Below are 57,671 nucleotides of genomic sequence, written 5' to 3'. Positions count from 1 at the left end.
TTTTCAGGATGATTATCCTGTTTTATGGATCAAACGTTTGATGGGTCAAACTATGCTGCCGAATATCTCCAGCAAGCTGCTGCAGGCGTTTGTCGCGCTGGCCGACTGCCGCCACTTCACGCGCGCGGCCGAGCGCTGCCATTTATCGCAATCGGCCTTCAGCGCCGTGATCCAGAAGCTGGAAACAGCCCTGAACGCCAAACTGGTCGAGCGCGATACCCGCAACGTGATGCTGACGGTGGAAGGCGAGATGTTTGTCGGCGTGGCGCGCACGCTGCTGGCGGACATGGAAGCGGCCTTCGGCAACCTGGGCGACTATGTGGCGCGGCGCAAGGGGCGCGTGGCCATCGCCGCCCTGCCCTCGCTGGCGGCGCATGGCTTGCCGGCCGTGATCGCCGAATACCGCGCCAGCTATCCGGGCGTGCAGGTGCAGCTGCACGACGCGCTGTCCGACCAGTGCCTGAATCTATTGCGCCAAGGCAAGGTCGACCTGGCCATCACGGCGCCCAGCGCCAGGCTGGCCGAATTCGACACGCGCACCCTGTGCAGCGACCCGTTCTACCTCGTGTGCCGGCGCGACCATGCGCTGGCGGACAAGGACCGCCTGCAGCTGGCGGACCTGGCCGGCTGCGAACTGATCCACCTGGCCAAGTCGACCAGCGTGCGCCAGCACGTGGAGCTGCTCACGCAAGGCATCGCCGTGCGCGACAGCGGCCTGGAAGTGGAGCACCTGGCCACCGTGGCCGGCCTGATCGAACATGGCCTGGGCGTGGCGCTGGTGCCGGCGCTGACCCTGTTCCAGTTCCGCAAACTGAACCTGGTGGCCGTGCCGCTGGCGCACGGCCAGCCTGAGCGCCCCATCCTGCTGGCCACGCAGCGCAGCCTGTCCATCGCCGCGCAAGGCATGCTGGAACTGATCGAGCTGCGCCTGGGCGGCGGCGCCCTGAACTGACCTTCCCCGTCAGGGCGCGCCGTAGCCGCCCCCGCCCGGCGTCTCGATGACGAACACGTCGCCCGCCTGCATGGCGGTCTTGCCGATATGCGCCAGCTGCTCCACCGTGCCGTCCGCGCGCTCGACGTAGTTGCGTCCCAGCGCGCCCGGTGCGCCGCCGTCCATGCCGAACGGCGGAATAATCCGGTTGTTCGACAGGATGGCCGCCGTCATGGGTTCCAGAAAGCGCACCCGGCGCACGCCGCCATTGCCGCCGTGCCAGCGCCCCGCGCCGCCGGAACCGGGACGGATGCTGTAGCTGTCGAGCCGCACGGGGAAGCGCCATTCGAGGATTTCCGGGTCCGTCAGGCGCGAATTGGTCATGTTCGTCTGCACCACGTCCGTGCCGCCGAAGCCGGGACCGGCGCCCGAGCCGCCCGAAATCGTCTCGTAGTACTGGTATTTGGCGCTGCCGAACGTGAAATTGTTCATCGTGCCTTGCGACGCGGCCATGGCCCCCAGCGCGCCGTACAGGGCGTTGGTGATGCAGGTCGAGGTTTCCACGTTGCCCGAGACGACGGAGGCCGGATACTGCGGGTTGAGCATGGAGCCGGGCGGGATGATCACGGTCAAAGGCTTCAGGCAGCCCGCATTCAGCGGTATCTCGTCGTCGACCAGGGTGCGGAACACGTACAGCACGGCCGCCATGCAGACAGCGGACGGCGCATTGAAATTGTTCGGCAGCTGGGCGGACGTGCCCGTGAAGTCGATGACGGCGCTGCGCCGCGCCGCGTCCACCGTGATCGCCACCTCGATCTGCGCGCCGTTGTCCAGGTTCAGCGCGTAGCTGCCATCCTTCAGGGTGGTGATGACCCGGCGCACGGCTTCCTCGGCATTGTCCTGCACGTGGCCCATGTAGGCTTGGACGACAGGCAAGCCGAAATGCGCGACCATGTTATGCAGTTCGTCGGCCCCCTTCTGGTTGGCCGCCACCTGGGCGCGCAGGTCCGCCAGGTTTTGCCGGGGATTGCGGGCGGGCCAGCTGGCGCCCGCCAGCAGGGCCAGGGTGTCGTCTTCGCGCAGCAAACCGGTGGCACCGTCGACCAGCTTGAAATTGTCGATCAGGACGCCCTCTTCCTCGATGCGCGTGGAATCGGGCGGCATGGAGCCGGGCGTGGTGCCGCCGATATCGGCATGGTGGCCGCGCGAACCCACGTAGAACAGGATGGACGCGCCGTTTTCATCGAACACGGGGGAGATCACCGTCACGTCGGGCAGATGCGTGCCGCCGTGATACGGGTCGTTCAGCATGTACACGTCGCCGGGCCGCATGGCGCCCGCATTGCGCGTCATGACGGTGCGGATGCTCTCGCCCATGGAACCGAGGTGCACGGGCATGTGCGGCGCGTTGGCGATCAGCTGGCCTTGCGCGTCGAAGATGGCGCAGCTGAAGTCCAGCCGCTCCTTGATGTTGACGGAATGGGCCGTATTCTGCAGGCGCAGGCCCATCTGCTCGGCGATCGACATGAACAGGTTATTGAAAATTTCCAGCATCACGGGGTCGGCATTCGTCCCGATGGCGACACGCTCCGGCACGGCGACGACCCTGCGCAAGATCAAATGGCCGTGCGCCGTCACTTCCGCACGCCAGCCCGGCTCGATCACGGTGGTGGCGTTGGCATCGCTGACGATGGCCGGGCCGTCGAGAATATCGCCGGGACGCAGCCTGTCCGCCCCATACAGGCCGCTGTCGCGCCAGGCGCCGGCGCAGTACATGGCCACCGTCGCCAAAGGCGCCAGCTCCCCAGTGCGGGCCGCATACGCGGGCGCGGCCGGCTGCGGCGCGTTGGACGCGCCGATGGCTTCCACGGAAATGGCTTCGACGATCAGGGCGCGCGCCGGCATCAAAAAGGAAAAGCGTTTTTTGTAGGCCGCTTCGAATTGCGCCTGCATGCCGGCGACCGTATCGAACAGCACGACGAGGGGCGAATCCGTGCCTTCGTAGCGCAGGTGCACGCGATGCACGAGCGCGATGCGCTCCCCTTCCACGTTCTGGCGCAGCAAGTCGTCGCGCGCCTGCGCGCCCAATGTCTCGAAATGGCGCGCCAGGTCGCTGCCCAGCCTGGCCTCGATGGCCTGTTCCCGCATGGCGCTCTGGTCGGCCAGGCCCATGCCGTAGGCCGACATCACGCCCGCCAGGCTGTGGATGAACACCGTGCGCATGCCCAGCGCATCGGCCACCAGGCAGGCATGCTGGCCGCCCGCGCCGCCAAAGCTGGTCAGCGCATATTCGGTGACGTCGTGGCCGCGCTGCACGGAAATCTGCTTGATGGCGTTGGCCATATTGCCCACGGCGATGGCGATATAACCTTCTGCCACCTGCTCCGGCGTCGAGTTCACCGTGCGCGCCAGCGCTTCGAACTGGGCGCGCACCGTGGCCGCATCCAGCACTTCATCGGCGTCGGGGCCGAAGACGCGGGGGAAGAAGGCGGGCTGCAGCTTGCCCAGCATGACGTTACAGTCGGTGACGGCCAGCGGGCCGCCGCGCCGGTAGCTGGCGGGGCCGGGGTTGGCGCCCGCGCTGTCCGGCCCCACCTTGTAGCGGGCGCCGTCGAAATGCAGGATGGAGCCGCCGCCCGCCGCCACCGTGTGGATGCTCATCATCGGAGCGCGCATGCGCACGCCGGCGATCTGCGTCTCGAACACGCGCTCGAATTCGCCCGCGTAATGCGACACGTCGGTGGACGTGCCGCCCATGTCGAAGCCGATGACCTTGTCGAAGCCGGCCAGCGCGCTGGCGCGCACCATGCCGACGATGCCGCCGGCGGGACCGGACAGGATGCTGTCCTTGCCCTGGAAGGCGCGCGCATCCGTCAAGCCGCCGTTCGACTGCATGAATTGCAGGTGCACGCCGGGCAGCTCCATCGCCAGCTGGTCGACATAGCGGCGCAGGATCGGCGACAGGTAGGCGTCGACCACGGTAGTGTCGCCGCGCGCCACCAGTTTCATCATGGGGCTGACTTCGTGCGACACGGAGACCTGCGTAAAACCCGCCGCGCGCGCCAGCTGCGCCAGCCGCGCCTCGTGCGCGTGGTAGCGGTAGCCGTGCATCAGCACGATGGCGATGGCGCGCACGCCGCGCGCATGCGCGTGTTCCAGCGCGGCCCGGGCAGCCACTTCGTCGAGCGGCGCGACCACCTCGCCATGGGCACCCACTCTTTCATTGATCTCGATCACGTCGCCGTACAGCAGTTCCGGCAAGATGATCTGGCGCGCGAACAGCTGCGGGCGGTTCTGGTAGGCGATGCGCAGCGCGTCGCGAAAACCGCGCGTGATGGCCAGCACGGTGGGCTCGCCCTTGCGTTCGAGCAGCGCATTGGTCGCCACCGTCGTGCCCATCTTGATGGCGCCCACCTGCTCGACGGGCAGCGGCGCGCCGGGCGCAAGACCCATCAACTGGCGCATGCCGGCCAGCGCCGCGTCGCGGTACTGGCCCGGATTCTCCGACAGCAGCTTGTGCGTGGCCAGGCTGCCGTCAGGACGGCGCGCCACGATGTCCGTAAAGGTGCCGCCCCGGTCGATCCAGAATTGCCAGTCCATCGTCCTGCCCCCCAGTCTTAAGCGAGATGGCTATTGTAGCCGCCAAACAGGGACGCGTTTCAGGCGTGCGCGCCTTGCCTTTCGCCCGCTTCGGCCTTATGTTGAAGACATGCTGACTAACGGAACACGCTCCATGACCCTGATCGACTCTGCAACACCGCTGTACGCCATCGCCGAACTGCGCGCCATCGAACAAGCCGCCATGCGCGACCTGCCGCAAGGGCTGCTGATGCAGCGCGCGGGCCAGGCCGCCGCCAGCGCCGCCCTGAAGCTGCTGCACGCGCAGGAAGATGGCGACGAGGCGGGCCACCGGCGCGTGCTGGTGCTGGCCGGCCCCGGCGACAACGGCGGCGATGCGCTGGAAGCGGCCGCGCACCTGGCCGGCAGCGGCCTCGAAGTACTCGTCTGGCTGGCGCCCGAAGCAGCGGCCACGTCGCCCGAACGCGAACAGGCCCTGAGCCGCGCCCGCAACAGCGCCGCGCGCTGCATGGATGCGGCGACCAGCATGGCCTCGGCCGCCGTGGGCGCCGCGCCATGGCACCTCGTCATCGATGGCCTGTTCGGCATCGGCGCCTCGCGCCCCCTGGACGGCGAATGCCGCGACATGGCGCAGCTGGTCAACAAGCTCGATTGCCCCGTGCTGGCGCTCGACGTGCCCAGCGGCCTGCACGCGGACACGGGCGCCATCGACGGCGTCGCCATCCGCGCCACGCACACGCTCACCTTCATCGGCGACAAGCCGGGCCTGCACACGGCGAACGGCCGCGACTACGCGGGCGAAGTGGAAGTGGCGGCGCTGGCCATCGACCCTGCCCTGCTGCCGCCCGCCAGAGCCCAGCTGGGCGGCCTGCACCTGTTCGCACGCCAGCTGCAGCCGCGCCGGCAGAATACGCACAAGGGCAGCTACGGCAGCGTGGCCATCATCGGCGGCACGCAAGGCATGGCGGGCGCGCCCATCCTGGCGGCGCGCACGGCCCTGCATGCGGGCGCGGGACGAGTGTATGTCGCCTTTCCCGACGCACCGCCCGCCTTCGACAGCGGCCAGCCGGAACTGATGTGCCGCCGCGCGCAGGACGTGGATTTCTCGGGCCTGCACTTTGCCGCGCTGGTGGCGGGGCCTGGGCTGGGCGACGACGTCGATACGGTGGAGCTGCTGCAGCGCACGTTCGAGAGCGACAGCCCCCTGCTGCTGGACGCCGATGCGCTGAACCTGATGGCGGCCGAGCCGGAGCTGCAATCGGCGCTGGCCGTGCGCACGGGCGCGGGGGCGACGATATTGACGCCGCATCCGCTGGAAGCGGCCCGCCTGCTCGACATGACGGTGGCCGAGGTGCAGGCCGACCGCCTGGGCGCGGCGCGCCAGCTGGCCACGCAGCTGGGCGTGATCGTCGTATTGAAGGGTTCCGGCACGGTCATCGCGGCGCCCGATGGCCAGGTGGTCATCAACAACACGGGCGGCCCCGCCCTGGCCACTGCCGGCACGGGCGACGTGCTGTCCGGCCTGTGCGGCAGCCTGCTGGCGCAGGGCTGGCCGGAATGGGAAGCGGCACTCGGCGCCGTCTGGCTGCATGGGGCCGCAGCCGACGCCCTGGTGGCGGCAGGCAACGGCCCCATCGGCCTGACGGCGGGGGAATTGATCCCGGCCATCCGAAAATTGATCAATGCCTTGTCGGCATGATCACTGCGCTAGATCAAACGGCCTGCTGAAATCGTAATCGTCCGGCCGCAACGGGCCGCGATCGAGCTGTCGTGCGTGACCAGCACCAGGGTCGAACCCCGTTCACGGTTCAGCTCGAACATCAGCTGGATCACGGCTTCGCCCGTGGCGGCGTCCAGGCTGCCCGTCGGCTCGTCGGCGAACAGCAGCGGCGGTTCCGTGACGAACGCGCGCGCCAGCGCCACGCGCTGCTGCTCGCCGCCGGACAGGTATTTCGGATAGTGCTTCAGGCGGCTGCCCAGGTTCACCCGGCCCAGCATGGCTTGCGCCTTTTCCTTCGCATCGGGGTCGCCCCGCAATTCCAGCGGCAACATGACGTTTTCCAGCGCCGTCAGGTGGGCCAGCAGCTGGAACGACTGGAACACGAAACCGAGCTTTTCCTTGCGGAAACCGGCGCGGCCGTCTTCGTCGAGGGCGAAGATATCGGTGCCATCGAGCACCACCTTGCCGTCGCTGGGCGTGTCCAGACCCGCCAGCAAGCCCAGCAAGGTGGACTTGCCGGAACCGGAGGCGCCGACGATGGCCAGCGTCTCCGCCGTTTGCACGGTAAAATCGACTTGATGCAGGATGGTCAGCTCACCATCGGCATCGGGTACGCGCTTGGCCAGCTGGACCACTTCGATGGCCGGCCGGGCATTTTGGCTGTTTTGACTGTTGAGTGCGGCAGGCCGCCGGGCCGCCGCGTCTGATGGAAGAAAACTGGTGGAAGTCGCTTTAGGGAATTCGGGCATGCTGATCTATCTTAAAAAATTTCGTGAACAAATAAGTGTCAAGGGCAACAACCGCCTGCGGCGGCGCACCCTGTCCCTGCTTCCTGCGGCAGCCCTGCTGCTGGTATCGAGCATGACGAACGCCTATTCTGCACCAAAAACGCTGCTGGTGCTCGGCGATAGTCTCTCGGCCGAGTATGGGCTGGCACGCGGCACGGGCTGGGTGGCACTGCTGGAACAGCGGCTGCAAGCGCAACAGAACGACACGCGCATCGTCAACGCCAGCATCAGCGGCGAGACCACCAGCGGCGGCCGCGCGCGCCTGCCCGCCCTGCTGGCCAAGCACCAGCCCGACGTCGTGCTGATCGAACTGGGCGCCAACGACGGTTTGCGCGGCTTGCCCGTGGCGGCCGCCGAAGCGAATCTGCGCGCCATGGGCGACGCCGTGAAAAAGACGGGGGCGCAGGTGGTGCTGGTGGGCATGCGCATGCCGCCCAACTATGGCCGCGCCTACGGCGAGCAGTTTTATGGCGTGTACGGCAAGCTGGCCAAGGAATGGAAGGCGCCGCTGGTGCCCTTCATGTTCGAAGGCATCGCCGATCAGCCGCAGCTGTTCCAGGCCGACCGCATGCACCCGAATGCCAAGGCGCATCCGACTATTTTGAAAAATATCTGGCCGCAACTGGCGCCGTTGCTGAAAGCCAAGTAAACCTGCGCCAAGGCCGCACATTCTGCAGACAAAAAAATAGCCGCTCGAAAGCGGCTATTTTTATGCGTGGAAACTAAATCTTACGGCGCTTCCGGCGCTGCGGCGGCTGGGGCGGTGACCGGTTTGACGATCTTCACCTTGGCCTTGGCTTTCAGGTATTCGACGTAATCGAACATTTCCTGCTGTGCCAGGATGCCGCTGATCTGGTCTTTCTCTTGCTGGCGGCGCGCCGCGTCGACTTGCGCCGGCTGCTGCACCTTGGCGATGCGGTAGATGCCGTAGCCCAGGGCTGGCAAGGCCACGCCCACGTACGCTGGCAGCTTGCTCGTGTCCGCTTTCATGACTTGCGCGATGGCGGCACGGTTGATGCCGTCCAGCTTGCTGCGCGACACCCATTGGGCGGCGCCGAAACCGCTGGCATCACCCGAGGCTTTCAAGGCGGCCAGCTTGGTCTCGCCCGCTTTCTTGGCCAGCTTTTCCGCTTCTTCCAGGGTCACGCGCTGACGGATCATCGCTTCGACTTCGGCCAGCGGACGCTTCGAGGCGGGCTTGAATTCCACCACGCGGCCGGCGATCAGCACGTTCGGTGCGACGGTGACGGCTTCCGTGTTGCGCTTGTCTTTCAGCGAGTCATTCGAGAAGATGGCGGCGAGGAACTTGGCATTGTTGAACGGCGCCTTGCCCAGTGCCGGCGACGGCGTGCGCGACAGGTTGGCGGCGGTTTCCACTTTCAGCTTCAGCTTGTCGGCCACCGGCTTCAGGCTGTCCGATTGGTCATACACAGTCTCGGTAAAGACGGTAGCCATTTCCGAATACTTCTTGGCGGCAAACTGCTTGCGCAGGTCGGCCGTGATTTCGCCGCGTACTTCGTCCAGCGCACGCACGTGCTGCGGCTTGAGCGAGGTGACGGTCAGGATGTGGTAGCCGAAATCGGAAGCGACGACATCGCTGATTTCGCCTTGCTTGAGTTTGCTGACAGCGCTCAGCAGCGGTGCCGGCAAGCCATCCTTGCCGATTACGCCCAGGTCGCCGCCCTGTTCGGCGGATGCCGGGTCTTCCGACTTGGCTTTCGCCACGGCGGCAAAGCTGGCAGGCGCCTTGCGCACGTCAGCCAGGATGGCGTCGGCCTTGGCCTTGGCGGCTGCCTTGTCGGCGGCCGAGGCGTCCTTCTTGACGGCCACCAGGATGTGGCTGGCCTGGCGCGCTTCTTCCGTCGTGTAGGCTTTCTGGTTCTTCGCGTAGTAGGCGGTCACGTCGGCGTCGGTGACGTCGACTTGCTCGCCGGCAGCGCTGTCGTCGAGCACGACGTATTCGACCTTGGCTTGTTCCGGGATTTCAAAGAACTTGCTGTTCTTGTCATAGAAAGCCTTGATCATGGCGTCCGTCACTTTGACTTCCGGCACGTACTGGGCGATCGGCAACAGCAGTTCCTGCACTTCACGCTCTTCCGAGGTGATGTCGGACAGGCGCTTGGAGACGGTGCTTGGCGCGAAGGCCGTGCCTTGCACGGCGCCGGCCAGTTGCTGCAGGGCCATGTCGCTGCGGCGGCGCGCATCGTACATCTGCGGCGTCATGCCTTGGGCGGCCAGCATGGCCTTGTAGCGTTCCAGGTCGAATTTACCGTCCGGCAAGGTCAAGCCCGGGATGTCCAGTACTTCCTTTTGCAGCACGGCATCGCTGATGACCAGGTGGCTACGGCCCACTTCGGCGGCCACGGCGCGCTCGGCGATCAGGTTGTCGAGGATGCTCTGGCGCGCTTCCGGCGTATCGAACATTTTCTGGTCGAACTGCTCGCCCATCATCTGGCGGTAGCGGTCGATCTGCTGGCGTTGCGCTTCTTCATATTGCTGCTGCGTAACGACCTGGTCGCCGACCTTGGCGATGGTGTTCGCGCCGTCGCCGAAGCTTTGGTAGCCGCTGATACCGACCAGTGCAAAAGACGGGACGATGACCAGCATCAAGAGAAACTGCATCAAGCGTCGATGGGTACGAATAAATTCAAACATGGTCAGCCAATTCGGGATGAGTGGATCACTATAAAAAAAGGCGAACATGCGTTCGCCTTGATTTCTTCGGCGGAATGGACGGGACAGATGTCCACTTCCCCTTTAGATTCAACAACTTGGCGCTGGAACTAAAGCAGGATTCTGACGCCCAAGCCATTATCTCCTGATTCTACAATGCCCATAGCGCTATAGCAAGAGTAAATCAGGGCGCGCGCCCTGCCCTGGCGCCGCATGGACGGCAAGGTTCCGGGCTCGTGCATTTAACCGGACACAGCTTAAAGCGGATTTAAACGCAGGCTTTTTTATTCAAAACGGCGGGACGGGATTTTAAAAGCAGGTGCGCCGGGATAATCTGGCGCTGGAAAAGAAAAACCCGCGCTACTTATTCAGCAGCGCGGGCTTCTATATTCTGGCGGAGCGGACGGGACTCGAACCCGCGACCCCCGACGTGACAGGCCGGTATTCTAACCAACTGAACTACCACTCCTTGAGAGCGTATTTTTTTGGCGGAGCGGACGGGACTCGAACCCGCGACCTCCGACGTGACAGGCCGGCATTCTAACCAACTGAACTACCACTCCGAAAAATACACAGTACTGCTTGCATTTGCATTCAAGGTTGCGATTCGCAGAACTTCAACCTTGAAATCGCGGCACCCGGGGGCGCCGCCAAATGTTTCCGGTGATTGTCACCTCACCGAAGTCCGTTAGTTTACAGCATCCTTCAAAGCTTTACCAGCTTTAAATTTTGGAACTTTTGCTGCTTCGATCGTGATCGCTTCTTTGGTACGCGGATTGCGGCCGGTACGCTCAGCGCGTTCGCTGACCGAGAAAGTGCCAAAACCAACCAGCGTCACGCTGTCGTTGTTTTTCAAAGTTTCCGTCACGCCGCCGATAACAGCGTCGAGTGCGCGCGCAGCGGCGGCTTTGGAAATGTCAGCTTTTTCAGCAATGTGGTCGATCAATTCAGTCTTGTTCACTAGCATCCCCAATTACAAAGGTATAAAACGTTTACCGTATCGTTGCGGCACTTTTGGCACCACAGCTGTCCGGCGAAAAAAATGTGCAGGCGTATTAAACAAGCCACACTGTATATGTGTCAAGCGCTTTGGGGGCGCAATTCACGTTTCAATATAAAACAAGCGCTCTAAAAGCGCTTGTTTGGGGAAAACAGGGGTAAAACGTTAGTGTTTTACTACCTCGCCGGCCGCATCAGGCTTGGCCGCGGCGGCCGTGACAGCCTCCACCGCAGCGACGTCCGCCAACGCTTCAGGCATGCGTTCGAGGGCGATTTCCAGCACTTTGTCGATCCAGCGCACGGGTACGATCTCCAGTTTGTTCTTGACGTTGTCCGGAATGTCGGCCAGGTCTTTCACATTCTGCTCGGGAATCAGGACCGTCTTGATGCCGCCGCGATGGGCCGCCAGCAGCTTTTCCTTCAGGCCGCCGATCGGCAACACTTCGCCGCGCAAGGTGATCTCGCCCGTCATCGCCACGTCGGCACGCACGGGGATGCCCGTGAAGACCGAGACCATCGCCACCGTCATGGCCGCGCCAGCCGAAGGACCGTCCTTCGGTGTCGCGCCTTCCGGCACGTGGATATGGATATCGCTCTTCTCGAACACGTCCGCCTTGATGCCCAGGCGCTGTGCCCGGCTGCGCACCACCGTGCGGGCCGCCTCGATCGACTCTTTCATGACGTCGCCCAGGGTACCCGTGCGGATGATGCCGCCCTTGCCCGGCATCGACACGGCTTCGATGGTCAGCAGATCGCCGCCCACTTCCGTCCATGCCAGACCGACCACCTGGCCCACCTGGTTTTCTTTCTCTGCGACACCGAAATCGTAGCGGCGCACGCCGAGGAACTTGTCCAGGTTCTTCGAGTTGACGATGACTTTCTTGTCGGATTTCTTCAGCAGCAGCATCTTGACCACCTTGCGGCAGATCTTCGACACTTCCCGCTCGAGCGAACGCACACCGGCTTCCCGCGTGTAGTAGCGGATGATGTCGCGCAAGGCCGACTCGGCCACCGAGATTTCCTCTTCCTTCAAGCCATTGTTCTTGATCTGCTTCGGCAGCAGATAGCGCTGCGCGATGCTGGTCTTTTCGTCTTCCGTGTAACCGGACAGGCGGATCACTTCCATGCGGTCAAGCAAGGCTGGCGGAATGTTGTACGAGTTCGACGTGGCCACGAACATCACATCCGACAAGTCGAAATCGACTTCGATGTAATGGTCGGAGAACGTGTGGTTCTGTTCCGGATCGAGCACTTCCAGCAGGGCCGACGATGGATCGCCACGGAAATCGGCGCCCATCTTGTCGACTTCATCGAGCAGGAACAAGGGATTGCGCACGCCGACTTTCGACAGCGATTGCAGGATCTTGCCCGGCATCGAGCCGATGTAGGTGCGGCGGTGGCCGCGGATCTCGGCTTCGTCGCGCACGCCACCCAGAGCCATGCGCACGAACTTGCGGTTCGTCGCGCGGGCGATGGACTGGCCCAGCGAGGTCTTGCCCACGCCCGGAGGACCGACGAAGCACAGGATAGGCGCTTTCAGCTTGTCGACGCGCTGTTGCACCGCGAGGTATTCCAGGATGCGTTCCTTGACCTTGTCGAGGCCGTAATGGTCGCCTTCGAGCACTTTTTCCGCATTCGACAGGTCGTTATTGACCTTGGATTTCTTTTTCCAAGGCAAGTTGACCAGGGTATCGATGTAGTTGCGCACGACAGTGGCTTCGGCCGACATCGGCGACATCAGCTTGAGCTTTTTCAACTCGTTGGTAGCCTTGTCGAGCGCTTCCTTCGGCATCTTGGCCGAAGCGACTTTTTTCTCCAGCTCGTCGAGGTCGGCACCATCTTCGCCCTCGCCCAGTTCTTTCTGGATCGCCTTGACTTGCTCGTTCAGGTAGTACTCGCGCTGCGACTTTTCCATCTGGCGCTTCACGCGGCCACGGATGCGCTTTTCCACCTGCAGGATATCGAGCTCGCCTTCGAGCTGGCCCAGCAGGTGCTCGAGGCGCTTGGCCACGCTGAAAATTTCCAGGATGACTTGTTTTTGCTCAAGTTTCAAAGGCAGATGCGCGGCCACCGTGTCGGCCAGGCGGCCGGCATCGTCGATGCCCGACAGGGATGCCAGGATTTCCGGCGGGATCTTTTTGTTCAGTTTGACGTACTGGTCGAACTGCTGCACGATCGCGCGGCGCATGGCTTCGACTTCCGACTCGTCGCCCGGCTCGGATTCGAGCGGCGTCAGGTCGGCGATGAAGTGCGTCGGCGCATCGCTGATGTGGTTGATACGGGCACGCTGCGCGCCTTCGACCAGCACCTTGACGGTGCCATCGGGCAGCTTCAGCATTTGCAGAATATTGGCAACGCAGCCAATTTCATAGATATCCGAAGGAGACGGCTCGTCCTTCGCGGCTGCTTTTTGAGCGGCAAGCATGATGCTCTTGCCCTGCTCCATCGCAGCTTCCAGCGCCTTGATCGACTTTGGACGGCCAACGAACAGCGGTATCACCATATGCGGGAAAACGACGACATCCCGCAACGGCAATAACGGCAGTTGAGTTTGCTCAGTTAATTTGGAAGTTGTCATGGCGTACCTTATAGAAAGCGTGTTTACGATGTTGGCGCTCGCTGCCAAAACACAAGACCGGCGAGAATAAATAATTCTGTGAAACAAACATTTTTCTGTCTATTTCGCAAAACACACCCGCATGACGGTAATAAATGCAGTTTTCACAGTAAAAAAAGCCACGCGCAGCTAAGCGCCGCGAGTGGCTTTCCGATTGAAGCCTGCACTCATTGATTTAAATTGTACTGCCATGCATTAAGGAATCAAAACCCTTTTTATGCATTTGTCTCGGCAGTAATCAATTTTCTCCGGAGGCCTTGGCAGTCTCTTGATAAATCAACAAAGGTTTGGCGCCACTGGTGATGGTATTTTCGTCGATGACGACCTTCACCACATTTTGTTCGCTCGGCAGTTCGTACATGACGTCCAGCAAAGCATGTTCCAGGATGGAACGCAGGCCACGGGCACCGGTCTTGCGCGCCAGCGCCTTCTTGGCGATCGCGTGCAGGGCGGCCGGACGAATCTCCAGTTCCGCGCCTTCCATCTCGAGCAGCTTCGAATACTGCTTGATCAGCGCATTCTTCGGCTCGACGAGGATCTGGATCAGCGCCTCTTCCGTCAATTCCGCCAGGGTGGCGATGACGGGCAGACGGCCGACCAGTTCCGGGATCAGGCCGAACTTGACCAGGTCTTCCGGTTCCGCTTGCAACATCAGTTCGCTGGCCGAGCTTTGCGACTTGCTGCGCACGGTGGCCGAGAAGCCGATGCCGCTCTTTTCGGAACGGTTGGCGATCACTTTCGACAGGCCGTCGAAGGCGCCGCCGCAGATGAACATGATGTTGGTCGTGTCGATCTGCACGAAATCCTGGTTCGGATGCTTGCGGCCGCCTTGTGGCGGCACGGAAGCCATCGTGCCTTCGATGAGTTTCAACAAGGCTTGCTGCACGCCCTCGCCCGACACGTCGCGCGTGATGGACGGATTGTCGGACTTGCGCGAAATCTTGTCGATTTCATCGATGTAGACGATGCCGCGCTGGGCTTTCTCGACGTCATAGTTGCAGCTTTGCAGCAGCTTCTGGATGATGTTTTCCACGTCCTCGCCCACGTAACCGGCTTCGGTCAGGGTGGTGGCGTCGGCGATCACGAACGGCACGTTGAGCATGCGCGCCAGGGTCTGTGCCAGCAGGGTCTTGCCCGAGCCGGTAGGACCGACCAGCAAGATGTTGCTCTTGGCCAGTTCGATGTCGTCTTTCTTGCCCAGGTGCTTGAGGCGCTTGTAATGGTTGTACACCGCCACCGACAGGATGCGCTTGGCAGTCTGCTGGCCGATCACGTACTGATCGAGCAAGGCGGCAATTTCTTGCGGCGTCGGCAGGTCGGATTTGGTACCGGTCACCGTCTCGATGCTCGACGTTTCATCACGGATGATGTCGTTGCACAGGTCGATGCACTCGTCGCAAATGAACACGGACGGGCCGGCGATGAGTTTCTTCACCTCGTGCTGGCTTTTGCCGCAGAACGAGCAATACAGTAATTTTTCGCCGCTAGAGGATTTTTTGTCTGACATAAGGCATTTTGGTTGGAACTGCATTAACAATATTGCAAAATCGCAAGCCGGAGTGCGGTAGTTGCCGGAAAGGCAGCTATCCATGGCGCAAGTCAACAACGTGCACAAGCTCCATGCTACCCGAAATAAAAGCGAAACGCCCGAACGTTTGATCGCCCGGGCGTTTACTTACGTACTTAGCAATACCGGTAGGGGCTCATCAAGCGCGGCTGGTCAACACTTTGTCGATCAAACCATACTCAACGGCCTCGTCGGCGGACATGAAACGGTCGCGGTCGGTGTCCTTGGCGATCTGTTCGATCGTCTGGCCCGTGCGCTCGGCCATGATGCCGTTCAAGCGGGTGCGCAGGTAAAGGATTTCCTTCGCCTGGATCTCGATGTCGGACGCCATGCCTTGCGAACCACCGGACGGCTGGTGAATCATGATGCGCGAGTTCGGCAGCGAGAAACGCTTGCCCTTGGCGCCAGCGGCCAGCAGGAAAGCGCCCATCGAGGCAGCCATGCCCGTGCACAGGGTCGAGACGTCCGGCTTGATGAACTGCATGGTGTCGTAGATGGCCATGCCGGCCGAGACCGAACCACCTGGCGAGTTGATGTAGAGCGAGATTTCCTTTTCCGGATTTTCGCTTTCCAGGAACAGCAGCTGGGCGACAACCAGGTTGGCCATCTGGTCATTGACCGGGCCGACCATGAAAATCAAGCGCTCCTTCAGCAGGCGCGAGTAAATATCATACGAGCGCTCGCCGCGACCGCTTTGTTCCACCACCATCGGCACCAGGCCGAGCATCTCTGTGTCCAGCGCCGGATTACGGTTCATACCTGTCATTTCATTTCCTTGTGAAGCAGTTAGAGGGCGCCGCCCCGGCCTGACGGCCGGGAGCGGCATCCGGATACCAACTGGTTTACGCTTGTGCGTTGCTTCCCATCAGTTCGTCGAAAGCAACTGCTTTCGTCGTGACTTTCGACAGGCCCAACACGTAAGTGACGACGTTTTCTTCCAATACAAGGGCTTCGATCTCACCCAGACGACGACGGTCGCTGTAGTAGTACTTCAGCACTTCGCGTGGATCTTCGTAGCTTTGGGCGAAATCTTCGATCTGCGCCTTGACTTGCTCAGGCGTTGCCTGCAGGTTGTTGTCGCCCACCAGTTGCGACAGGATCAGGCCCAGGCGTACGCGACGCTCGGCTTTTTCCGCGAACAGTTCTGCTGGGAAAGGCACGTCCTTGACGTTCATGCCGCGCTGCGCCATGTCCTGGCGGGTCATTTCGGCCAGGCGCTCGGAATCCTGAGCGATCAGGGTTTTTGGCACTTCCAGCTCAGCAACTTTGATCAGCGCGTCCATGACGGCTTCCTTGTTGCGTGCTTTCACGCGGCCAGCGACTTCGCGCTGCAGGTTGACTTTGATGTCTTCGCGCATTTTGGCCAGGTCGCCATCGGCAACGCCCAAGGACTTTGCGAATTCGGCATCGACTTCCGGCAGGTGCGCCCATTCCAGCTTTTGCAGCGTGATGGTGAACGAGGCGGTTTTGCCGGCCACGTCTTTACCGTGGTAGTCCTCAGGGAACGACAATGGGAAAGTCTTCGACTCGCCCACTTTCAGGCCCAGGGTCGCTGCTTCGAATTCCGGCAGCATGCGGCCTTCGCCCAGCACGAAAGCGTAGCCTTCAGCTTTGCCGCCTGGGAATTCAACGCCGTCGATCGAGCCGACGAAGTCGACGGTCACGCGGTCGCCGTTGGCAGCGATAGCCTCACCGCCGTCGCCGTGTTCGCCAGCTTCGCCCTTGGTGTGGAAGTGCACGCGCTGCTTGCGCAGGATGTCGATGGTCTTGTCGATTTCGGCTTCCGACACGTCGGCTTGCACGGTTTCGATTTCAACGGCCGTCAGGTCGCCGATGGCGACTTCCGGATACACTTCGAACGTGGCGTCGAAAGCCAGCTGGCCTTCGGCTGCTTCTTCTTTCGGCACGATGTTCGGGAAACCGGCCACGCGCAGATTGTTTTCGTTGGCGGCGTCGTTGAACGCGCGGCCGACTTTGTCATTCAGCACTTCGGATTCAATTTGGTAGCCGTATTGTGCTGCGACCATTTTCAACGGCACTTTGCCCGGACGGAAGCCCGGTGCCTTAGCCGTACGGGCTTGCACTTTCAGGCGCTTCTCAACTTCCGTGCGGACGTCCGTCAGCGGGAAGGAGATCGTGATACGACGTTCGAGTTTGCCCAAGGTTTCGACTGCAGTTGCCATGTAAAAAATCGTCCAAAAAATAAACACTGTTGGTGCGAGAAAAGAAGACCCGACCCCTTGCGCCATCACTGGCGGCAAGACATGGGTCCAGCTTCACTCGCTCGCATATTCATCTGTAAAAGCACTGAAAGCAGGACGATGGACCTGGTCTACCCGGCTCAGGAAAAACCCGCACCAGGCACCAAACAATCCGCCGCTTCCAGTACTGCGACAGGGCTCCGAGCGTCCAGCCTTGCTTCTAAGTAAATGCAGGGCCGGCCATCATTCGGTAAAGCGTGGCATTATAACAAAGGACTTCGGGAAAGTGGCTGGCTTTGCAGCCCGGCCACAGAGGATACCAGCGGCAGCGAACGAATCGCTACAGCCTGGATGGCCCTGTCTTTACTCTTGCCCCGGCATTCTTTATTTCGCCAGAGACAGGCTTTCCAGCCTGCTTCGTTCATTAGTATATGCGAACTGTCGCCCCGTCCGAAACAAAGAAATGCGCTCCTGGCGAAGATTTCGGCCAAAAAACCTTTGATTTACCTCAATTTGGCCATTTTTCAGGCAAACCTAAGCCGCTTCGCCCCTCTCCAAGTGAATTTAAGTGGAGAAAACATCATGAGCGATAGCGCACCCGGCGGCTCCAGCAACGCCAAAGCCAAGCTGCAAATGGTCCTCAGCCGCCTGCTCGACGGCGTCACGGACGACGACCTGCAAAAAATCCAGACGGAAGTCGATGAAATGGAGTTGCGCATGAAGGGAGACGGCCACCACGACCACGACCACCCCACCGTCGCCTGAGCCGGCGCCCGCCCATGCAGCCCGTGCAGACCTTGCGCGCCGCGCCACCCGGCGCCGATGTGCTGGGCGCCGTGGAAACGGCGCTGGCGACCCACCGTGCCTTTGGCGACAGCGGCTACATCCGCGACCAGCTGGCCGTCGCCTACCGGCGGCGGCTGCACAAGCTCGGCGGCACCCTGCCCGAGGCCGAACGGCTGGCCAGCGGGCTCGATGCGGCGCCGCCCGCGCGCCAGCGCCAGCTGCTGGGCGACACGGTGCTGCGCTGCGCCGTGCAGCACGCCATGCGCCAGCTGCACTTGGGTGACGAGTACGGACTGCCCCTGCCCCAATGCGCGGCGCTGTTCCAGGCGGCCAGCGAGCACTTGGACGCGGGCCTGCCCGGCGGCCCGCTGGTGGCCCATTTGCCGTCCATGGCGCGGCTGCACGACGAGGGCGGCCCGCAGAACCAGGACAGGCATCGCGAAGACACCTATATATGGCATGCCTGGCAGGAAGGCACGCCATATGCGCGCGCCTTTCTTGCCGTGATGGAAGATAACTACGGCGCACCGCTGGCCACGCCCACGCCGCAGGAACGGGCCCTGCTGCGCCGCGGGCTGCGCTTGCTGGAAACCCTGCTGCCCCGCCTGACGGCCAGCGCGCTGTCTCACGTGCAATTGATCGCCCTGTTCCCCAAGCTGGGCACCTGGCGCGGCAAGGCGTCCAGTTCGCAATTTCGCGTCAATGGCAGCGTGTTCCTGAACCAGGAACTGATCGGCAACCCGTGGTGGCTGGCCGAACACTTGCTGCACGAGTCGCTGCACCAGAAACTGTACGACTTCCGCCACGGCCACAGCTTGCTGGCGCCTGACTATGCGCGCGACGACGGCGCCAAGGTCTGCTCGCTGTGGAACGCGCCCGATGATGACGGCAATCACTACTGGGATGCCCACCGCACCCTGGCCGCCTTCCACGTGTATGTCCACCTGGCGCTGCTCTGTTTGCTGGCCGAGCAGCAGGAAGCGGCGCTGGCGCCCCGGTACGGCCCCATCGGCCAGCACATGAGCGGCAGCCGGCGCGCCATCGACCGCGCCCGCTACCTGGGCGAACAATTGCACAGCACCACCTGGCCGGAACTGGGATTGGCCGGGCGCCAGATGACGCGCTGGCTGCTGGACGTGCTCGATGCGCTCGACGCGCAACGGCGGCCCAGCGGCGCTACCTTGCACCTGCTGCTCGACCTGTACGAGCGCCAGAGCCGCAAGCTCGATACTTATCTTGCACAGCAGCCGCCGCCCCGCAGCGATACGCTGGGCTTGCAGGCAGAGAAAGAGGTGACGATGACGCGGCAAGCGCTGCACATGCTGGACAGGGAACTGCCGCCATCAAAGCATGAACAGGAGCAACACTGGCCGCAGGCGCGGCAACGCGTCCTGCAGGCGCTCTGGCCGCTGGCACAGGATGAAACGCTGATGGAAAAAACAGGCTACCCGCAGGCGCAGGCACTGATTGCGCAAATGGTGCAACAGTCGAGCAGGCAACTGGGCGCACTGGGCGCACTGGGCTGAGGAATATTGGTTCAGGGAAATTTTGATGGCGCTGCACTTCCGGGCTGGAACAACCCGGATTGGTGCGGATGGGGAGACTCGAACTCCCAAGCCGAAGCACTGGCTTCTAAGACCAGCGTGTCTACCAATTCCACCACATCCGCATCTTTTGTACGCAGCTTGTACATACCACTTTGCTGCCACCCCTGATTTTAACAACTCGGGAGCGATCTGGCTACCTTGGACTTGCAGGACAAGCTTGCGGTAAAGCAAAGGCGGCATTCTACTGGATTTCCCAGAGGAATGCCGCCTTTTTTATGCCGACACCTTGATGCCGATTTCTAGCCCTCTTTTGCGGTCACCGGCTCCGGCTTCCTGACCCGGAACCAGGCCGCATACAGGGCTGGCAGGAATAGCAGCGTCAAGGCCGTTGCCAGGATCAGTCCGCCCATGATGGCGACCGCCATCGGGCCCCAGAAGACCGAACGCGACAGCGGGATCATGGCCAGCGCGGCGGCCGCGGCCGTCAGCACGATGGGGCGGCAGCGGCGTACGGCCGAGTCGATGATGGCGTCCCACGGCGTAGAACCATCCTTGATGTCTTGCTCGATCTGGTCGACGAGGATCACCGAGTTGCGGATGATCATGCCGAACAGCGCGATGACGCCCAGGTTGGCCACGAAGCCCAGCGGACGGTGCAGCAGCAGCAAGGCAAAGGCGGCGCCCGCCACGCCCAGCGGCCCCGTCAGGAAGACCAGCAGCGAACGCGAGAAACTGTGCAGCTGCAGCATCAGCAGGGTGAAGATGATGAAGATGGCCAGCGGCAAGTTGGCCGCAATCGACGCTTCCGCCTCGCCGCTGTCGGCCGCCACGCCTTTCACCGTAATGCGGTAGCCGTCCGGCATTTTGGCCCGCAAGGCGTCCAGCTGCGGCGCCAGCTGTGTCGATACGGTGGCGCCCTGGATGCCGTCGATCACGTCCGACTGCACGGTAATGGCCCATTCGCGCTTGTCGCGCCAGACGACACCCGGTTCCCACACGAAATGCGCGCGGGCCAGCTGCGAGATGGGCACGGACTTGCCCGTTGCCGTCGGGATATTCGTGTCATTCAGCACGGAAATCGTCGCCCGCTCTTCCAGCGGCTGGCGCACCTGGATGTCGATCAACTTGTTGTCTTCACGGAACTGGCCGATCACCGTGCCAGACAGGATGGTATTGGCCGCCTGCATCACCGTTTTCGAGGTGACGCCCAGCGCGCGCATCTTGTCCTGGTCCAGGTCCAGGCGCAGCACCTTCACCGATTCATTCCAGTTGTCATTGACGCCCAGGGTGTTCGGATTGGCGCGCATGATGTCCTTGACCTGGTCGGCAATGGCGCGCACGCCCGCCACTTCCGGGCCCGTGACGCGGAATTGCACGGGATACGGCACGGGAGGTCCGTTCGGCAGCAACTTGACCCTGCCCCGCACTTCCGGGAAATCCTTCTTGAAGACATCGACGATTTGCTGGCGCAAGCGTTCGCGGTCGGCCAGGCTCTTCGGCAAGACCACCACTTGCGACACGTTGGTCTGCGGGAAGATCTGGTCGAGCGGCAGGTAGAAACGGGGACTGCCGGTTCCCACATAGCTGGTGACGCTTTCCACGCCGTCGAGCTTGCCAACGAAGGCCTCGAATTTCTTCACTTGCTTTTCATTCGCGGCAAACGTCGTGCCTTCGGGCGACCACAGTTCCACCATCAGTTCCGGACGGCTGGAATCGGGGAAGAATTGCTTTTCGATAAAGTTAAAACCGTATATGCCCAACGCAAAGATGGCCAGGGTGGCGGCAATCGTTGTCTTGCGCCATTCCACGCACCAGGTGACGGCGCGGCGGAAGCGGCGGAAGTTCGGCGTATCGAACAATTCATGATCGTTGTGCGCGTGCGGCTTCACTTTCAGCAAGATGTAGCCGATGTAGGGCGTGAAGACGACGGCCACCACCCAGGAAATGATCAGGGCCAGCGCATTGACGGAGAACAAGGAAAACGTGTATTCGCCGGCGGCCGACTTGGCCAGGCCGATGGGCAAAAAGCCCGCCACCGTGATCAGGGTGCCCGTCAGCATGGGCATGGCCGTCGACGTATAGGCGAACGTGGCCGCGTCGAAGCGGGACATGCCCTCTTCCATCTTGCGCACCATCATCTCGACGGCAATGATGGCGTCATCGACCAGCAAACCCAGCGCGATGATCAGGGCCCCCAGCGAGATCTTGTGCAAATCGATGTCGAGCAGGCGCATGAACAGGAAGGTGACGGCCAGCACCAGCGGAATGGTCAGCGCCACCACCAGGCCAGGGCGCACGTCGATGCGCAGCGGCTTCGTGTGCAAGCCCAGCGCGACAAAGCTGACGGCCAGCACGATCAAAATGGCTTCGATCAGGGTGTGCACGAATTCGCCCACGGAAGCGGACACGGCTTCCGGCTGGTTCGACACGCGCTGCAATTCTATGCCGACCGGCAATTCGCTCTTCATGCGCGTCACCGTTGCCTGCAAGGCCTTGCCCATGTCGATGATGTTGCCGCCCTTTTCCATCGAGACGCCCAGGCCGATCACTTCCTTGCCATTGAAACGCATCTTGTCCTTCGGCGGATCGACGAATTCACGTTTCACCGTGGCAAAGTCGCCGAGGCGGAAGGTGGTGCCGTTGGCGCGCAATTCCAGGTTCTCCAGGTCCTTGACGGTAAGCATGGCGCCCGTCACGCGCACTTGCAGGTTGTCCGTCGGCGTCACCAGCACGCCCGTGGCGTTGATGCTGTTTTGCTCGGACAATTGCTGCACGATGGCATCGAAAGGAATGCCCAGCTGGGCAAATTTCTTGTGCGAAAAGATGATATTGATCTTTTCATCCTGCACGCCGAACAGTTCCACTTTCGACACCTGCCCCACGGCAAGCAGTTCCTGGCGCACCTTGTCCGCGTAATCCTTCATTTCCGCGTAGGTAAAACCGTCGCCGGACAGGGCGAAGATGGAGCCATACGTGTCGCCGAACTCGTCGTTGAAGAACGGACCCACGACGCCGGACGGCAAGGTGCCCTTGATGTCGCCGATCTTCTTGCGCACCTGGTACCAGGCGGCCGCCGTTTCCTTGGGCGGCGCCGATTCGCGCAGCTCCAGCAGGATCAGGGTTTCGCCCGGCTTCGAGTAGCTGGTGATTTCATTGATGTACGGCGTTTCCTGCAGCTTCTTTTCCAGCTTGTCCGTCACCTGCTCGGCCATCTGCAGCGCCGTGGCGCCGGGCCAGTAGGCTTGCAAGACCATGGCGCGGAAGGTAAACGGGGGATCTTCATCCTGGCCCAGGCTGGCGTAGCTGAGCATGCCGCCGATCAGCAGCACGGCCATCAGGTAGCGCGTCAGCGGGATGTGTTCGAGGGCCCAGCGCGACAGATTGAAGCCGCCCTTCATTTGGCCGCCCCCACGCTGACGGCGGCAGCGGCGACATCGGGCTTGCTGGCCAGTTCGGCGCCGAGGATGGTCACTTTCTGGCCAGGCTTGAGCAGGTTGACGCCGGCCGTGACCACCGTCTGCCCCGCTTTCACGCCCGAGGTCAGCAGCAATTCATTGCCCGCCACGCCGCCCACCGTTACCGGCACCAGCTTCACGGCGCCGTTTTCCACCACCCACACGGAGCTTTGCGACTTTTCATTGAACAGGGCCGTCAGCGGCACCTTGATCTGCGGCGTGGCCGTTTGCGAGGCGAACTGCACCACGGCCGTCATGCCCAGGCGCACTTGCGGCGCGTCCGGGATGCTGACCTTGGCGATATAGGTGCGCGTGGCCGCATCGGCCACGGGCGACACTTCGCGTATCTTGCCCGGCAAGCCCTGCCGCGGGTCGGCCCACAGGCGCACGGTGACATCCTTGACCTTGCGCAAGGTCTCCACCTTGTCTTCAGGAATGCCGATTACGACTTCCTTCTCGCCGCTCTTGGCCACCACCACGACGGGGGCGCCGGGCGCCACCACCTGCCCTACTTCCGCATCGATGCGCGTGACGACACCGTCCGCGTCGGCCAGCAAGCTGGCATAGCCGGACTGGTTCGCCTGACCCCGGTACAGGGCTTGCGCCGCTTCCACGTTCGCCTGCGCCGCCTTGTAGGTGGCGTCCTTGCCATCGAGCACGGCCTGGCTGACGAAATTTTTCTCGCGCAAGTCCTGGTAGCGCTTCAATTCCGCGCGCGCCAGGTCGCGGTTCGTTTCCGCGCTCACCAGCGAGGCCTTGGCCTGCGCCTGCGACAGCTGCAAGTCGGCGGGGTCGAGCTGCATCAGCACTTGTCCCTTCTTCACGCTGGCACCCACGTCGACCTTGCGCGCGACGATCTTGCCGCCCACGCGGAAACCCAGCTGCGACACCACGCGGGGCACGACTTCGCCCGACAGCTCGGCACTCACGTCAACATTACTGCTCGACAACACTATCGCGCGCACGGGGCGCACGTCTTCCACTTTGACGGCAGGCTTGGAACAGGCGGCCAGGGTCAGCGCCAGGGCGGCGGAGGCGATCAGCCGCAGGGCGGGAAGTGCGGGTGCGCCGGTCTCGCGGCGCAGGGTTTTCAGGGCAAACAAGGTATTTTCCTTTACTATGCGGGCTGTAATATTTTTATGCGGAGAAACTTTTTGCTTGCCCTTTGGGCCAAGCCAAACTTTTTCGCACGCGATATCCTTAAATTTGTGACAATATCAGCTTGGTCGTGGCGGGGAACGATTTCCCGCTAATGACTTTCTGGTTATTAATTATAATCGTGCGTAAAAGTTTTTAGTGACTTTTGCGTCATTAATCTTGAGACGTACAACGTCCGGCCACATTCCAGCGTTTGCGAAGGTGCCGGACAAACGCAAGACTAGAGAAACGTGTTCAATGCCTGTAGACCATTACGAAAATTTTCCTGTTGCATCATTTTTACTGCCGCGCCGCCTGGTGCCAGCCGTCGAAGCCATCTATGCCTTCGCCCGCAGCGCCGACGACCTGGCCGATGAAGGCGACGCCACGCCGGCCGAACGCCTGGCGGCCCTGCACGCCTACGAAGAGGCGCTGGGCCGCATCGCCCGCGAGGAAGGCCATGCCGGCGAGAACGCCGCCATGTTCGAACGCCTGGCCGCCGTCATCGCCAAATTCCAGCTGCCGCTCAAACCGTTCCACGATCTGTTGTCAGCTTTCAAGCAGGATGTGGAAACGACGCGCTACGCCAGCTACGAGGACGTGCTCGATTACTGCGCCCGCTCCGCCAACCCCGTGGGGCTGCTGATGCTGCACCTGTACGGTGCGACCGATGAACAGAATGTACGCGATTCCGATGCGATATGTTCAGCTTTGCAACTAATTAATTTCCTGCAAGACGTCGCCATCGACCAGCAAAAAGAGCGCATCTACCTGCCGATGGAAGACCTGAGCCGCTTTGCCGTCTCCGCCGCCGCCTTCGAGCGGCCCGAGGCGCACGGCAAGTGGAGCGCCCTGATGCGCTTCGAAGTGGCCCGCACGCGCGCCCTGATGCTGTCCGGCGCACCGCTGGCCCTGCGCTTGCGCGGGCGCATCGGCTGGGAACTGCGCCTGGTGGTGCAAGGGGGCTTGCGCATCCTCGAATGCATCGAAGCCGTCAATTACGACGTGTTCCGGCGCCGCCCCAAGCTGGAGAAACGCGACTGGCTGATCATTTTCTGGCGCGCCCTGCGCATGTCGCGCAAAAGCTTGCATCAAGAGACACAAGTAAAAACGGCTTTTCCCCCGTCGCCTACTCTGTAAGACGATAGAATAGCGGCTTCGATCTGCAACCCTTGCTCTTTTGACTATGTCTCCCGACGAATACTGCCAACAAAAGGCCGCCCAGAGCGGCTCCAGCTTCTACTACAGCTTCCTGTTCCTGCCGGCCGAACGCCGCAAGGCCATCACGGCCCTGTACGCGTTCTGCCGCGAAGTCGATGACACGGTCGATGAATGCACGGACGAAGCCGTGGCACGCACCAAGCTGGTGTGGTGGCGCAAGGAAGTCAAGGCCATGTACGAGGGCAACCCCACGCATCCCGTGATGCGCGCGCTGCAGCCGCACCTGGACATGTATAAGCTGGAAGAAAAGCATTTGCAGGCCATCATCGACGGCATGGAAATGGACTTGAACCAGACCCGCTACCTCGATTACCAGGCCATGAGCCGCTATTGCTGGCATGTGGCCAGCGTGGTCGGTATCTTGTCGGCCAGCATCTTTGGCGCGACGCGTCCGGAAACCCTGCTGTACGCGGAAAAGCTGGGCCACGCCTTCCAGCTGACCAATATCATCCGCGACGTGGGCGAGGATGCGCGCAAGGGGCGCATCTACCTGCCGATCAGCGAATTGCAGCAATTCAATGTGACGGCGGCCGACCTGCTGAACGCGCGCCACAGCGAAAATTTCGAAAACCTCATGCGCTTCCAGGTGGCGCGCGCGCAAAAAGCCTACGACGAAGCGTTCGCCCTGCTGCCGGCGGAAGACCGCCGCGCCCAGCGCCCGGGCCTGATCATGGCTGCCATCTACCGCACCCTGCTCAATGAAGTCGAGCGCGACGGCTATCACGTGCTGAAACAGCGCATCTCGCTCACGCCGATCCGCAAACTGTGGCTGGCCTGGAAGACCTGGGTTCGTGGCTGAGAGTAGCGTGAAGCAACGCTACGCCGTCATCGGCGCCGGCTGGGCCGGCTGCGCGGCGGCCATGGAACTGGCGCGCGCCGGCCATGCCGTGACCGTCTACGAGGCGGCGCGCACCCTGGGCGGGCGCGCGCGCCGGGTCGAACGCGAAAGCGGCGTACTCGACAACGGCCAGCACATCCTGCTGGGCGCGTACACGGAAACCTTGCGCCTGATCAAGCTCGCAGGGCAAGACCCCGCCGAGCTGATCCTCACCCTGCCCCTGCAGATGCGCTATCCGCCCGGCACCAACGGCATGGATTTTCTCGCGCCGCGCCTGCCGGCGCCCCTGCACCTGGCGTGGGCCCTGCTGCGCGCCAAGGGACTGTTGCGTGCTGACAAGCTGTCGCTGATGCGTTTTTCCACCGCCATGCGCTGGATGGGCTGGCAGCTGTACAACGATTGCACGGTCAGCGAATTGCTGCAGCGCTTCGACCAGACGGACACCTTGAACCGCCTGATGTGGCACCCGCTGTGCCTGGCAGCCTTGAATACGCCGCCCGAGCGCGCCTCTGCCCGCGTCTTCATCAACGTCCTGCGCGACAGCCTGGGGGCGAGCCGCCGCCGTGCCTCCGACATGCTGATCCCGAAGGCGGACCTGAGCAGCCTGTTGCCCGACGCGGCTGCCCGCTATGTGGAACAGCATGGCGGCGCAGTGCGCACGGGCGCCAAAGTTGCCGCCTTGCAAGCCTTGCCCGATGGCCGCTGGCAGCTCGATGAGACCGACACTTACGACGGCGTCATCGTGGCCACCTCATCCGTGCAGGCCGCCGGCCTGCTGCAAGCCCTGCAGGACGCGCGCCTGGCCGATGCGATTGACCGCATGCAGGCGTTCACGCCGGAAGCCATCAGCACCTGCTACCTGCAGTACGACGCCAGCGTGCGCCTGGACTTGCCGTTCTACGCCCTCGTCGATGCGCCAGAGCAACAGCACTGGGGCCAGTTCGTCTTCGACCGGGGCCAGCTCGACGCGAATCAGGCGGGCTTGCTGGCCGTTGTCATCAGCGCCTCCGGCCCTGCCGCCGAGCAAGGCCATGGGCCGCTGGCGCAGGCGATCGCCGCGCAGCTGGCGCAGGTGCTGCGGCGCCCGGAACTGGCGCAGCCCGCCTGGACCCAGCTGATCACGGAAAAGCGCGCCACCTTTGCCTGCACGCCGGAGCTGCGGCGCCCCGGCAACGCCAGCGGCATGCCGGGCTTGCTGCTGGCCGGCGACTACACGGCCAATGATGACCGGACGCAAGACTATCCGGCCACCATCGAGGCGGCCGTGCGCAGCGGCGTGGCGGCGGCCAGGATGGCGAACACGGGCAAGGCGGCAAAACAGACTTGACGGTGCATCCCGCCCTGGTGTCGCTCGCCCCCGCGAAATTGCATTCTGTCGCACCGTGCTGGTGCGCCCGCGTGCGCTTGGGTACAGTCTGATCATCGACAACGGCCATGCCACGGAAAATACCATGCACACCACCTTGCACTTGAAAAACAGCTTGAAAGCCGTGGCGCTGCTGGCTTGTGTGCTGCTCGCCACCGTCATCGTCATCCACGCACAGCAGGCGCCACAAACGCCATTGCTGCTGAGCCAGGCAAGCATGCTGCTGCCGGCAGTGGGATGAAGCGGCGCAGCGGATGGACAGGAAGAATATGATGAACAAGCAAGATTATCTCGAGGCGCTGCGGCGCGCGCTGGCGGGCTTGCCACCGGACCTGGTGGCCAAGACCATGGACTATTACGAACAGACCTTCATCGAAGGGGCGGCGGCCGGCCGCAGCGAGCACGAGATCGCCGACGAACTGGGCGACCCGAAGAAAATCGCCCTCACCTTGCGCAGCAACACCCACCGCCAGGCGTTCGAACAAAGGAAGACCCCCGTCAACCTGCTGCGCCTGCTCGTCTCGCTGGTGGGCCTGGCCATCTTCAACCTGTTCATGGTCGTGCCTGCCGCCGTGTACGCGGCCCTGCTGGCCGCCCTGTATGCCGTCGGCCTGAGCTTTTACCTGGCCGGCATCGCCATCACGGCCAGCGGCTTGTCCGGTGCCAACGAGCTGGTGCTCGACGGCCCCCTGCGCCACGTCTTCATGCATGACGATGATGGCGGCGAAGGCGGCGAACGGCGCGAAACGCGCATCACCATCGGCGACGCGGGCATCGAAGTCGATCACCTGCCCGGACCCGCCAAAGCCGAACCCGAGTCGCCGGGCGCGTCGTCGCGCGTGATGGAGCGGGCCGAAGCGCTGGCTGGCGGCGGCATCCGCATCTCCACCGACATGGACCGCGATGCGCGCACCACGCAAACCGTCTTCGGCATGGGCATGCTGCTCGGCGGCATCGCCATCTTCCTGCTCAGTCTGGTGGTCACGCGCTATACCTTGATCGGCATCAAGCGCTACATCGCCATGAATGTTTCCCTCCTCAAAGGTCACTAGAAAGGCTGCCATGAAACGCTTATTCAAAGTCGGCCTGTCCATGTTCCTGCTGGCCTTGGTCCTGATCGCCATGTCGTATGCGGCGCTGCGCGCCAAGGGGATCAGCAATCCCAGCAGCGCTGCCGGCCGCGCCGTGCGCAGCGAAACGCGCCCCATTTCCGCCGATATCAACAGCATCGACCTGGCCGGCCCCATCAACCTCATGCTGCGCCGCGGCGCCACGCCATCGATGAAGGTGAGCGGCGAACAGCGGCTGCTGTCGAACGTCGACACGACGGCCGATGGCACGACCCTGCATATCGGCCCGAAAGGCATGCTGTTTCACCATCGCCAGCCGCTGCTGGTGGAACTGGTGCTGCCAGCCCTCGTGCGGATGGAAGTGCATGGCAATGGCGACACCAAGATCACGGGCTTTTCCGGCGACAGTTTTATCCTGGAAGTAACGGGCTCGGGCGACGTCAGCTTCACGGGCCGCTACAAGCAGGTGCAAGCGACCGTCAACGGCAGCGGCGACCTCGACATCAATGCCGGCAACAGCGACAGCGTGGTGCTGGAAATGGTGGGTTCCGGGCGCATCGCCGCCAGCGGCAACACGAAATTCCTGCGCGCCGACCTGAGCGGCTCCGGCGACATCGATGCCGAGCACCTGGCCGCCGACAAGGCCAGCGTCAGCCTGCAAGGCTCGGGCCAGAGCACCGTCTTCGTGCGCGACGCCGCCAACCTGACCCTGCGCGGCAGCGGCGACATCCACGTGCACGGCAACCCGCGCCAGCGCGAGACCCAGAAAAGCGGTTCAGGCGACATCATCTGGCATTGATGATGACGGTTCTCTAACGACTCTTTTCCAGCCACGCCACCGCCTGCTCGCCGGCTGCCTTGCCTTGCGCCAGGCAGGCCGTCAGCAGGTAGCCGCCCGTCGGCGCTTCCCAGTCCAGCATTTCCCCCGCCACGAACACGCCCGGCATGGCGCGCAGCATGCTGCCTTTGACACCGTCGAAATCCACGCCGCCGGCACTGCTGATGGCTTCATCGATGGGGCGCGGACGCTTGAGCGTGACGGGCAGCAGCTTGATGGCGGCCGCCAGCCTGGCCTCGTCGGCAAAGTCGGCAGCGCTCAGGCATTCGCGCAGCAAGCCCGATTTCACGCCCTTGATGCCCAGACGGCTGTTCAGGTGACTGGACATGGAACGGGAGCCGCGCGGGCGCGTCACTTCCTCGAACACGCGTTCATGGCTGTGGTCGGGCGCCAGGTCGAGCCAGATGGTGGCGTGGCCGTCGCGCACGATCTGCTCGCGCAGCGCGGCCGACATGGCATAGATCAGGCTACCCTCGACGCCGCCCGCCGTGATGACGAACTGGCCCTGGCGCTTGATCATGCAGTCATCGATATCGCGCGCCGAGATGGCCACCGTCGCCAGCGGTTCGCCCGCATGGCGGCTGCTGAAATGCGCGCTCCAGTCCACGTCGAAGCCGCAATTGGCCGGCGCCAGGGGCGCCACGGCGATGCCGCGCTCCTGCAGCAGCGGCACCCAGGCGCCGTCCGAACCGAGCCGCGCCCAGCTGCCGCCGCCCAGCGCCAGGATCACGGCGTCAAAGGTGAAGCGGCGCTCGCCGTCCGGCGTGGCAAAGGCCAGCTGGCCATCCTGCCAGCCCGTCCAGCGGTGGCGCATGTGAAATTGCACGCCCGCTTCGCGTAGGCGGTGCAGCCAGGCGCGCAGCAGCGGCGCCGCCTTCATGTCGGTGGGGAAGACGCGGTTCGACGAGCCGACGAAGGTCTCCACGCCCAGGCCATGCACCCAGTCGCGCACTTTTTGCGGGCCGAACTGGTCCAGCGCCGGTTTCACGCTGTGCGACTGCCGGCCGTAGCGCGAGACGAAGGACTGGTAGCCTTCCGCGTGCGTGATATTCATGCCGCCGCGCCCTGCCAGCAGGAATTTGCGGCCGACGGACGGCATGGCGTCGAACAGTTCCACCCTCGCCCCCTGCCCGCTGGCCGCCTGGGCGGCCATCAGGCCGGCGGGGCCGCCGCCGATGACGGCGATGTGGAAGGGAGGAAGGCTGGAATGGGTCATGGCAAGCTGGGAAGACGGTGAAAACCCCGGCATTTTAGTCGAGATAAGGCCCGGAGATGGCAAGAATGCCGAAAAATGATGCATACTGCGCGCAGATGCCGCAACGACCGGCGGCTTGACTTCACGCGACAACGCGACGACAAGAGGAGAAACACATGGGCGCAGGATTCTGGATTTCCCGTTATTTGCTGGCCAGCTCGATCTTATTCATCATCCTGACGGTGGTCGAGTACAGCAAGGGCACCACCAGCGGCGCCGACATCCTCAGCGCGCTGGCCTGGTCGCTGGTGGCGTCGGCCATCTTCATCGGCTCGAAATACTGGCGCTACCGCAAGGCCGTCGCCTGCGAGGCGTGCAGCGGGGACAAGCCGAAAACCAGGTCGTCATGAAAAAACGGCCACTTCGATGAAGTGGCCGTTTCATTTTTGACAAGCGGGATCAGCCGCCCGTCACGGGCGGGAAGAACGCCACTTCATCGCCTTCAGCGATCACGGTGTCGGCGTCGCACATCACCTGGTTATGCGCCATGCGCAGCGCGCGGCCCTGCGCCAGCGCATATTCCCAGTTGCCGCCGCGGGCGATCAGCAAGCTTCTCACCTCGCCCACCGTCAGCCGCGGCCCGGCTACTTCCAGTACTTCCTGGCCCGTGCCCACCAGCTCGCGCACGCTGGCAAAAAAACGCAGATTGATCTTCATCAAGGCTTCCTTAGTACAGCAATTCGTTAAACGGGATAAAACGCAGCATGTCGCCGCGCGCGATCGACAGCCCCGGCGGGCAATCGATCAAGCCGTCGCCCCACACGGTGGACGTCAGCACGCCCGAACTCTGGTTGGCGAACAATTCCAGCTCGCCGTCGTCATTGACTTTGGCGCGCAGGAACTCGTTGCGCTTGTCCGCCTTCAGGCGTTCGAACGCGGCCGGCAGCTGGTAGCTGCGCGGCGCCAGGCTGCCCGCCACGCCCTGCAGGCGCAAAATGAAGGGGCGTACGAACAGCAGGAAGGTAACGAAACTGGACACGGGATTGCCGGGCAAGCCGACAAAGAAGGCGTCGCCCACTTCGCCGAAGGCCAGGGGTTTGCCCGGCTTGACGGCGATCTGCCACATGTTCAGCCGCCCTTCCGCTTCCACGGCCGGCTTGATATGGTCTTCCTCGCCCACGGACACGCCGCCCGAGGTGATGATCAAATCATTGCCCTGCGCCGCCTGGCGCAGCACGGCTCGCGTGGCGTCCAGGCTGTCGGGCACGATGCCCAGGTCCGTGATCTCGCAGCCGAGGTTTTCCAGCAGGCCGCGCAAGGTAAAACGGTTCGAGTTGTAGACGGCGCCCGGCGCCAAAGGTTCGCCCGGCATGGCCAGTTCGTCGCCCGTAAAGAAGACGGCAACGCGCAGCTTGCGCAGCACGGGCACTTGGGCCAGCCCCACGGAGGCGGCCAGGCCCATTTCCTGGCTGCGCAGGCGCCGGCCGGCGCCGAGGATTTCGCCGCCGGCGCGGATATCCTCGCCCTGGCGGCGCACCCATTCGCCCGCGTGCGGCACGTGGTTGACCGTCACCACGCCGTCAAGCACCGTGCACTGCTCCTGCATGACGACGCAATCGGCGCCTTCGGGGATCAGCGCGCCCGTAAAGATGCGCGCGGCCGTTCCCGGCTGCAAGGGCTGGCCCACGTGGCCGGCCGCGATGCGCTGCGACACGGGCAAGCTGGCCGCGCCGCTGGCGCAATCGCTGGCGCGCACGGCATAGCCATCCATCTGCGTGTTGTCGCGTTCGGGCACGTTCAGGGCCGACGTCTGCGCCGTGGCCAGCACGCGGCCATTGGCGCGCATGGTGTCGACCAGTTCCACCTCGGCCACCGGGCGCGCCGCGCCCAGCATGAAGGCTTGCGCCTCGGCCACCGACAGCATCGGTTTGCGTACAGTGCTGGCTTCTGTCATCACAGTCCCGTGTTCGAGGCGATATACGCCTTCATTTTTTCCACGTCGGCATCCATCACGACAAACTTTTGCGGCAAGTCTTCGATGTTTTCGAAGCCGGCCGGGCGTTCCGCGTCCACGCCCAGCGCTTCGAGGATGGTTTCGTTGAACTTGGCCGCCAGCGCCGTTTCCAGCACGATCATCGGCACGTTCGGCTCCAGGTGCTCGCGCGCCACCTTGATGCCGTCGGCCGTGTGCGTGTCGATGGTGATGCCGTAGTCGTCGGCGACGTCGCGGATGGTGTCGAGGCGGTCCTGGTGCGTGGACTTGCCCGACTTGAAGCCGTATTTGGCTACCAGCTTGAATTCGTCGCCGTCGCTGCCAGGCTTGCCGGACAAATCGAAGCCGCCGTGGGTTTCCACTTTCGTGAACAGGGCGCGCACGCGCTCGCTGTCGCGGCCCACGAGGTCGTAGACGAAGCGCTCGAAGTTCGACGCTTTCGAGATATCCATCGACGGGCTGCTCGTGTGGTACGTCTCGGCCGACTTGCGCACGCGGTAGACGCCCGTGCGGAAGAATTCGTCGAGCACGTCGTTTTCATTCGTCGCCGCCACCAGTTTCGAGATGGGCAAGCCCATCATGCGGGCGATATGGCCGGCGCAGATATTGCCGAAGTTGCCAGACGGCACCGTAAACGACACTTTTTGCTCGTTGCTGGTGGTGGCCGCCAGGTAGCCGCGGAAGTAATACACGACCTGCGCCACGACACGCGCCCAGTTGATGGAATTGACGGTGCCGATCTTCTGTTTCGCCTTGAACGGCAGGTCGTTCGACACGGCTTTCACCATATCCTGGCAATCGTCGAACACGCCTTCGACGGCGATATTGTAGATGTTCGGGTCTTGCAGGCTGAACATCTGCGCCGTCTGGAAGGCGCTCATTTTCTTGTGCGGGGACAACATGAAGACGCGGATGCCCTTCTTGCCGCGCATCGCGTATTCGGCCGCGCTGCCCGTGTCGCCGGACGTGGCGCCGAAGATATTGAGTTCGGCGTCGTGCTTGGCCAGCGTGTATTCGAACAGGTTGCCCAGCAGCTGCATGGCCATGTCCTTGAAGGCCAGGGTCGGGCCGTTCGACAGCGCCTGCAGCATCAGGGTGGTCGATCCGCCCTTGACGACGTTTTCCTCGAGCACGCGCAGCGGCGTGATGTCGGCCGCGTTTTCGCCGGCGCGGGCGTTCTTGTAGACTGCCTTGGTATAGGTTTTCGCCGTCAGCGCCTTCAGGTCCGCGGCCGGGATATCGGTGGCGAACTTCTTCAGGATTTCGTAGGCCAGGTCGGCATACGACAATGTGCGCCAGGCATTGAGCTCGGCACCAGTGACTTGCGGGTAGTGTTCAGGGAGATACAGTCCGCCATCGGGGGCCAGGCCGCCCAGGAGGATGTCGGAGAATTGCTGCAGATTCGATGGCGCTTTGTCAGCGCGGGTAGACACGTAATGCATAGATTTGAAGAGTCCAGTTGAGCTGAGTGCGGTTGATCATGAATGGCAGCGGATATTATAGTGCCAGCCGCTCCCCAAGGCGAATCGCATGCGCACGCAGCCGTCCTGGCCCTCGCCCCTGTTGTCAAACAGCAGCGCCGGGCAGAGGTGAAATCATTGCATTTTGGAAATTTTTGATGGCACGGTCAACGTCCCGCATAAAGATCGGGCCGCATACTGGCGCGTGCGCCTGATTTGCGCCACACTCGTACTTGTCGGCCGCATTGCGGTCATTCATGGAAGCGGTCATGTCGCTGAGTAAAAAACCGTATCTGCAAAGCGCCGCGCTGCGCCCCGACGCCGTCGTCGACCTCGATCACTATCCGTTCACCATCCCCGCCATCCGCGACTTCGTGCACATGGACTTCCACCCCGACGTGACGTTCTTCGTCGGCGAAAATGGCAGCGGCAAGTCGACCATGCTCGAAGCGCTGGCCGTGGGGCTGGGTTTCGGCAAGGATGGCGGCACGCGCAGCGTGCGCATCGCCCTGCCCTCGGACGAGGAATCGGGCTTGCACGCACACTTGCGTCTGAGCAAGAGTTACAAGAAACCGGACAACAGTTATTTTTTGCGCGCCGAGAGCTTTTTCAACGTCGCCACCTATATGGACGAGATGCCCGAATACCTGGGCAGCTACGGCGGCAAGTCGCTGCACGCGCAGTCGCATGGCGAAGCGTTCATGGCGACCCTGATCAACAAGCTGCGCGGCAAGGGGCTGTATCTGCTGGACGAGCCCGAGGCGGCCCTGTCGCCCAGCCGCCAGATGGCGGCATTATCGGTGATCCACCAGCTGGTGCAGGACGACTCGCAGCTGATCATCGCCACCCATTCGCCGATCTTACTTGCCTACCCGAACGCGAAAATCCTGATGTTTACGGGCGGCGGCATCCATGAAGTGGCGTATGAAGACACGGAACACTATGCGGTGACGCGCGATTTCTTGAATCACTACCCGCGCAGGCTGGAGCAGTTGTTTGAGGAGGAGTGAGGTGGTTGTTTGCTGCTTTGGTGATGTCGGCTTACTTATTTGGTGATGTCGGCTTACGCCCTGCGGGCTAAGCCGACCTACGCCGACCTACGCCAACATGCGTTGCTTGCGGCATAGCGTAGGTCGGATTAGCGCTGCGCGCGTAATCCGACGCCACCACCAGCGCATCAACAAGCGGCGTGGTTCACCGTGATGACGTGGACGGCCAGGCCGCCCAAGGACGTTTCCTTGTACTTGTCCTGCATGTCCGCGCCCGTCTGGCGCATGGTTTCGATGACTTCGTCGAGGCTGACGAAGTGCGTGCCGTCGCCCTTCAGCGCCAGCGAGGCGGCCGTAATCGCTTTCACGGCGCCCATGCCGTTGCGCTCGATGCAGGGGATCTGCACCAGGCCGCCGATGGGGTCGCAGGTCATGCCCAGGTGGTGTTCGATGCCGATTTCGGCCGCGTTCTCGATCTGTTCATTCGTGCCGCCCAGGGCCGCCACCAGGCCGGCCGCCGCCATGGCGCAGGCCACGCCCACTTCGCCCTGGCACCCCACTTCGGCGCCCGAGATCGAGGCATTGCGTTTGCACAACATGCCGATGGCGGCTGCCGTCAGCATGAAGCGGCGCACGCCGCCGACCGGATCGCTGGGGCGGCAATCCTGCGCGTAGTAGCGCAGCACGGCCGGGATGATGCCGGCGGCGCCGTTGGTCGGCGCCGTCACCACGCGCCCGCCGGCCGCGTTTTCCTCGTTGACGGCCATCGCGTACAGGCTGACCAGGTGCACGGCGTCGTGCGGCAAGTCGTTGGCGCGGTTGTCCGACGCCTTCGCTTCCTGCGCCAATCGCCATAATTTGGCGGCGCGGCGCTTGACGTTCAGGCCGCCCGGCAGGTTGCCCGTCGTTTCCAGGCCATGCGCGATGCAGTCGCGCATGACGTGCCAGATGCGGTCCAGGCCCGCGTTCAATTCATCGTCGCTGCGCTTGACGCACTCGTTCGCGCGCAGCATTTCAGGGATCGACAGGCCGCTGTCCACGCCATGCGCCAGCAATTGCTCCATGGTGTCGAAGGGGAAGACGACGCGCGCGCTGGCGGCCGATTCCACGGCCGCTTCGGCTTGCGCCTCGCCCGCTTCGCGGATAAAACCGCCGCCGATCGAGTAATACACCTTGTCGATGCGGCTGCCGTCCGCCAGTTTCAGGGTAAAGCGCATGCCGTTCGGATGTTCGGGCAGCGATTCGCTCTTGTGCCAGATCAAGCCCGTGGCAGCCGTAAACGGCACCACGTGCGTGCCCAGCAGCGCGATCTCGCCGGCCGCCTCGATGGCGGCCAGCTTGCTGTCGACTTCGTCGGGCGCCACGTCCTGCGGCGTCTCGCCCATCAAGCCCAGAATGACGGCCTTGTCGGTGGCATGGCCCACGCCCGTCAGCGCCAGCGAGCCATACAGGGCCGCCTCGACGCCCACTACCTGGTCCAGCGGACCGTATTCGACCAGAAAACGCCGCGCCGCCACCATCGGCCCCACCGTGTGGGAACTCGACGGCCCGATGCCGATCTTGAACAGGTCAAATACGCTCATATCCATGTAGTGTCTCTTTATATTAGTATGTTTTTATAAATGCTTGTGTGGGACTCAGGCCGCCTTGGCCGCCTGCCCCGCATCGACATTGGCCAGCATGTCCGTGACCATCTGCTCGACGCCGATCTGCGCCTTCCAGCCCCAGTCGGCGCTGGCCTTGCTGTCGTCCAGGCTTTGCGGCCAGCTGTCGGCGATGGCCTGGCGGCTGTCCGGCTTGTAGCTGATCTTGAAGTCCGGCACCATGCGCACGATGGCTTTCGCCAGCTGCTCGGGGTTGAACGACACGCCGGCCACATTGTAGGACGAACGGATCTTGATCTGCGACACAGGAGCGTCCATCAGTTCGATGGTGGCGCGGATGGCGTCGGGCATGTAGATCATCGGCAGCGTCGTACTCGCATCGAGGAAGCAGTCATAGCGCTCGCCGCGCAAGGCCGCATGGAAGATGGCGATCGCGTAATCGGTGGTGCCGCCGCCCGGAGGCGACTTGTAGCTGATGATGCCAGGGTAGCGGATGCTGCGCACGTCCACGCCATACTTGTTGAAGTAGTACTCGCACAGGCGCTCGCCGGCCAGCTTGCTGATGCCGTACATCGAGGTCGGGTCCATCACCGTCATTTGCGGCGTGTTCACTTGCGGCGTGTTCGGGCCGAAGGCGGCAATCGACGATGGCCAGAAGATGCGCAGCGGTTTGCCCGCTTCGCCGCGCTCGCGCGCCAGTTCCAGGATATTCAGCAAGCCATCCATGTTCAGGCTCCACGCCTTCAACGGGGCCGCTTCGCCCGTGGCCGACAGCATGGCCGCCAGCTGGTACACCTGGGTGATGCCTTCGTCGGCGATGATTTTCGCCAGGCCGTCCTTGTCCAGTACATTCAGCTGCGCGTAGCGCTTGGCCTGGTACAGATTATTCGTGCCGATGTCGCTGGCGATGACGTTGTCCGCGCCGTGCTGCTGCGCCAGCGCGCCCACCAGTTCACTGCCGATTTGGCCGTTTGCGCCGATAACTAAAATGCGTTCCATGGTCTTGTCCTGATATCTTGTTAGTTATTGTTAGTTATTATTGGTTACTGGCAGTGGTCGTCGGCAGCAGGCCCAGTTCCTTGCCCGCCTGCTCGAACGCGGCCAGCACCTGCACCAGCTGTGCGCGGGTGTGGGCGGCGGACAGCTGCACGCGCACCCTGGCCTGGCCCATCGGCACGACCGGGTAGAAGAAGCCCGTCACCAGCACGCCCAGTTCATACAGGCGGGCGGCGAATTTCTGTGCCACGGGCGCGTCGAACAGCATCACGGGAACCACCGGATGGGTGCCCGGCTTGATGGTAAAGCCGATGCGTTCGATCTCGCTGCGGAAGAACGCCGTGTTGTCATGCAGGCGGTCGCGCAGTTCCGTCGACTTGGCCAGGCGCTCCAGCACCGACAGCGAGGCGCCGGCGATCGATGGCGCCAGGGTGTTCGAGAACAGGTAAGGACGCGATTTCTGGCGCAGGGTGTCGATGACTTCCTTGCGCGCCGAGGTAAAACCGCCCATGGCGCCGCCCAGGGCCTTGCCCAGGGTGCCCGTGATGATGTCGATGCGGCCCATCACATTGTGGTGCTCGTGCGTACCGCGTCCCGTCGCGCCCATGAAGCCGGAAGCGTGGCATTCGTCGATCATCACCAGCGCGCCGTACTTGTCGGCCAGGTCGCAGATCTTGTCGAGTTGCGCGATCGTGCCGTCCATCGAGAACACGCCGTCCGTGACAATGACCTTGTGGCGCTTGCCGGCGGCAACCGCCGCCTGCAGCTGCACTTCCAGGTCGGCCATGTCGTTGTGCGCATAGCGGTAGCGGCCGGCCTTGCACAGGCGGATGCCGTCGATGATGGAAGCGTGGTTCAGCGCGTCCGAGATGATGGCGTCGTTTTCATCGAACAGGGGCTCGAATACGCCGCCGTTGGCGTCGAAGGCCGCCGCGTACAAAATCGTGTCTTCGGTGCCCAGGAAGGCGGAAATCGCCTGTTCCAGTTCTTTATGTACGGTTTGCGTGCCGCAGATAAAGCGCACGGACGACAGGCCGTAGCCGTATTTTTGCGTGGCGGCAATAGATGCTTCCTGCGTCTGCAGGTCGCCGGACAGGCCCAGGTAGTTGTTTGCACACATATTGATCAGGGTACGGCCATCGTCGCACACCACTTCAGCGCCCTGGCGCGAGGCGATCACGCGCTCGGGCTTGTACAAGCCCTGCTGGCGCAGTTGATCGAGATTCTGTTGCAGACCGCTGAAAAAGGTGTTCTTCGCTTGCTCGCTCATGATATTCCTTGTGTCCCTGATGTATGCGTGTGGTGTGCGTGTGGTTTCAGCCGCCATAGGGAAAAAGCCGCCGCTTGACCGGTGCGCGCACAATGCTGTACCGTGAAGCGCTGTTTGAAGTCTACACGTTTCCGTGATTTCCTTCAAAATCCACTATTTCGAACTGAAATTCAATATAGTGGATATTACCCAAGCCTTTTGAACTTTGCAAGCCACCTGCCGATGAAAACCAGCGTTTCGACCAATTCTCCCCCTGAAGTGGGTGCCACCCTGCAACGGCTGCGCCTGGCGCGCGGCCTGACACTCGAGGATTTGTCGCGCATCGCAGGCGTCTCGAAGTCCATGCTGTCGCAGATCGAGCGCGAAAAAGCCAATCCCACCATCGCCATTACGTGGCGCCTGGCCAACGCCCTGGGCGTGCAGATCGGCGAATTGCTGTCGAGCGCCGAAAAAGCCGTGGAAACCATCCGCATCACGGATGCCCACGAAACCCCCACCCTGCCCGGCGACCACGCGGGCTACGTGCTGCGCATCCTGGGACCGATGGAACTGGCCGGCAAATACGAATGGTATGAAGTGACCCTGGCGCCCGGTGGCGAACTGGCCTCGCAGCCGCACGACCCGGGCACCACCGAGCATTTGACGGTGATCCACGGCAACCTGGAACTGGAAGTGGGCGCGGCGAAGAAAAAGGTCAAGAATGGCGGCACGGCACGCTATCCGGCGGACCAGCCGCATACGATACGCAATCTTGGAAAAACCGAGGGCAAGGCCCTGCTGGTGGTGATCCATCGATAAGGCACGCCTGCAGTGCGCAATATGTCCATATGGCTATGCTAAGATTTTAGTATAGACAAGATTTCCAGGCCTGGATGTCTTCGCAGAGCGTCGCGGCACATCCCGGCTCGTCCCTCCGTCACGCCGCGCGCGGCATCCAGGCCTCCACCGCCTACACGGAGCCACAGCGATGACCATTTCCGACAGCACCACCACCTTCCACGACAAGAAAGTCGTCCAGTACGACCCGGACCTGCCGTTCGACGCCTCTCCCGGCATCGTCTACCGCCTGTCGCTCGAATACGACGACGAGCGCAAGATGGAGGAACTGATCGCCGGCTTCCTCGGCAAGGCCGACAAGGGCGCGCTCGAAGCGCTGATCATCGGCATGTGGGGCGACCCGTACGAATCGGGCGCCGACGAAGTGATGGCCGCGCTGATCGCCCACGCGCCGCAGCTGCCGAAGCTGCGCGCCCTGTTCATCGGCGACATGACGTACGAAGAATGCGAAATCTCGTGGATCGTGCAAGGCAGCTACAAGCCCCTGCTCGATGCCTTCCCGCTGCTGGAAGAATTGCGCATCCGCGGCGGCAATGAGCTCGTCATCGAGCCGTTCGCGCACCAGCACCTGCGCCGCTTCACCATCGAAGCGGGCGGCCTCGATCAAAAGATCGCCGAAGCGCTGGCCCAATCGAGCATGCCGCAGCTGGAACACCTGGAACTGTGGCTGGGAACGGACGACTATGGCTTCTCGGGCGACGTGGACCTGTACCGCAAGGTGCTGGCGCAGCTGACCGTGCCCACCCTGAAATACCTCGGCTTGCGCGACGCGGAAATCGCCGACGACCTGGCCGTCTGGCTGGCGGAAGAACCGCTGGTGGCGCAGCTCGACACGCTGGACCTGTCGCTGGGCACCATCGGCGACCTGGGCGCCGTGGCCGTGCTCAATCACACGCAGCTGGGCACGTTGAAGCGCCTGGACCTGTCGCACCACTACATCTCGGAAGAAAACCAGGCCAAGCTGAAGACGCTGCCCTTCGAGGTGGTGCTGGACGACCCGCAGGAAGAGGACGAGGACGACGGCGAAAGCTACCGCTACGTGGCCGTGGGCGAATAAGCGGAGCTTCGCCCTTTGCACACGCAACTCACCCTGCTGGCGACACAGGGCAGCAAGCGCGTGCGCCTGATGCAGGCGGCGCGCGCGCAACTGCGCCTGCCGCCCGCGCAAGTGCTGGAATGGCGCGACTGGCTGACGCAGCCGGCGCTGCTCGAGGAAGCCTTGCGCCAGCCTGGCCTGCTGAAGATCGAACCGCCCGGCGACGATCCCGCCGCCCACCGGCTGTTGCTGCAGGCGGGCTGCAGGCTGCTGGAGCGTCCACCGGTCGCTGCGCCCGAACACGGCGAACTGCTGGCCATGGATGCGTGGTTTGCCGGTTTTACGGCGGCCATGGCGGCCCTGGCGGCGCAACTGGCTGATTTTCCGCAAACGCGCGTGCTCAATGCGCCGGCCGAAATCAGCCGCATGACGGACAAGCTGGCTTGCCAGCGCCACCTGGCCGCACACGGCATCGCCATTCCCAGCCTGCTCGGCCCCGTGCACGGCTACGAGCATCTGCAAGCGCTGCTGCTCCAGCATGACCTGGACCGCGTCTACCTGAAACCGCGCTACGGCTCGTCGGCGTCCGGCGTCGTCGCCTACCGCCGGAACAAGACGGGCCGCCAGCAAGCCACCACCTCGGCCACATTATCGCGCGCGGATGGCGAGACGCGCTTGTTCAACGTCAAGCGCATGGCGCGCTACGAGACGACCGCCGACATCGCGGCCCTCGTCGATGCGCTGGCCGCACAGGAACTGTATGCGGAAGCGTGGCTGAACAAGCCCCGCTGCGGCGACAGCCACTACGACCTGCGCGTGGTCACCGTGGCGGGCCAGCCCGCGCACCGCGTGGCGCGCATCGGACAGCACATGATGACGAATCTGCACCTCGACAACCGGCGCGGCGACGCGTCCGGCCTCCTGAACGCAGCCGACCTGGCCGCGCTGGAAGACACCGCCGCCCAAGCCGCGCGCGCCTTCCCCGCCAGCCACGTGACGGGCTACGACCTGGTCGTGCGCCACGGCCAGGCCCACGTGCTGGAAGCGAACGCCTTCGGCGACCTGCTGCCCGGCCTGCTCTGGCAAGGCATCGATACTTACACGGCGCAATTGGCCCATGCTTAAAGAAACACCGATCATCCCCGACATGCACGCCGTCGTCGGCAGCCACGACATCGTCTTCATCACGCTCGACACCTTACGCTTTGACGTGGCGCAAGCCCTGTACGAGGCGGGCGAATTGCCCGTGCTGGGACGTTTTTTACCGCCGGGCGGCTGGGAACGCCGCCACTCGCCCGCCACGTTCACGTATGCGGCGCACCAGGCCTTCTTCGCGGGCTTTCTGCCCACGCCGGCCGCGCCGGGCCGCCATCCGCGCCTGTTCGCTTCCGCCTTCGCGGGCAGCGAAACGACCTCACCGCACACGTTCGCGTTCGAGCAGGCCGACCTGCCCGCCGCACTGGCCGCGCGCGGCTACCGCACCATCTGCATCGGCGGCGTGGGCTTCTTCAACAAGCAGACCGCCTTGGGCTGCGTGCTGCCGTCGCTGTTCCAGGAAAGCCACTGGAGCGCGGGCATGGGCGTGGCCAGCCGCCATTCGACGCAAAAGCAGGTGGCGCTGGCGACCCAGCTGCTGGCGCAAAACGATCAACGCACTTTTTTGTTCATCAACGTGGCCGCCCTGCACACGCCGAACCGCGCCTACCTGCCCGGCTGCCGCGCCGACTGCCTGGACAGCCACGCTGCTGCCCTGCGTTATGTGGACGGCGCGCTGGCGCCCTTGTTTGCCGCCTGCGCCGCGCGTGCGCCCACGTTCGCCATCGTCTGCTCGGATCACGGCAGCGCGTATGGCGAAGACGGCTACCGGGGCCACAGGGTCGCCCACGACAGCGTGTGGAACGTACCTTACGCGCACTTTTTCATTGATTCTTTACCACCGCATTCCAAGGGAGCCGCACCGTGAATCCATCCGAACAGCCGGGCACCCTGGCGCAGCGCATGCGCCACACGCCCTACCAGGCGTATTCCTATTCGTATCCGCACAAGGCGGCCTACCGCGCCTTGCCGCAGGCGGCGCCCCTGGCGCCCCTGTGGGCGCAGCAGGACCGTTCCGCCCTGTTCGCGTATATCCATATTCCGTTTTGCGAGATGCGCTGCGGCTTTTGCAACCTGTTCGCCATGGCCCGCCCCGGCGCCGACATGGTCGAGCGCTACGTGCAGCAAGTGCTGGTGCAGATGCGCGCACTCAACGGCGTACTGGGCGAACGGCGCTTCGCCCGCTTCGCGCTGGGCGGCGGCACGCCCACCTATCTGTCGCCCGCGCAGCTGGACACCCTGCTGTGCGGCGCGCGCGACATCCTCGGCATTGACCTGCAACACACGCCGGCCGGCATCGAAGCCTCGCCCGAAACCATCACGTTTGAGCGGCTGGCCGTGTGCCGCGCGCACGGCATCGACCGGGTCAGCCTGGGCATCCAGAGCTTTGCCGCCGGCGAAATGCGCGCGCTGGCCCGCCCGCAGCAGAACGCCACCGTCCATCACGCCATCGGTCTGATACGCGCAGCCGGCTTTCCCACCCTGAACCTGGACCTGATCTACGGCATCGCGGGGCAAACGGTCGCCAGCCTGCTCGCGTCCATCGACAGCGCGCTGGCCTTCCGGCCCGAGGAAATCTATCTGTACCCGCTGTACGTGCGGGAACAGACGGGTCTTGGAAAAGTGGCGCGGCGCCAGGGCGCGGAGTCGCTCAACCCCATCATGCTGGCGCGCGATGGCGACAGCCGCCTGACCCTGTACGCGGCCGCGCGCGACCATTTGCGCGCCCAGGGCTATGAGCAGGTCTCCATGCGCATGTTCCGCGCCCCCCATGCGCCGGAACAAGACGGTCCTTCGTACTGCTGCCAGAATGACGGCATGGTGGGCCTGGGCGCGGGCGCCCGCTCCTACACGTCGCGCCTGCATTATTCGAGCGAATACGCGGTGGCGCGGCTTGATACCATCAACATCATCGACAACTACCTGGCACTCGATGAAGCGCGTTTTGCGCAGGCCGAACATGGTTACCAGCTCGATGACGAAGAACAGCGCCGGCGCTACGTGATCCAGTCGCTGCTGACGCAACCGGGCCTGGACCGCGACGCCTACGCGGCGCGCTTCGGCTCCCGCTGCGAAGCAGACTTGCCGCAGCTGGCCGAGCTGCACGCGCTGGAATTGGCGGAGGAAGACGGTCCGCTGCTGCGCCTGAATGACCGGGGCTACAGCTACGCCGACACCATCGGCCCCTGGCTGGCATCGGGCACCGTGCGCGCGCTGATGGCCGAAGGCGGCCAGGCGTGCTGACAGCGCCGCCGGGTTTCGCGCAAGCGGGCACGCTGTCCCTGCTGTACCGGGGCACGCTGGCCAGCTGCAACTACGCCTGCGGCTACTGCCCGTTCGCCAAGAAGCGCGACAGCCGCGCCGCGCTGGCCCGCGACGCGCGCGAAGTGGCGCGCTTTACCGGCTGGGTGACGGCACAGAAGCGCCCCATCGGCGTGCTGTTCACGCCCTGGGGCGAGGCGCTGGTGCGGCGCCATTACCGGAACGCGATGCAGACCCTGGCCAGCCTGCCCCACGTGCGCCAGGTGGCGCTGCAGACGAATCTGTCCGGCCCCCTGGACTGGCTGGAGAACATGGACGGGCTGGAAAAGGTCGGCCTGTGGTGCACCTACCACCCGGACCAGACGACCTTGTCCCGCTTTCTCGCCCGCTGCGCCCGGCTCGATGCCATGGGTGTGCGCTATTCCGTCGGCGTCGTCGCCATGACCGAACACCTGGACGCCATCCGCGCCCTGCGCGCGGCCCTGCCGGCCCACGTCTACCTGTGGCTGAACGCCTACGACCGGCGCGGCCCCGGCTACTACGCGGTGGAAGACCTGGCCTGGCTCGACGCCGTCGACCCGTGGTTCGCGCAAAACCGGCGCCCTTCGCCCTCGCGCAATAAACCGTGCCTGGCGGGCGAGGCGTCGCTGTCCGTCGATGGCGACGGCGAACTGGCGCGCTGCCACTTCGTGCCCGAGCGCCTGGGCAACCTGTACACGGATGAGCTGGCGGACCTGCTGCAGGAACGCCCCTGCCCCCGCTTCAAGTGCGACTGCTACATCGGCTACGCGCAGCGCAAGGATTTGCCGTTCCAGTCCACGTTTGAAAACGGCGTACTGGCGCGCATCGCGCCTTTGCACAGGACGTAAAAAAGCGCGGGCCAACCGCACCCGCGCTTTTTATCAATCAGATTACGATACTTACAACGCCGAACAAAACCGTAGCGAGCGGAAGGGAGTTGCGGCCGAGAAGCGCAACTGTACGAAGGTACAGTGAGCATCGCAGGCCGTAAATCACGACGCGCAGTAGGTTTTGATCGGTGTCCTTAGCTAGATTACTGCGCCGCCACCTTGGCCGGCTCCGCCACTACCGGTGTCATCTTCAGCGAACGGCTGAGGAAGCCCCAGCGGTCGGCCACTTCTTCGATCTGCTTGGTCGTCGGCTTGCCGGCGCCATGGCCCGCCTTGCTGTCGATGCGGATCAGCACGGGTGCCGGGCCGCCTTGCGCTGCCTGGGCAGCGGCGGCGAACTTGAAGCTGTGGGCCGGCACGACGCGGTCGTCGTGGTCGGCCGTCGTGATCATGGTAGCCGGGTAGCAGCCGCCCGCCTTCAGGTTGTGCAGCGGCGAGTATTTCACCAGCGCCTTGAACTGCTCGGCGTCGTCCGACGAGCCGTAGTCAGGCACCCAGCCCCAACCCACGGTGAACTTGTGGAAACGCAACATATCGAGCACGCCCACCTGCGGAATCGCCGCGGCGAACAGGTCGGGACGCTGCGTCATGGCCGCACCCACCAGCAGGCCGCCATTGCTGCCGCCGCCGATCGCCAGCTTGGATGGCGAGGTGACCTTGTTGTCCACCAGCCATTGCGCCGCACCGATGAAATCGTCGAACACGTTTTGCTTGTTCAGCTTGGTACCAGCCTGGTGCCAGGCTTCGCCGTACTCGCCGCCGCCGCGCAGGTTGGCCATCACATAGACGCCGCCCATTTCCACCCAGGCAAGATTCGCCACGGAGAAGCTTGGCGTGAGCGAAATATTGAAGCCGCCATAGCCGTACAGATAGGTCGGATTCGTGCCATCGAGCTTCATGCCTTTTTTCGAGACGATGAACATCGGCACCTTGGTGCCGTCGCGGCTGGTGAAGAATTGCTGGCGCGTTTCAAAGGCGTTCGGGTCGAAATCGACCTTCGGCTGGCGGTACACGCTGCTCTTGCCCGATTTCATGTCGTAGCGGTAGATGGTCGCCGGCGTCGTGAAGCTGGTAAACGAGTAGAACGTTTCCGTATCGCCACGCTTGCCCGCGAAACCGCCGGCCGAACCGATGCCCGGCAGCGCCACTTCACGCACCAGCTTGCCTTTCAGATCGACGATCTTGATTTGCGTTTGCGCATCTTTCAAGTAATCGAGTACCAGCTGGTTGTTGATCAGGTTGACGGCGACCAGGGTTTCCGCGCTTTGCGGCACGATCTCTTTCCAGTCGGCGGGCGCGGGTTTGCGCGTATCAATGGCGATCACGCGCGATTTCGGCGCCTTGTTGTCCGTCTTGAAGAAGAACACGGGACCGTCATTGTCGATGAACGAGTACGATGCGTCGAATTCTTCCAGCAAGCCCACCACCTTGGCATTCTTCTGGCGCAAGTCCTTATAAAAAACGCGGTTCTTGCGTTCCGTGCCTTGCGAAGCCGTGATGATCAGATAATTGCCATCGTCGCTGACGACGCTGCCGCCGAACGCCCATTCCTTCTGGTCGGGACGGTCGAAGACGAGCACGTCGTCGCTTTGCGGCGTGCCGATCTTGTGGAAATACAATTTCTGGAAGTAATTGATATCGGCCAGCTTGGTTGCCTCGTTCGGCGCGTCATAGCGGCTGTAGAAGAAACCGGTGTTGTCCTTGGTCCACGAGGCGCCCGAGAACTTGGCCCACTTGATGTGGTCCGTCAAATCCTTGCCTGATTCGATGTCGCGCACTTTCCACTCGTTCCAGTCGGAACCGGAGGCGGACGTGGCGTAGGCCAGGTACTTGCCGTTCGGGCTGATCGAGGTGCCGGCCAGCGCCACCGTGCCGTCCGTCGACAGGGTATTCGGGTCCAGCAGCAGGCGCGGCTCGTCCGTCAGCTTTTTCACCGTGTACAGCACGGCCTGGTTCTGCAAGCCATCGTTGCGGCTGTAGAAGTAGCGGCCGCCCTGCTTCGTTGGCGTAGTGAAACGCTCATAATTCCACAGCTTGGTCAGGCGCTGCTTGATCGCGGCGCGCTCGGGGATGGTGCCCAGGTACGATTGCGTCAGCTTGTTTTGCGCCGCGACCCATTCGCCCGTTTCCGCGCTGTTGGCATCTTCCAGCCAGCGGTACGGGTCGGCGATGGTGGTGCCGAAATAGCTGTCTTGCTGGTCGACTTTTTTGCTGACCGGATACGTCACGGGGGCGCCGTCGCCGGCCGGGCAGGATTGTGCCAGGGCATTGCCACCGAAAGCGGCCAGCAAGCTGCATATGAGGGTTGCACTACGTAATTGCATGGGTTGTTTGTCTCATTGTTGGATGTCGAGGAAAGCAGGCCGCACACACATGCCGCGGCTGCCCATGTTGACTTTCGCCAAGAGAAATCATAGCGCGGATTGCCACTTTTAAAGCACAGTTATCCGATGGATTTGCCATCTTTTGTTTGGCAAATTCACATGGATTACCATGATAAATCTCGCTTTCGACGGAATCGGCAAACTGACGTTCATACAAGAAACATTATCAAAAGAAAAGTCGTTTCATCAAGCTGTCATAAATCTTCTTTACTATCGGCAACATGTTCATGGCCCGTCCAGAGGCCGTGCCGCCACATCCGCCTATGTACACTCTCGCCCTCCCCTCTGCCACCGCCGCGCCGCCCCCCGCGACGCCATCGAACGTCGCTTACCTGAAGCCGCCATCGGCCAGCATGACCATCGAAGGGACGGATGCCTTGCACGAGATCCTGGCGGGCCGCAAGCTCAGCGCGCTGTTCCAGCCCATCATCCACATGCACAGCGGCGACATCATCGGCTACGAAGGCTTGATACGGGGACCGTCCGACAGCCCCCTGCACGCGCCGATGAATCTGTTCAAGGTAGCGCGCGCGCACGACCTGACCCTGGAAGTGGAACACCTGTGCCGGCAAGTGGTGCTGGAGCGCTTTGCCGAGCTGCAACTGCCAGGAAAACTGTTTCTCAACGTCAGCCCGGAATGCCTGCTGCTGCGCAATGCGCGCCATGGCGAAACCCTGGAATACATCGAGCACATCGGCATCAATCCGGACCGGGTGATCATCGAGCTGACGGAAAACCAGCCCACCTATGACTACGAGCTGATGCGCGAAGCGGTGCTGCATTACCGCAACATGGGTTTCCAGATCGCCATCGACGACCTGGGCGAAGGCTTTTCCAGCCTGCGCCTGTGGTCGGAACTGCGGCCCGAATACGTGAAGATCGACATGCATTTCATCCAGGGCATCAACAATGACCCCGTGAAACTGCAATTCGTGCGCTCCATCCAGGAAATCGCGGAAAAATCGGGCACCCTGGTGATCGCCGAAGGCATCGAGGCGCAAACGGAATTGCTGGTCTTGCGCGACCTGGGCGTGGCGTTCGGCCAGGGTTATCACCTGGGCCGGCCCAATGCGGTGCCGGCGCGCGCCTTGCCGGCCGAAGTGGTGCAGGCGCTGGGGCGCAACGGCGTGGCCGTGTATCCGCAGCGCAGCAGCCTGGAAAAGAACGGCGCCAGCATCCGCAAGCTGCTGCACCGGGTGGCGGCCGTCTCGCCGCAACTCAACAACAACGAGGTGTACGACATCTTCCTGAAGGAACCGAAGCTGATGATCATCCCCGTCGTCGATGACGGCGTGCCGCTGGGCCTGATCAGCCGCTTCGAAATGATCGACCACTTCGCCCGCCCCTACCAGCGCGAACTGTACGGCAAGAAATCATGCAGCCTGTTCATGGATGCCACGCCCCTGATCGCCGACCACGAAACGAGCTTGCAGGAACTCAGCTACACCATGGTGCAGTCCGACGCCCATCACCTGTTCAACGGCTTCATCATTACCGAACACGGCCGCTACCTGGGCATGGGCACGGGCCACGACCTGATGCGCGAAATCACGCAGATGCAGATCAACGCGGCCCGCTACGCCAACCCGCTGACGCAACTGCCCGGCAACGTGCCCATCAACGAGCATATCGACCGCCTGCTGCACAGCGCTGCCCGCTTCTGGGTCTGCTATTGCGACCTCGACCACTTCAAGCCCTTCAACGATGTGTACGGCTACCGCAAGGGCGACGACGTGATCCAGCTGACGGGAGAAATCCTCAGCGGCCATTGCGACCCGAACCGCGACTTCATCGGCCACATCGGCGGCGACGATTTCATGATCCTGTTCCAGAGCGAAGACTGGGAAACGCGCTGCCAGGCCATGCTGGACGACTTCGCGGCCGCCATCCTCGCCTACTACAGCAGCAGCGACTGCGAACGGGGCGGCTACATCAGCGAAGACCGGCAAGGCAAGAAAGTGTTTTATTCATTGATCAGCCTATCGCTGGGCGTGATCAAGGTCGAGGCACACCAGTACTACACGCACCATCAGATCGCCACGCAGGCGGCGGAAGCGAAGAAACAGGCGAAGAAAATCCACGGCAACAGCCTGTTCCTGGACCGGCGGCAAGGCGCGGCCGTGGCGCGCATGGATGCCTAGCCAGGGTTCAACGGCGCATCAAATACGCACGAGGTCGGCAAACGCATTGCTGCTGCGCGCATCGGGCACGAATGCCAGGCTGACGTGCGCGCCATCGCGGCGCGCCTGCACGCGGTAGCTGCCCGCCGGCACGTCCACGAACAGGCCGCCGTATGCCGTGTCCGGTTCCAGGCCGCCGCCCGTGACGTCTTCCCCGGCGCCGATGAAGACACGGCCCGAGGCGACGGCCAGGTGCACGCTCGCATGCGGCTCGGCAAGTTCGGCGTGCAAGGCGATATCATACGCGCCGTCGTCGCCCATGTTGAAAAACGCCGCCTGGCCCGCATTCACGGCCGCCAGTTCCGCGCTCGGGAGGCTCCACCAGTCGCAGTCATCGTCGAGCTTGTGGCGCAGGAGGGCCGGGTCGAACACGCACAAGGTCGCCGTGCCGGTCACAATACGGACGGAAATGCCTGCCGTCATGCGGCCGGCGGCGCCGGTCCCAGCAAAGGCTGGCTCTCCACGTACTGCGCGCTCGCTTGCGCCTGCCACGGAAAATGGCCATCGCGCGACGGCCAGACGATCTGGTACAAGGTGAAATCATCGCCCTGGTAATACCAGCGCGCATAGCCGACATAGTTGCGGTATTGCTCGACGGGCACGCGCACGAAGGCGCACGGATGACCTTCCAGCAAGGCATCCGTGGTGACCGTGAAATCCGTGATGGCGCCGCTGCGCACGGCATCGAGCGCCACGTCGAGTATCTGGTGAGCCATGGAACGCGGCAAGCCCATGATGAGGAATTCAGGCTGGCCGAAACTGTGGCCGGCGCCTATGGTAAACGCATAGCCGGGACCTTCTTCGTCGGCACCGATATGCACGCCATGCCAGCCATGCGTGGCGATGTCGTCGATGACTTTTTGCTCGGATGCATCCTCGCCTGCCTGCCTTACCATGTTCCACCTTTCACTGTGCCGAAAACCGCGCCGCCTTCGCGACATGCTCTTCGGCAATTATCGCATGCGGCGCGCATCGCTGCGCGCACGGTGCCGGCGCTTCAGTCGGGCGGCGGCAGCGGCGGCGAGCGCACCTGGTGCCATTGCCGCATGCGCCGCTGCGCCTCTTCCAGCTGTGCCGGCTCCAGCCTGGCGGCGGCAGCCTCCCGTGCCCTGGCCGCTCCGCTGTCGCCGCCCTCGGCCGCCAGCGCCAGCCACATGTAGCCGCAGACGGGATCCTTTTCCACGCCGCGCCCGCTGTTGTACATGCCGCCCAGATTGTACTGCGCCAGCGCATGGCCCTGGCCGGCCGCGCGCGCATACCATTGCACGGCCTGGCCATCGTCTTGCGGCACGCCATGGCCGTTCGCATACATGACGCCCAGGTTGTTCTGCGCGCTGGCATCGCCCTGCTCGGCGGCCGTGCGGTACCAGCGCACGGCGCACGCGTCGTCGCGCTCCACGCCCTGGCCATTGGCATACATCACGCCCAGGTTGAACTGCGCATTCGACGCGCCCTGGGCCGCCGCCTTCGCATACCAGTCCAGCGCCTGGCGCAAGTCGCGGACAACGCCGCGCCCGCCCGCAAACATGCCGCCCAGATTGTATTGCGCCATGCAATGGCCTTGCGTCGCGGCGCGCCGGTACCAGGCGACGGCGCGCGCCTCGTCCCGGTCCACGCCCTGGCCGCGCGCCAGCATCAGGCCCAGGTTGAACTGGGCGTCGGCGTCATCCTGCTCGGCCGCCCGCTGCAGCCAGGCGTAGGCGCGCAGCTGGTCGGGCGCCACGCCCAGGCCTTCCGCATACGCCACGCCGAGTTGCCGCTGCGCCACGGCCAGGCCCTGGGCGGCGGCCTGGCGGAACCAGGCCAGCGCCTGCGCGTCGCTTTGCGCCACGCCCTGGCCCCGCTTGTAGACGAGTCCCAGGTTCAGCTGCGCCTGCGCATCGCCCTGCAAGGCGGCCTTGCGGAACCAGGCCAGGGCCAGCGCATCGTTCTTCTTCGCGCCCATCCCTTGCGCATAGGCTTCTCCCAGCAAGGATTGCGCGCTGGCCACGCCCTGTTCGGAGGCGCGGTAAAACCACGCCAGGGCCAGCTCGTCGCTCTGCAGCACGCCACGCCCCTTGCGGTACATCTGCCCCAGGTTTTGCTGGGCAGAGGCATCGCCCTGGGCGGCCGCGCGGCGGAACCACAGCACGGCGTCTTCGTCGCTCTGCGCCACGCCGCGGCCGTGGTAATACAGGGCGCCCAGGTGGTTCTGCGCGAAAGCCAGCCCTTGCAGCGCGGCCAGGCGCAGCCAGACAAAGGCGCGCGCATCGTCCTGCGCCACACCCTCGCCCTTCTTGTACATCAATCCCAGGTTGAACTGGGCATAGGCATTGCCCTGCTCGGCAGCCGTGCGGAACCAGATATACGCTTCGTGGCTATCTCTGGCAGTATGGTGCTTGTCCATGTGCGCCCCCATCCACATTGCGCTTGCCGGCAGCACGCGCAAAACGGCGGCCCAGGGCGGCGAAATCGTGTGTTGCTTAAATTTTAAATTCGATGCGGGGAAAGGACTTGAGCAGGCTCAAATGAAATAACAAAATTATATCGTTTTGATGAGCCCGCTTGGATGCGATACGCCGATCAGCGGCGCGATGGGTGCTTTTGCAGGAATTGCGGCACCTTGGCGGCGGCCAGCTTGTTCAGCGACACGAGGAGGTCGGCGTCGACATCGGCGATGCCGTAGCTGCTGCGCAGGTGGCGGCCGATATGGATCAATACTTGCGCCGCCACTTCCGCATCGGACTCGGCCCTGTGGGCGGCGCTCTTGAAGGCAATGCCCAGCTGGCTCGACAGCAAGCCCAGCTTGTAGCTGGCCATGCCGGGAAACACGCGGCGCGACAGTTTCAGGGAGCACACGAGCGACTGGTGCGCCGGCGTCAGGTTCAGCCTGGCGCTTTCCGCGCGCAGGAATTTTTCATCGAAGCTGGCATTGTGCGCCGACAAGGCATCGCTGCCGATAAAGTCCAGCAACCGCGGCACCACCTCGGCCACGGGCGGCGCCTTGTCCACCATGGCCTGCGTGATGCCCGTCAAGCCCGTGATGAACGCGGGAATGCGCGCATTGCAGTTGATCAGGGTCACATAGCGGTCCGTGATCTGCCCGCCCTCAATGCGCAAGGCCGCCACTTCCGTGATGCGGTCGCCCATGTCGGGAGACAAGCCGGTCGTCTCGAAGTCGATCATGACGATCGGTTTGTCAAACACATTCATGGGGCGCTCTTTCGTGGGTGCAACAGTGGGTGTATCGATAAAATGCGCCGGGCAAGACGCGGCAACGCCGCCATGCACATTTTATCAGCCGAACTTGCGCATGGCGTCCAGCGCGAGGCCCGCACCAATACTGCCGAACAAATCGCCTTCGACCTTGCGCGCGGCCGGCACCAGGGCGGCGATCTTTTCGCGCAGCAAGCGCACGCCGCTGGAGCCGCCCGTGAAGAACACGGTGTCGACGTCTTGCGGCGCCACGCCCGCGTCCCGCAGCAGCCGCAGTACGGTTTCTTCCACGGAACCGCACAGGTGACCGATGGCGTCGTCGAATTGCGTGCGTTTGAGCAACAGGCTTTGCGCGGGCGACAAACGGTCCAGCTCCAGCTGCACTTCGGCCGCGTCGGACAGGGCAATCTTGCCCTCTTCGACCTTCATGGCCAGCCAGTGGCCGGCACGCTCGTCGATCAGCGTTTGCAGCCGTTTCACTTTGTCTTGCTCACGCGCATCGCGGCACACGTCGGCCAGCTGCACCCAGATTTTCTTGGTGTAGGCCAGGTTGATCGTGTGCCAGGTCGCCAGGTTGAAATAATAGCTGGACGGCACCTCGCTATTGTTGTGCAGGCGGCTGCCATAGCCGAGCAGAGGCATGACGGAAGACAGGCTCAGGTATTTATCGAAGTCCGTGCCGCCGATGTGCACGCCGCCCGTGGCGAGGATGTCGTCGCGGCGCTCGGCCTTTTTCGCCCGTTCCGGCGACAGGCGCACCAGCGAAAAGTCGGAAGTACCGCCGCCGATGTCGGCGATCAGCACCAGCTCTTCCCTGGCGATCTGCGACTCGTAGTCGAAGGCGGCGGCAATCGGCTCGAACTGGAAGGCGACGTCCTTGAAGCCGACGGAGCGGGCCACTTCGGCCAGGGTGTCCTGCGCCAGCTGGTCGGCCTGCGCATTGTCGTCGATAAAGAAGACGGGACGGCCGAACACGGCGGACGAGAATTCGCGGCCGGCGGACTGCTCGGCGCGGCGTTTCACTTCGCCAATGAATTGCGCCAGCAACATGCGGAACGGCAGCGCGCGGCCGCCCACTTCCGTCTGGCCATCGATGAGACTCGTGCCCAGCAAGCTTTTCAGCGAGCGCATCAGACGGCCCTCGTAACCGGCCAGATAGCCGGCCAGCGCCGCGCGGCCAAAACTGACTTCCTCGTCTTCCGCATTGAAGAAGACGACGGACGGTAAGGTCGTCTTGCCATCTTCCAGGCCGAGCATGGTGCTCTGCCCGGGACGTGCCCAGCCTACCGTGGAATTTGACGTGCCGAAATCGACGCCGCAAGCATTGGCCATGTCGACCCTTCCCTGAATAAAGGGGCGTTATGTTATCAGAACGCACGCCATTGCACCAGCAAAACCCGTTCGGCCCGGTCAACAGCATAAGCTTGCTTTGCATCAAGTACCCGCCGCGCGCAAAAGCTACTCTTGGGAAATTGATGCCGAGCAACTCGGCAAGCTCCCGGAGACCATCATGCCCCTCGCCCCCCTGCGCCACCTGCCCGCCGCCAGCCTGGCAGCCTTCCTCGTGTCCCTGGCCGGCTGCGGCGGCGGGGGCGGCACCGATACGCAGGCGTCCGGCGGCTGCTCGCTGCACAGCACGGCAGGCTGCGGCGGCAGCCCGCCGCCGCCCATCAATCCGCCCGTCACGCCGCCCGTAACGCCCCCTGTGATTCCGCCCGTCACGCCGCCCGAGCCGGCCAGCCTGGCCAGCGCCGTCAACCTGGTGTTTTCCAGCACGGAACTGGCCTCGGCGGGCCTGGCCGGCGGCGAAGTGGCCGTCACGGCCCTCGTCAAGGATGGCGCCAACCTGGCCTTGCCAAACGCTAAGATTTCCTTTTCCGCCGATTCCGGCATCCTCGGCAGCGTCGATGCCGTGACGGACAAGAATGGCCAGGCGCGCGCCCTGCTGGGTACCGGAGGCGCCAACGGCAACCGCAGCATCACCGTGACGGCGAATGTGGGCACGCGCAGCGGCAAGGGCACGGTGGCCGTCACGGGCAGCAGCGTGGAACTGCTGGGACCGGCCGCCTTGATGCTGGGCCAGGGCGCCGACCTGACCGTCACCGTGCGCGACTCGGCAAGACGGCCCGTGGCCGGCGCCGCCATCGCCTACAGCACGGGCGCCGGCAACGGCGTGCGTGTCAAGGATGGCGGCGCGGCGCTCAGCAATGCGCAAGGCCAGCTGGTGCTGCGCCTGACGGCAGGCAGCCTGGGCAAGGATGCCGTGTCCGTCAGCGCGCTGGGCGCCGCCGCCACGCAAGCGTATGCCGTGGCCGGCAGCGACCTGCGCCTGAGTCCGGCCGTGAACCAGGACGCCAGCGGCGCGGACGTGCTGCCGGAAGTGGCGACCCTCGCGTGCCAGCCCATCGACGCGCGCTACGACAAGGCGGGCGTGGCGCAAGCGGGCAGCGTCAGCCTGTCGACCACGCGCGGCAGCCTGTTCAGCGACAGCGCCTGCAGCCAGGCCTTGCCTGCCAGCTTGATTTTCAGCAATGGCAACTTGCCGCGCAGCTATGTGCAGTCGGCCAACGCGGGCGTGGCCACCGTCACGGCGGCCGTGGCCGGCGGGCCCTCGGCGCAGACGCGGCTGGAATTCGTCGCGCCATTGAGCCCTGCCAGCAAGCTGGCCGTGCAGGCGGAGCCGGCCGTGCTGCGCGCCAATACGGCCACTTCGGCGGCCTCGGCCGACAGTGCCGGCAGCAGTATCAGCACAATCAGCGCCGTGGTGCGCGATGGCGCGGCGAACAACCTGGTCAAGAATGCGCCCGTCGTGTTTACCATCTTGAGCGATCCCAGCGGCGGCTACCTGCGTCAGGCGGGCCGGGTGCCGACGGGCAGCGACGGCCTGGCGCGCGCCGTGTATGTGGCGGGGCCGGCCGACAGCGGGCGCGACGGCGTGCTGATCCAGGCCCGCATCGAAGGCGCCCCGCAAGCGGCGGCCACGGCCCTCGTGCGCCTGACGGTGGCGCGGCAAGCGCTGTCGATCAAGCTGGGCACGGGCAGCCTGCTGCGCGAATATTCGGCCGGCGTGCTGCAAAAGGACTTTGCCGTGTTCGTCTCGGACAGCGCCGGCAATGCCGTGCCGGGCGTCGCCATCACGGCCGCCGCCTGGCCCAGCCGCTATGCCAAGGGATCTTACGTGTGGCAGGCGGACAAGCCCGAATTCCCCGACACGGGTGTCTGGCGCCTGGCCCTGCCCCGCTACAGCTGCGCCAATGAAGACGTCTTGCGCAACGGAATCTTTGACGCCGCCTACGACCGCAACGGCAATGGCGTGCTCGACCCGGGCATCCCCCTGACCGTCAGCGCCAGCGGCCTGAGCGATGTGCTGGGCATGGCCACCGTCACCATCAGCTATCCGCGCAACTTTGCTTCCTGGGTGGACATCGCCCTGACTGTGCGGGGCACCGTCAGCGGCACGGAAGCGAGCGCCACGGCGGATTTTCCATTACCCACCCTGGCCGGCGATTTCAGCGCCCGCCGCGTGGACCCGCCGGGACGCCTCAGCCCCTATGGCAGCGGCCCCTGCGACAGTCCTGATTGAGGGGCATGCATACCACTTGCCATTCAGTCATATTTTTTGCAACATGATTAAGAAAACAGTCTTGCTATACGGCAATCTTTTACGCTATGCTCATTCTGCCCGCCCAGGCCGCCACAAGCGGCCGGGCCTGCAGGAATACTTTGAGACAGGTTGCTTGCCAGACCAATATGCGAAAAAAGAATACTGTAGCCCGGACACCCGCCACCGCCACCCGCGCCATGCCCGGCGCCGGACGGCGCGTGACTTCGTATGACGTGGCCCTGCTGGCCGGCGTGTCGCAATCGGCCGTGTCGCGCTGCTTCAAGCCGGGCGCCAGCATCTCGCCCGCCACGCATGCCAAGGTCATGCAGGCGGCCATCAGCCTCGACTACATCCCCAACGCGGCCGCGCGCAGCCTGATCACGCGGCGCTCGAACCTGGTGGCCGTCATCATTTCCAACCTGGCCAATCTGTACTATCCGCAAGTATTGTCCGACCTGAGCCAGCAAATCGCCCGCCAGGGCAAGCGTTTATTGTTGTTTACCCTGGAGCGCGAAGCGGACGTCGGCAAGGTCTTGAGCGATGTGTGGCAATACCAGGTCGATGGCGCCGTCGTGGCCGCCTGCCTGTCGGACGAGCAGATAGCCGAGTTCGCCCGGCGCGACGTGCCGCTGGTGCTGTTCAACCGCAGCCCCCGCGAGCACGCCGTGCATGCCGTGCTGTGCGACCAGGCGGAAGCGGCGCGCCTGCTCGTCTCGCGCCTGGCCGAGGCGGGCCACCGCCAGTTCGCCGTCATCGACGGCCCCGGCGACTCGGCCGTGGCGCAGGAACGCAAGGCCGGCGTGCTGGACCGGCTGTTCACGCTGGGCTTGCCCGCGCCCATCGTCGTCAGCGGCAACTACGACTACGCCAGCGGCGGCCAAGGCTTGCGCAAGGTCATCGACCGCCTGGGCCGCGTGCCGGACGCCGTTATTTGCGGCAACGACATCATGGCCATCGGCTGCCTGGACACGGCGCGCCACCAGATGGGCATCCAGGTGCCGCTGCAGATGTCCGTGGCCGGTTTCGACGCGCTGGAAGCATCGGGCTGGCTCAGCTACGACATCACCACCCTGCGCCAGCCCGTGCAAAAGATGGCCGCCGATGCCGTCGCCATGCTGGGCGAGCTGATGGAACGGCGCGGCGGCATCGCCGAACGGCGCCGCTATTGTTCCTATCTGGTGGAGGGGAGTACGGCCAGGCTGACCAGCGAACCTCAGCGTTTCGGCATGATGGCCGCCGCCTGAAAACAAAAAACCTCGCATCGCTGCGAGGTTTTTGAGTTCTGCGGCAATGAATATCAACCGAAGATCTTGCCCTTGAGCATATT

47 protein-coding genes and 3 tRNA genes (1 of these 50 cut by a window edge) are annotated in these 57,671 nt (G+C 63.5%); 22 read left to right on the top strand and 28 right to left on the bottom strand.

Annotation, left to right across the window (positions count from 1 at the left end):
- Positions 1-52 precede the first annotated feature (52 nt).
- The gene (locus AC1RJW_RS16980) at positions 53-952 is read left to right on the top strand and encodes a LysR family transcriptional regulator (RefSeq protein WP_493046060.1); all 900 of its coding nucleotides are present in this window, start codon (positions 53-55) and stop codon (positions 950-952) included.
- Between the two features lie 9 nt (positions 953-961).
- Here the strand turns inward: AC1RJW_RS16980 and AC1RJW_RS16975 are convergent, their stop codons facing one another.
- On the bottom strand, positions 962-4,531 hold the full coding sequence (locus tag AC1RJW_RS16975; RefSeq protein ID WP_493045967.1) for a hydantoinase B/oxoprolinase family protein: 3,570 nt from the start codon (positions 4,529-4,531) through the stop codon (positions 962-964).
- A 133-nt stretch (positions 4,532-4,664) separates the two neighbouring features.
- On the opposite strand from AC1RJW_RS16975, the gene AC1RJW_RS16970 reads away from it, so the two are divergent.
- Positions 4,665-6,209, top strand: a complete 1,545-nt coding sequence (locus AC1RJW_RS16970) for an NAD(P)H-hydrate dehydratase (RefSeq protein ID WP_493045966.1) — start codon at positions 4,665-4,667, stop codon at positions 6,207-6,209.
- Between the two features lie 8 nt (positions 6,210-6,217).
- Here AC1RJW_RS16970 and AC1RJW_RS16965 read toward each other — a convergent pair whose 3' ends face one another.
- Positions 6,218-6,979 (bottom strand): ABC transporter ATP-binding protein, encoded by a 762-nt coding sequence (locus tag AC1RJW_RS16965; RefSeq protein WP_493045965.1) that lies wholly within the window; start codon positions 6,977-6,979, stop codon positions 6,218-6,220.
- Here AC1RJW_RS16965 and AC1RJW_RS16960 point away from each other — a divergent pair.
- Positions 6,978-7,667, top strand: coding sequence for an arylesterase (locus AC1RJW_RS16960; RefSeq protein ID WP_493045964.1), 690 nt, complete (start codon positions 6,978-6,980; stop codon positions 7,665-7,667). The genes AC1RJW_RS16965 and AC1RJW_RS16960 overlap by 2 nt on opposite strands.
- An 80-nt stretch (positions 7,668-7,747) precedes the next feature.
- Here the strand turns inward: AC1RJW_RS16960 and AC1RJW_RS16955 are convergent, their stop codons facing one another.
- From AC1RJW_RS16955 to tig, 8 genes are all read right to left on the bottom strand, one after another.
- Entirely contained in the window at positions 7,748-9,673 is a 1,926-nt protein-coding gene (locus AC1RJW_RS16955; protein WP_493045963.1) for a SurA N-terminal domain-containing protein, read from the bottom strand.
- A gap of 410 nt (positions 9,674-10,083) precedes the next feature.
- Positions 10,084-10,160, bottom strand: a tRNA-Asp gene (locus AC1RJW_RS16950).
- 17 nt (positions 10,161-10,177) lie between these two features.
- Positions 10,178-10,254: transfer RNA gene (locus AC1RJW_RS16945), tRNA-Asp, on the bottom strand.
- 125 nt (positions 10,255-10,379) lie between these two features.
- Positions 10,380-10,652: an HU family DNA-binding protein gene (locus tag AC1RJW_RS16940; RefSeq protein WP_010398442.1), complete on the bottom strand. Its 273-nt coding sequence runs from the start codon at positions 10,650-10,652 to the stop codon at positions 10,380-10,382.
- A 204-nt stretch (positions 10,653-10,856) separates the two neighbouring features.
- Positions 10,857-13,268, bottom strand: a complete 2,412-nt coding sequence (gene lon / locus AC1RJW_RS16935) for an endopeptidase La (protein WP_034751007.1) — start codon at positions 13,266-13,268, stop codon at positions 10,857-10,859.
- Between the two features lie 277 nt (positions 13,269-13,545).
- Entirely contained in the window at positions 13,546-14,814 is a 1,269-nt protein-coding gene (gene clpX / locus AC1RJW_RS16930) for an ATP-dependent Clp protease ATP-binding subunit ClpX (RefSeq protein ID WP_010398446.1), read from the bottom strand.
- 199 nt (positions 14,815-15,013) lie between these two features.
- Positions 15,014-15,631, bottom strand: coding sequence for an ATP-dependent Clp endopeptidase proteolytic subunit ClpP (gene clpP, locus AC1RJW_RS16925; protein WP_369811567.1), 618 nt, complete (start codon positions 15,629-15,631; stop codon positions 15,014-15,016).
- Positions 15,632-15,716: 85 nt separating this feature from the next.
- Entirely contained in the window at positions 15,717-17,057 is a 1,341-nt protein-coding gene (gene tig / locus AC1RJW_RS16920; protein WP_046685568.1) for a trigger factor, read from the bottom strand.
- Positions 17,058-17,657: 600 nt separating this feature from the next.
- On the opposite strand from tig, the gene AC1RJW_RS16915 reads away from it, so the two are divergent.
- Entirely contained in the window at positions 17,658-17,840 is a 183-nt protein-coding gene (locus tag AC1RJW_RS16915) for a hypothetical protein (protein ID WP_230538138.1), read from the top strand.
- A gap of 14 nt (positions 17,841-17,854) precedes the next feature.
- Positions 17,855-19,387 (top strand): hypothetical protein, encoded by a 1,533-nt coding sequence (locus AC1RJW_RS16910; RefSeq protein WP_493045962.1) that lies wholly within the window; start codon positions 17,855-17,857, stop codon positions 19,385-19,387.
- 60 nt (positions 19,388-19,447) lie between these two features.
- On the opposite strand, the gene AC1RJW_RS16905 is transcribed toward AC1RJW_RS16910, so the two are convergent.
- From AC1RJW_RS16905 to AC1RJW_RS16895, 3 genes are all read right to left on the bottom strand, one after another.
- A tRNA-Leu gene (locus tag AC1RJW_RS16905) sits at positions 19,448-19,530 on the bottom strand.
- A 177-nt stretch (positions 19,531-19,707) separates the two neighbouring features.
- A complete protein-coding gene (locus AC1RJW_RS16900; RefSeq protein WP_493045961.1) occupies positions 19,708-22,806 on the bottom strand; it encodes an efflux RND transporter permease subunit in 3,099 nt (1,032 codons plus the stop codon).
- Entirely contained in the window at positions 22,803-23,966 is a 1,164-nt protein-coding gene (locus AC1RJW_RS16895) for an efflux RND transporter periplasmic adaptor subunit (RefSeq protein WP_493045960.1), read from the bottom strand. The genes AC1RJW_RS16900 and AC1RJW_RS16895 overlap by 4 nt, the downstream gene beginning before the upstream one ends.
- Positions 23,967-24,258: 292 nt before the next feature.
- Here AC1RJW_RS16895 and hpnC point away from each other — a divergent pair, with 292 nt between their 5' ends.
- The 6 genes from hpnC (at position 24,259) to AC1RJW_RS16865 (ending at position 29,294) form a co-directional block, all read left to right on the top strand.
- Positions 24,259-25,140, top strand: coding sequence for a squalene synthase HpnC (hpnC, locus tag AC1RJW_RS16890; RefSeq protein ID WP_493045959.1), 882 nt, complete (start codon positions 24,259-24,261; stop codon positions 25,138-25,140).
- A 46-nt stretch (positions 25,141-25,186) separates the two neighbouring features.
- Positions 25,187-26,020: a presqualene diphosphate synthase HpnD gene (gene hpnD / locus AC1RJW_RS16885; protein WP_493046058.1), complete on the top strand. Its 834-nt coding sequence runs from the start codon at positions 25,187-25,189 to the stop codon at positions 26,018-26,020.
- Positions 26,021-26,027: 7 nt separating this feature from the next.
- Entirely contained in the window at positions 26,028-27,386 is a 1,359-nt protein-coding gene (gene hpnE, locus AC1RJW_RS16880) for a hydroxysqualene dehydroxylase HpnE (RefSeq protein WP_493045958.1), read from the top strand.
- Positions 27,387-27,510: 124 nt separating this feature from the next.
- Entirely contained in the window at positions 27,511-27,666 is a 156-nt protein-coding gene (locus tag AC1RJW_RS16875; protein ID WP_493045957.1) for a hypothetical protein, read from the top strand.
- Between the two features lie 28 nt (positions 27,667-27,694).
- Positions 27,695-28,477, top strand: a complete 783-nt coding sequence (locus AC1RJW_RS16870) for a DUF1700 domain-containing protein (protein WP_493045956.1) — start codon at positions 27,695-27,697, stop codon at positions 28,475-28,477.
- 10 nt (positions 28,478-28,487) lie between these two features.
- Complete coding sequence (locus AC1RJW_RS16865; RefSeq protein WP_493045955.1) at positions 28,488-29,294, top strand: head GIN domain-containing protein; 807 nt, start codon at positions 28,488-28,490, stop codon at positions 29,292-29,294.
- A 13-nt stretch (positions 29,295-29,307) separates the two neighbouring features.
- Here the strand turns inward: AC1RJW_RS16865 and AC1RJW_RS16860 are convergent, their stop codons facing one another.
- Entirely contained in the window at positions 29,308-30,549 is a 1,242-nt protein-coding gene (locus tag AC1RJW_RS16860; protein WP_493045954.1) for a TIGR03862 family flavoprotein, read from the bottom strand.
- Between the two features lie 155 nt (positions 30,550-30,704).
- Here AC1RJW_RS16860 and AC1RJW_RS16855 point away from each other — a divergent pair, with 155 nt between their 5' ends.
- Positions 30,705-30,938, top strand: coding sequence for a hypothetical protein (locus AC1RJW_RS16855; RefSeq protein ID WP_493045953.1), 234 nt, complete (start codon positions 30,705-30,707; stop codon positions 30,936-30,938).
- 49 nt (positions 30,939-30,987) lie between these two features.
- On the opposite strand, the gene moaD is transcribed toward AC1RJW_RS16855, so the two are convergent.
- The 4 genes from moaD to AC1RJW_RS16835 all read right to left on the bottom strand — a co-directional run bounded on the left by moaD (position 30,988) and on the right by AC1RJW_RS16835 (position 34,240).
- Complete coding sequence (moaD, locus tag AC1RJW_RS16850) at positions 30,988-31,245, bottom strand: molybdopterin converting factor subunit 1 (protein ID WP_493045952.1); 258 nt, start codon at positions 31,243-31,245, stop codon at positions 30,988-30,990.
- Between the two features lie 10 nt (positions 31,246-31,255).
- Positions 31,256-32,482, bottom strand: coding sequence for a molybdopterin molybdotransferase MoeA (locus AC1RJW_RS16845; protein WP_493045951.1), 1,227 nt, complete (start codon positions 32,480-32,482; stop codon positions 31,256-31,258).
- Complete coding sequence (gene thrC / locus AC1RJW_RS16840; protein ID WP_493045950.1) at positions 32,482-33,963, bottom strand: threonine synthase; 1,482 nt, start codon at positions 33,961-33,963, stop codon at positions 32,482-32,484. Before thrC ends, AC1RJW_RS16845 begins: the two co-directional genes overlap by 1 nt.
- A 124-nt stretch (positions 33,964-34,087) precedes the next feature.
- Entirely contained in the window at positions 34,088-34,240 is a 153-nt protein-coding gene (locus AC1RJW_RS16835; RefSeq protein ID WP_493045949.1) for a hypothetical protein, read from the bottom strand.
- Positions 34,241-34,250: 10 nt separating this feature from the next.
- Between AC1RJW_RS16835 and AC1RJW_RS16830 the strand changes: the two genes are divergently transcribed.
- Entirely contained in the window at positions 34,251-34,991 is a 741-nt protein-coding gene (locus AC1RJW_RS16830) for an AAA family ATPase (RefSeq protein WP_493045948.1), read from the top strand.
- 167 nt (positions 34,992-35,158) lie between these two features.
- Here the strand turns inward: AC1RJW_RS16830 and AC1RJW_RS16825 are convergent, their stop codons facing one another.
- From AC1RJW_RS16825 to kbl, 3 genes are read right to left on the bottom strand one after another with little or no spacing between them, the layout of a single operon-like run.
- On the bottom strand, positions 35,159-36,559 hold the full coding sequence (locus AC1RJW_RS16825; RefSeq protein ID WP_493045947.1) for an L-serine ammonia-lyase: 1,401 nt from the start codon (positions 36,557-36,559) through the stop codon (positions 35,159-35,161).
- A gap of 48 nt (positions 36,560-36,607) precedes the next feature.
- On the bottom strand, positions 36,608-37,573 hold the full coding sequence (locus AC1RJW_RS16820; protein WP_493045946.1) for an NAD-dependent epimerase/dehydratase family protein: 966 nt from the start codon (positions 37,571-37,573) through the stop codon (positions 36,608-36,610).
- Between the two features lie 37 nt (positions 37,574-37,610).
- On the bottom strand, positions 37,611-38,840 hold the full coding sequence (gene kbl / locus AC1RJW_RS16815; RefSeq protein ID WP_493045945.1) for a glycine C-acetyltransferase: 1,230 nt from the start codon (positions 38,838-38,840) through the stop codon (positions 37,611-37,613).
- Positions 38,841-39,062: 222 nt separating this feature from the next.
- Between kbl and AC1RJW_RS16810 the strand changes: the two genes are divergently transcribed.
- The 6 genes from AC1RJW_RS16810 to AC1RJW_RS16785 all read left to right on the top strand — a co-directional run bounded on the left by AC1RJW_RS16810 (position 39,063) and on the right by AC1RJW_RS16785 (position 44,939).
- Positions 39,063-39,638, top strand: a complete 576-nt coding sequence (locus AC1RJW_RS16810; RefSeq protein WP_070218654.1) for a helix-turn-helix domain-containing protein — start codon at positions 39,063-39,065, stop codon at positions 39,636-39,638.
- Between the two features lie 169 nt (positions 39,639-39,807).
- On the top strand, positions 39,808-40,734 hold the full coding sequence (locus AC1RJW_RS16805; protein WP_493045943.1) for an STM4015 family protein: 927 nt from the start codon (positions 39,808-39,810) through the stop codon (positions 40,732-40,734).
- Between the two features lie 15 nt (positions 40,735-40,749).
- Positions 40,750-41,838: an STM4014 family protein gene (locus AC1RJW_RS16800; RefSeq protein ID WP_493045942.1), complete on the top strand. Its 1,089-nt coding sequence runs from the start codon at positions 40,750-40,752 to the stop codon at positions 41,836-41,838.
- Complete coding sequence (locus AC1RJW_RS16795) at positions 41,831-42,676, top strand: STM4013/SEN3800 family hydrolase (RefSeq protein ID WP_493045940.1); 846 nt, start codon at positions 41,831-41,833, stop codon at positions 42,674-42,676. Before AC1RJW_RS16800 ends, AC1RJW_RS16795 begins: the two co-directional genes overlap by 8 nt.
- Positions 42,673-44,052: an STM4012 family radical SAM protein gene (locus AC1RJW_RS16790; RefSeq protein ID WP_493045938.1), complete on the top strand. Its 1,380-nt coding sequence runs from the start codon at positions 42,673-42,675 to the stop codon at positions 44,050-44,052. Before AC1RJW_RS16795 ends, AC1RJW_RS16790 begins: the two co-directional genes overlap by 4 nt.
- Complete coding sequence (locus AC1RJW_RS16785) at positions 44,046-44,939, top strand: STM4011 family radical SAM protein (protein ID WP_493045936.1); 894 nt, start codon at positions 44,046-44,048, stop codon at positions 44,937-44,939. Before AC1RJW_RS16790 ends, AC1RJW_RS16785 begins: the two co-directional genes overlap by 7 nt.
- Positions 44,940-45,124: 185 nt before the next feature.
- On the opposite strand, the gene AC1RJW_RS16780 is transcribed toward AC1RJW_RS16785, so the two are convergent.
- Positions 45,125-47,305: a prolyl oligopeptidase family serine peptidase gene (locus AC1RJW_RS16780; RefSeq protein WP_493045935.1), complete on the bottom strand. Its 2,181-nt coding sequence runs from the start codon at positions 47,303-47,305 to the stop codon at positions 45,125-45,127.
- Between the two features lie 413 nt (positions 47,306-47,718).
- Between AC1RJW_RS16780 and AC1RJW_RS16775 the strand changes: the two genes are divergently transcribed.
- Complete coding sequence (locus AC1RJW_RS16775) at positions 47,719-49,506, top strand: GGDEF domain-containing protein (RefSeq protein WP_493046057.1); 1,788 nt, start codon at positions 47,719-47,721, stop codon at positions 49,504-49,506.
- 18 nt (positions 49,507-49,524) lie between these two features.
- On the opposite strand, the gene AC1RJW_RS16770 is transcribed toward AC1RJW_RS16775, so the two are convergent.
- From AC1RJW_RS16770 to AC1RJW_RS16750, 5 genes are all read right to left on the bottom strand, one after another.
- Positions 49,525-49,968 (bottom strand): DUF6386 family protein, encoded by a 444-nt coding sequence (locus AC1RJW_RS16770; protein WP_493045934.1) that lies wholly within the window; start codon positions 49,966-49,968, stop codon positions 49,525-49,527.
- Positions 49,965-50,441 carry a DUF4262 domain-containing protein gene (locus AC1RJW_RS16765; RefSeq protein ID WP_493045933.1) on the bottom strand — a complete coding sequence of 159 codons (477 nt, stop codon included), beginning with the start codon at positions 50,439-50,441 and terminating at the stop codon, positions 49,965-49,967. Before AC1RJW_RS16765 ends, AC1RJW_RS16770 begins: the two co-directional genes overlap by 4 nt.
- 101 nt (positions 50,442-50,542) lie before the next feature.
- Positions 50,543-51,931: a tetratricopeptide repeat protein gene (locus AC1RJW_RS16760; RefSeq protein ID WP_493045932.1), complete on the bottom strand. Its 1,389-nt coding sequence runs from the start codon at positions 51,929-51,931 to the stop codon at positions 50,543-50,545.
- Between the two features lie 176 nt (positions 51,932-52,107).
- Entirely contained in the window at positions 52,108-52,737 is a 630-nt protein-coding gene (locus AC1RJW_RS16755) for a 3'-5' exonuclease (RefSeq protein ID WP_493045931.1), read from the bottom strand.
- An 84-nt stretch (positions 52,738-52,821) separates the two neighbouring features.
- Positions 52,822-54,072, bottom strand: a complete 1,251-nt coding sequence (locus AC1RJW_RS16750; protein WP_493045930.1) for an Hsp70 family protein — start codon at positions 54,070-54,072, stop codon at positions 52,822-52,824.
- A gap of 178 nt (positions 54,073-54,250) precedes the next feature.
- Between AC1RJW_RS16750 and AC1RJW_RS16745 the strand changes: the two genes are divergently transcribed.
- The gene (locus AC1RJW_RS16745) at positions 54,251-56,323 is read left to right on the top strand and encodes an Ig-like domain-containing protein (protein WP_493045929.1); all 2,073 of its coding nucleotides are present in this window, start codon (positions 54,251-54,253) and stop codon (positions 56,321-56,323) included.
- A 167-nt stretch (positions 56,324-56,490) separates the two neighbouring features.
- Entirely contained in the window at positions 56,491-57,588 is a 1,098-nt protein-coding gene (locus AC1RJW_RS16740; RefSeq protein ID WP_493045928.1) for a LacI family DNA-binding transcriptional regulator, read from the top strand.
- A gap of 53 nt (positions 57,589-57,641) precedes the next feature.
- Here AC1RJW_RS16740 and AC1RJW_RS16735 read toward each other — a convergent pair whose 3' ends face one another.
- Positions 57,642-57,671, bottom strand: the end of a protein-coding gene (locus AC1RJW_RS16735) for a YidB family protein (RefSeq protein ID WP_131686128.1). The gene runs 390 nt beyond the window's last position; 30 of the gene's 420 nt are visible here — the last part of the coding sequence; its start codon lies beyond the right edge, outside the window; it ends in the stop codon at positions 57,642-57,644.

It is taken from the genome of Janthinobacterium sp. GW822-FHT07A03, from assembly GCF_058798815.1.
Note: the sequence above shows the minus strand (reverse complement) of the source record. Positions and strands in the feature narration are given on the sequence as shown.

Coding starts and splice junctions, on each gene's coding strand:
- AC1RJW_RS16910 (WP_493045962.1), top strand. CDS start 17,855: ATGCAGCCCGTGCAGACCTTGCGCGCCGCGCCACCCGGCGCCGATGTG.
- AC1RJW_RS16915 (WP_230538138.1), top strand. CDS start 17,658: ATGAGCGATAGCGCACCCGGCGGCTCCAGCAACGCCAAAGCCAAGCTG.
- AC1RJW_RS16830 (WP_493045948.1), top strand. CDS start 34,251: ATGTCGCTGAGTAAAAAACCGTATCTGCAAAGCGCCGCGCTGCGCCCC.
- kbl (WP_493045945.1), bottom strand. CDS start 38,840: ATGAGCGAGCAAGCGAAGAACACCTTTTTCAGCGGTCTGCAACAGAAT.
- lon (WP_034751007.1), bottom strand. CDS start 13,268: ATGACAACTTCCAAATTAACTGAGCAAACTCAACTGCCGTTATTGCCG.
- thrC (WP_493045950.1), bottom strand. CDS start 33,963: ATGCATTACGTGTCTACCCGCGCTGACAAAGCGCCATCGAATCTGCAG.
- clpP (WP_369811567.1), bottom strand. CDS start 15,631: ATGAACCGTAATCCGGCGCTGGACACAGAGATGCTCGGCCTGGTGCCG.
- AC1RJW_RS16765 (WP_493045933.1), bottom strand. CDS start 50,441: ATGGTAAGGCAGGCAGGCGAGGATGCATCCGAGCAAAAAGTCATCGAC.
- AC1RJW_RS16745 (WP_493045929.1), top strand. CDS start 54,251: ATGCCCCTCGCCCCCCTGCGCCACCTGCCCGCCGCCAGCCTGGCAGCC.
- AC1RJW_RS16795 (WP_493045940.1), top strand. CDS start 41,831: ATGCTTAAAGAAACACCGATCATCCCCGACATGCACGCCGTCGTCGGC.
- AC1RJW_RS16970 (WP_493045966.1), top strand. CDS start 4,665: ATGACCCTGATCGACTCTGCAACACCGCTGTACGCCATCGCCGAACTG.
- AC1RJW_RS16770 (WP_493045934.1), bottom strand. CDS start 49,968: ATGACGGCAGGCATTTCCGTCCGTATTGTGACCGGCACGGCGACCTTG.
- AC1RJW_RS16975 (WP_493045967.1), bottom strand. CDS start 4,531: ATGGACTGGCAATTCTGGATCGACCGGGGCGGCACCTTTACGGACATC.
- AC1RJW_RS16845 (WP_493045951.1), bottom strand. CDS start 32,482: ATGACAGAAGCCAGCACTGTACGCAAACCGATGCTGTCGGTGGCCGAG.
- AC1RJW_RS16775 (WP_493046057.1), top strand. CDS start 47,719: ATGACCATCGAAGGGACGGATGCCTTGCACGAGATCCTGGCGGGCCGC.
- AC1RJW_RS16820 (WP_493045946.1), bottom strand. CDS start 37,573: ATGGAACGCATTTTAGTTATCGGCGCAAACGGCCAAATCGGCAGTGAA.
- AC1RJW_RS16960 (WP_493045964.1), top strand. CDS start 6,978: ATGCTGATCTATCTTAAAAAATTTCGTGAACAAATAAGTGTCAAGGGC.
- AC1RJW_RS16805 (WP_493045943.1), top strand. CDS start 39,808: ATGACCATTTCCGACAGCACCACCACCTTCCACGACAAGAAAGTCGTC.
- hpnC (WP_493045959.1), top strand. CDS start 24,259: ATGCCTGTAGACCATTACGAAAATTTTCCTGTTGCATCATTTTTACTG.
- AC1RJW_RS16870 (WP_493045956.1), top strand. CDS start 27,695: ATGATGAACAAGCAAGATTATCTCGAGGCGCTGCGGCGCGCGCTGGCG.
- AC1RJW_RS16780 (WP_493045935.1), bottom strand. CDS start 47,305: ATGCAATTACGTAGTGCAACCCTCATATGCAGCTTGCTGGCCGCTTTC.
- AC1RJW_RS16740 (WP_493045928.1), top strand. CDS start 56,491: ATGCGAAAAAAGAATACTGTAGCCCGGACACCCGCCACCGCCACCCGC.
- AC1RJW_RS16755 (WP_493045931.1), bottom strand. CDS start 52,737: ATGAATGTGTTTGACAAACCGATCGTCATGATCGACTTCGAGACGACC.
- AC1RJW_RS16835 (WP_493045949.1), bottom strand. CDS start 34,240: ATGAATGACCGCAATGCGGCCGACAAGTACGAGTGTGGCGCAAATCAG.
- AC1RJW_RS16900 (WP_493045961.1), bottom strand. CDS start 22,806: ATGAAGGGCGGCTTCAATCTGTCGCGCTGGGCCCTCGAACACATCCCG.
- AC1RJW_RS16965 (WP_493045965.1), bottom strand. CDS start 6,979: ATGCCCGAATTCCCTAAAGCGACTTCCACCAGTTTTCTTCCATCAGAC.
- AC1RJW_RS16855 (WP_493045953.1), top strand. CDS start 30,705: ATGGGCGCAGGATTCTGGATTTCCCGTTATTTGCTGGCCAGCTCGATC.
- AC1RJW_RS16810 (WP_070218654.1), top strand. CDS start 39,063: ATGAAAACCAGCGTTTCGACCAATTCTCCCCCTGAAGTGGGTGCCACC.
- AC1RJW_RS16980 (WP_493046060.1), top strand. CDS start 53: ATGCTGCCGAATATCTCCAGCAAGCTGCTGCAGGCGTTTGTCGCGCTG.
- AC1RJW_RS16860 (WP_493045954.1), bottom strand. CDS start 30,549: ATGACCCATTCCAGCCTTCCTCCCTTCCACATCGCCGTCATCGGCGGC.
- AC1RJW_RS16875 (WP_493045957.1), top strand. CDS start 27,511: ATGCACACCACCTTGCACTTGAAAAACAGCTTGAAAGCCGTGGCGCTG.
- AC1RJW_RS16750 (WP_493045930.1), bottom strand. CDS start 54,072: ATGGCCAATGCTTGCGGCGTCGATTTCGGCACGTCAAATTCCACGGTA.
- clpX (WP_010398446.1), bottom strand. CDS start 14,814: ATGTCAGACAAAAAATCCTCTAGCGGCGAAAAATTACTGTATTGCTCG.
- AC1RJW_RS16825 (WP_493045947.1), bottom strand. CDS start 36,559: ATGGATATGAGCGTATTTGACCTGTTCAAGATCGGCATCGGGCCGTCG.
- AC1RJW_RS16760 (WP_493045932.1), bottom strand. CDS start 51,931: ATGGACAAGCACCATACTGCCAGAGATAGCCACGAAGCGTATATCTGG.
- AC1RJW_RS16865 (WP_493045955.1), top strand. CDS start 28,488: ATGAAACGCTTATTCAAAGTCGGCCTGTCCATGTTCCTGCTGGCCTTG.
- AC1RJW_RS16955 (WP_493045963.1), bottom strand. CDS start 9,673: ATGTTTGAATTTATTCGTACCCATCGACGCTTGATGCAGTTTCTCTTG.
- moaD (WP_493045952.1), bottom strand. CDS start 31,245: ATGAAGATCAATCTGCGTTTTTTTGCCAGCGTGCGCGAGCTGGTGGGC.
- tig (WP_046685568.1), bottom strand. CDS start 17,057: ATGGCAACTGCAGTCGAAACCTTGGGCAAACTCGAACGTCGTATCACG.
- hpnD (WP_493046058.1), top strand. CDS start 25,187: ATGTCTCCCGACGAATACTGCCAACAAAAGGCCGCCCAGAGCGGCTCC.